This window comes from Actinosynnema sp. NPDC020468, assembly GCF_040642015.1.
Lineage (GTDB): Bacteria > Actinomycetota > Actinomycetes > Mycobacteriales > Pseudonocardiaceae > Actinosynnema.
Map to the genome: position 1 here is coordinate 57,672 of NZ_JBFAEO010000026.1, position 50,033 is coordinate 107,704.

Consider the following 50,033-nt stretch of genomic DNA (forward strand, 5'->3'; position numbering starts at 1 on the left):
GCTCGGGCGTCCTGGGCGAGCCCAAAACCATCACGATCGTGCAGAACAAGCCCCGGTTCAGGCGATCGCTGACCACGCCGAGTCACCCCACCGCGTTCGACGTGGAGCTGCCGCACGGCGTCGGGTTGGCGTTGCGGCTGGCGGGCAGCGCGAGGGTGACGCACGCGGCCGGGTTCGACCTGTCCGTCGGCGACGTGGTGATCCCCCGGATGGGTGGCGCGCGGGTCGGGTTGCGGCACAACTCGGGCGTCCGCACCGAGATCGCGTCCGACCTGACCTCGCCGGTGCGCGAGCGGCGGATCACGATGGAGTTCGAGAAGGGCACCGCGGTGGGCCACTTCGCGGTGAGCGACGACGACGACCACTCGCAGCTGACCGTGACCCGCAACGGGCACCGGGAGCACAGCGTGCTGCGGGACGACTCGCTGACCGAGTGGATGGTCCAGGCCTACGGCCGCTTCCACGCGACGGCGGACCAGCATGCGCGCGGTTTCCAGTTCGCCACGGACGTGGTGCAGCTGCTGTCGGTCGCGAAGAACATCTGCGCGGAGCCGGTCGTGCCGGCCGCGCGCCGGGAGGCCGCGGTCGCCGCGCATGCCTGGTGAACTGGCCGGCCTCACCGACGAGGCCGCGCCCGACCTGGCGACCCAGCTGGCCGTGCTGGACGAGCTGGGGTGGTCGGCGATCGAACTGCGCACCGTCGACCACGTGCCGATCGCGGCGCTGACCGACCGCGCGTTCGCCGCCGTCGCCGACGCGCTCGCCGTCCGCGGCGTCCGCACTGTCGGCGTGGCGTCCCGCATCGGCGGCTGGTGCAGGCCCGTGACGGGGCCGTTCGCCGACGACCTCGCGGAGCTCGAGGTGCTGTCCCGGCGGTGCGCGGTGCTGGGGACGCGGTACGTGCGGATCATGTCGTACCCGAACGACGGGTTGCCCGAGCGGCAGTGGCGGGAACGCGCCGTCGCGCGGGTGGCGGTGCTGGCGGAGTTGGCGGGCGCGGCGGGGTTGGTGCTGCTGCACGAGAACTGCGCGGGCTGGGTGGGCGGCGACCCCCGGCGGACCCTGGACCTGCTGGGCGAGGTGGCGAGCCCGGCCCTGAAACTGCTGTTCGACACCGGCAACGGCGTGGCGCACGGGTACGACGGCTACGCGCTCCTCGCCCAGGTCGTGGACCACGTCGCCCACGTGCACGTGAAGGACGCCACCCCCGAGGGCTTCGTGCCGCCGGGCGAGGGCGACGCCCGCGTGGCCGACTGCGTGGCCCTGCTGCGGGCCGAGGGCTACCGCGGCGCGTGGACCCTGGAACCCCACCTGGCCGCGCTCCCCCACCCGGCCGCGCCGGCGCTCCGCCCGGAGCCTCGCCCTGGCGACGGTGCACGGCCGACCGACGCGGCTCCGGCGGGAGCACCCGGCGGTGGTCCGAGGGACGCGGGCGGCGTCAGACCGGCGGACCACGTGGGGCCCGCGGGTGGCGCGGTGTCGGCGAGTGGTGTGCGTCGTGGGAGTGGTTCGGGGAGCGCGGTCGAGGTGTTCGTCGGTGCTGGGCGGGCGATGGCCGTGTTGTTGGGCGGGCCCCGGAGTTCCACCAGTTGAACCACGACCACCGGAGGCTGCGCGGGGCGGCGCGAGCGGCCAAGCTAGCCGAATAGTTCGATCAAAGGTCCAGACCACGACCCCGTGTTGCGGCAGTCCGCGATTGGAGTGACCCCATGCGAGTGCCGTGCCAGAGAATTGTTCAACAATCCTCACACTCGATTGTTGAACAATCCGATCGCCGAAGTCCGTCAGCGGAAGGCTGGCTGGTGCTTCCGTCCACGGACACGATCCCGGACGTCCCGTCCCAGCCCGCGCCGACGACGACGGCGGCGGACCGCACGCCCAGGTCCAAGAGAACCGGACCCATGCCCGGGCAGAACCGCTCGCCCGGGGCGTTCTGAGCCGACCGCGCGCACCAGGTTCGCGCCGGCACGAGAGAAGGCCAGGGAAGACCCGGTGACCGCCCCACCGGGCCCCTCCACCACCGGCCACGAGCCGCCGAAGCCGACCGCAGGCGCTCCCTTCGCGCAAGCCGGCAGCCGGCAGCACCGAACCGCACGAGCTCACTCCGCCACCGGCCGCGAACTGTCGGAGCCGAACCGCACGAGCTCACTCCGCCGCCGGCTGCGAACTGTCGGAGCCGACCTCAGGAACTCCCTCTGCCGCAAGCCCGCGGAGCCAACCCGCGGGAGCTCGCTCCCCCGCCGGCCAAGAACTGTCGAAGCTGACCTCAGCAACTCCCTCTGGGCAAGCCGGCAGAGCCGAACCGCGGGAGCTCACTCGGCCGCAGGCCCGCGGAACCGAATCCCGGGGCCTCCTGCGGCGACCGAAAGGTCGGGGCGCGGGAATGACCTAGAGCCAGGTCGGGGTGTCCGCGCCCCAGGCACCCGGCGGGCGGGTCCAGTGCTCCGGCGCGCCGGCGTAGTGCACCGGCGACAGGGCGTGCCGCAGCACGCCGGTGGTCGTCACGCACCTCTCCACGTCGTACTCCCCCGCACCGGGCGACGTCGCGGTCAGGTCGTGGACGAGCCAGGATGCCGTGCCCGCCAACGACAACCGCAGGTGCGCACCACCCCCCTCCCGCTCGCCCAACGCCCGCAACACCGCCGCCGCCAACAGGTACCCCGTCCCGTGGTCCAACGCCTGAGCCGGCAACACACCCGGCGCCGCCGGCGAACCCTCGCGCAGCGCGATGCCGTTCGCCGCCTGCACGAGGCTGTCGAACCCCCGCCGCCCGGCCCACGGCCCCGTCCACCCCCACGCGTTCAACTCGGCCACCACCAACCCCGGGAACCGCTCCGCCACCCCCTCGCCCACCGGCAGCGCGCCCGGCCGGTACCCGGTGATCAGGACGTCGGCGGAGGCCAGCAACTCCGAGAACACCGCGCCGTCGGCCCGCAGGTCGAGCAACGTCGACCGCTTGCCGCCACCGGTGTCGGCGTGCGCGTCCGGGAACTCCGGCAGCGCCGGGGAATCCACCCGCAGCACGTCGGCGCCCAGCAGGGCCAGGGTCCGGGTGGCGACCGGACCGGCGATCACCCGGGTCAGGTCCAGCACCCGCACCCCGGACGCGGGCAGCGCGCCGGGCCCGAGCGCGGGTCGACCGACCGCCGAGGTCGAGCGCTCCACCAGCGGAAGGCGGGGCGTGTCCGGCGTGACGGCCACCGCCAACCCGCCTGCCGCGTACACCGCCTCCTGCACGTCCACCGCCGACCGCTCCCCGATCGCCGCCGCCACCGCGTCCCGCGACTCCGGCACGCCGAGCGCGCCCAGCAGCCGGTCGCGGTGGTGCGGGTAGTTCGCGTGGGTCCGCACCCAGCCGTCCGCGGCGCGCCAGAAACCCGACAGCGGCGCGAACACCGTCGGCGCGCGGCCCGCCACGCGAAGGTGGCGCTCGCTCACGAACGCGGTCGCCACCCGGTCCTCGCGCACCACGACCTCGGGCACCGGCCCGCCGTTGCGCGCCGCCAGCAACCGCGCGGCCGCGAGCGAGCACACGCCGACCGTCGCGCGGGCCAGTTCGCGGACCGGGAGGGTCGCCGGCAGCACGTCACCGGCGCCCACGTAGGACACGGTCGCGTTCGTCCCGCCGAGTGCCGCCCACGCCCGATCAGTCGCATCGTCACCCATCCGCCCAGTCTGCATGCGACCCACGGCCACCGTGCCGCCACGACCGGGTTACGCGCATCACCCGCCCAGGGCAACAAACCAGTCACCACCGGTTGCCGAAACCAGTTTGAGTTAGCTAGACTCAAACCATGCTCACGAGGGACGACGCGCTCAGCCGGATCGGAAGCGCCCGCACGGCCACCGCGCTGTTCGGGCCGCGCACCGACGACCCGGAGCGGCAGCGGGAGGCACGGCGGCTGTTCCGCGGCCTGGCCACCGCGCTGCACCCGGACCACGTCGGCGCGCACGACGACGAGGCCGCCGACGCGACGTCCGCGCTCACCCGGCTGTTCGACCAGTGGCGGCGCGGCGGTGTCGAACTGCGCACCGCGAAGGGCCGCTACCGGGTCGACGCGCCGCACGCGGTCGGCAGCGTCGCGAACGTCTACCTGACCTCCGCCGGCCACGCGGTCAAGATCGTCCGCAAACCGGCCGCCAACCCGCTGCTGCACGCCGAGCAACGGGCACTGGCCGCCCTGACCGCGTTCACCGACCGGAACCGCTGGCTGCGCCCGTACTACCCGCGCGTGGTCGACACGTCCGGCCCGGCCGACCGCGAGTTCACCGTGTTCGAGGCGCTGGCCGACGGTTTCGTGACGCTGGCCGACGTGCGCCGTGCCTACCCGGACGGTCTCGACGGCCGGGACTACGCGTGGATGCACCGCCGGCTGCTGCGGGCGGTCGCGGGCGCGCACCGGGTCGGGCTGGTGCACGGCGCGATCGTGCCGGAGAACGTGCTGGTGCACCCGCGGCAGCACGGCATCGTCCTGGTGGGCTGGTCGTTCGCGGTCGAACGGGACCAGCGGCTGCTCGCCACCAGCGCGGCGTTCCGCGACGCCTACCCGCCGGAGGTCCTCGACCGGCAGCCGGTCACCGCCGCGCTGGACGTCCACATGGCACACGGCGTGATGCTGGATATGTTGGCGCAGAACGAGAAGCGCCAACGGCGGTTCGCGCTCGGGTGCCGGCAGCGCGACCCGGACCGGCGGCCGGACGCCGTCGACCTGCTCGACGAGTACGACGCACTGCTCCACGACCTCTACGGCGACCGGGAATTCCGTCCCTTCGCCGTGCCACGGAACGGAGAATGACCATGGGTTACGGCAAGTGGGACGACGACACCTACGCGGCGGCGAAGACCTTCCGCGCCGCCAAGGGCCTGGACGACTTCGGCTACACCAGCGCCACCAAGGCGAAGTCGCGCGACGAGTGGAAGGCCGACCCCGCGCTCGACCCGTTCGGCGTGACCGCGCGGGAGTGCCGGGACTCGCCCGACCACGCGGACTCGACGCCGATCGCGGTGCTCTTCGACGTCACCGGCTCGATGGGCCGGGTGCCGCGGATCATGCAGCAGAAGCTCGGCAAGCTGCACGGGCTGTTGCAGCGCAAGGGTTACGTGACCGACCCGCAGATCCTGTTCGGCGGCATCGGCGACGCGGACTCGGACCGGGTCCCGTTGCAGGTGGGCCAGTTCGAGTCGGACAACCGGATGGACGAGCAGCTGCGCGCGGTGTTCCTGGAGGGCGGTGGCGGCGGGCAGAAGAGCGAGTCCTACGAGCTGGCCGCGTACTTCATGGCCCGCCACGTGGAAACCGACGCGTGGCGCGAGCGCGGCCGCAAGGGCTACCTGTTCCTGATCGGCGACGAGCTGAACAAGCCGCGCCTGGAGGCCGGGCACATCCGCCGGGTGATCGGCGACAAGGTGCCCCAGGACGTCGACCCCGCGTCGGTGTACCGGGAGCTGGCGCGCAAGTGGCACGTCTACTACGTGCTGCCCAACCAGTCGTCGTACTACAACGACCCGGAGATCGGCGAGCACTGGCAGGCGATCCTGGGCCAGAACTTCCTGCGGCTGGACGACCCGGGCGCGGTGTGCGAGCTGATCGCCGCCACGATCGGCCTGGAGGAGCGCGTGGTGGACCTGGACCAGGCGATGGTCGACCTGGCCGAGATCGGCTCGGTCGCGGAGAGCCACTCGGTCGGCAAGGCGCTGGTCGGCGTGGGCGGTGGCGCGATCGCGACCACCCCGGTGCCGCCCGCGCTGGACGGTCCCGACGACGTGACGCTGGACTGAGGGCCGTGACCGGGGAGCACGTCGCCGTCGTCGGACTGGGTTTCGGCGACGAGGGCAAGGGAGCGGTGGTCGACGCGCTGTGCCGCGACGGCGGGGTGACCTCGGTCGTCCGGTTCAACGGCGGCGCGCAGGCCGCGCACAACGTGGTGGTCGGCGACCGGCACCACACGTTCAGCCAGTTCGGGTCGGGCACGCTCGCCGGCGTGCCGACCCTGCTGTCCCGGCACGTGCTGGTGGAGCCGATCGCGCTGGCGACCGAGTCGCGGGACCTGGCCGCGCTCGGCGTGCCGGACCCGCTGTCGCTGCTGTCGGTGGACCGGGACGCGCTGCTCACCACGCCGGTGCACGTGGCGGCCAACCGCGCGCGGGAGGACGCGCGGGGCCGCGACCGGCACGGCTCGTGCGGCAAGGGGATCGGGGAGACGGTCTGGTACTCGCTGCTGGCGCCCGCGAAAGCCACGCCGGGCAGCGTCTTCGAAGGCCAGGAGGTGTCGGGCGAGGCCGGGTGGGCGCCCCGGGTCGGCGACTGCGCGGACCCGGTCCGGTTGCGGCGCAAGCTCGACGCGCTGGCCGCGTTCTACGGTCCGCTGGTGGGCGACGCGTTCCCGGCCGTGGCCGAGATGGTGGAGCTGTACCTGGCGTTCGCCGACGCGGCGCGGCTGGTGGACGGCGGCGAGGTGGCCCGCCTCGCCGCCCGGGGGCCGCTGGTCTTCGAAGGGGCGCAAGGGGTTCTGCTCGACCAGTGGCGCGGCTTCCACCCGCACACCACGTGGTCGACGGTGACGCCGGACGGCGCGCGGTCGCTGCTCGGCGCGCCGCTGCGGGTGCTCGGGGTGACCCGCACCTACCAGACCCGGCACGGCGCCGGGCCGTTCCCGACCGAGGACCCCGTTGTGCGGCAACGGTTCGCCGAGCCGCACAACGGTCACGGGGAATACCAGGGCGACTGGCGGGCCGGGCACCTGGACGCGGTGCTGCTGCGGTACGCGGTGGCCGCGTGCGGTGGTGTCGACGCGCTGGCCGTGACCCACCTCGACCGCACCGACCTGCGCGTCGCGACCACCTACGACACCGGGCCCGTGCTGCCCGACCTGCCGCCCGGCGACCTGACGACGCTGCTGGGTCGCGTGGTCCCCGTGGTGGAGCAGTGGGCGGATCCGATCGGGTGGTTGGAGCGGGAACTCGGTGTGCCGGTGCGGGTCACCGGGTCCGGACCGGACCGGATCCACTACGACGTCCGGGTGCCGGTCGCCGCGGGCCGCGCCGGGTAGGCGACAATCGGCGCGTGCGGATCGAGTCGACGTTGGTGTCCGTTGACGTGCTGGCGCTGCGGTTCGACGCCGCGGCGCGCGCGGTCGTGCTCGGCATCGCGCCCCGGGAGCTGGAGCCGTTCGCGGGCGCGCTGGCGCTGCCCGGTGTGCTGCTGGGTCGCGGGGAACGGTTGCGGGACGCGGCTTTGCGCGCGGCGACCGGGAAACTCGGCCTGCCGGAGGTGGCCTCGACCGGCCAGCTGGTGACGTTCGACGAGCCGTCCCGCGACCCGCGCGGGCCGACGCTGTCGGTGGCGCTGTGGGCGACGGTCGACCCGGCGGCGCCGGCGGACGGCCCCGTGTGGGTGCCGCTGGACGCCGTGCCGCCGCTCGCGTTCGACCACAACCGCATCGTGTCCGACTGCCGGCCCCTGATCCAGGACCGGCTGTGGCGCGACGCGGCGTTCACCTCGGGCCTGCTGGGCCGCGAGTTCACCACCGCGCAAGCCCTGGACGTCACCGAGGCCCTCACCGGCGACCGCCCGTACCCGGCCAACCTCGGCCGCACCATGGAACGGGTGCCGGGCCTGCACCGCACCACCCAGCACGCCGCCGCCCAGGCCAAGGGCGGCCGGCCGCCGTCGGTGTGGCGCTGGGAGGACTGAGCCCCCGGCCGGCTCAGCAGTAGCCGAAGTAGCGGTCCCACCAGCGGGGGCGGGCGCTCGCGCGCAACCGACTCGGCCCGTCGTAGTCCTCGCGCAGGAGTTCCTCCGACGACCCGCCGTACTCGCCGGAGTCCTGGGTGTCCCGCTCGGCGGCGCGGCGGGTGGCGAAGTCGCGGTCGAGCCTGGTCACCACGGCGTCGAAGGCGGTCGCGAGCGCGGGCCGGTCGTGGTGCCGCGGCCACTCCGGGTCGTCCAGTTCGCGCGGCAACGCGGACAACGCCGCGTCGCCGCCCGGCTCACTCACGCATCCACTGCGGCACGTGCTCGGGGTCGCGCGGGAACAGCTCCAGTTCCCGGGCGACGTCCTCGGCGGTCGCGGGTTCGTAGAACGGGGGGCGGGCGCTGCGGTCGTAGTCGATCGAGTAGTAGTCCGGGTAGTCGATCCAGTAGGTGGCCTGCAACCACGCGCCGAAACCCGGCGCGGCCATGCCGGCGCGCAGGGCGGTGAACCTGTCGGCGATCTCGGCGGGCGGAGGCCAGTCGGCGACCTCGCCGCGTTCGGTGAACAGCAGGCCGACGCACGAGATCCGGTCGCCGACGGCGGCGTAGTCGACCTGGAGGCGGTTCCAGCCGGCGGGCAGGACGAACGCCAGCCGGTCGGTGATCTCGCCCAGCAGGGCGGCCTGTGCTTCCGGGTCGAGCGGGGTCGTCATGGTGTCAGTATCCCGGAGTCGGTTCGGCGAGCCGGGCGCGCAGCCAGTCCGGCACGTGCTCGGGGTCGCGCGGGTAGGTGGCCAGGTCGGCCCGCCAGGCGTCCGCCTCGATGCCCGGCGACCAGTTCGGGTCGTGGTCGAAGTTGAACATCACCCGGTAGGACAACGGCGGGTCCACGGTGAAGCGCAACGAGAACCACGTGCCGGCGCCCGGCCGGTACATCAGGTCCCGCAACGCCCGCAGCGCGTGGCCGACCGGGGTCGGGATCCGCACCGGCACCATGTCGCCGCCCGGCATCAGCACCGCCAGCGAGGCGTGCGACACCGGCGCGGTCGCCAGGAACGTCAGGTCGATCCGGAACCACCCGGCGGGCGCCGCGTCGGACAGCTCGCGGGCCACGCCCTCCAGCAGCTCACGGTGCGGGTCGGGGTGGTCCGCCGAAGAGGGGGTTCCGGGACGGGGGCGGGACATTCTGGAAGCTCCTCTGCTCCGTGATGGAGATGACCACCGGGTGCGTCACCGACATCGACCAGTCCGCGTGCAGCACGTCCGGCGTCCGCACGTCGGGGGTGTGCCGCTCGCTCCAGATGTCGATCCGGTCGACCGACACCCCGGGCCGGGCGCCCATGTCGGCCAGGTCGTGCTCCATGCGCCGCCACGTGTCGGCCGTGTTGCCGCCGGGGATCTGCCAGCCGCTGTTCTCGTAGGCCCACTGTGGCACGTGGTTGATCCGCTCGCCCGGACCGCCGCCCTCGAACGGCACCAGGTGGCCGCCCGCGAACCGGAACAGCCGGCGGTCGTCCGGCTGGTGGCGCGCCGGGTCGAACTGGTACTCGCCCGGCACGTGCCCGCCCGCCCGGTCCCGGCCGCCGCCCGCGATGTGCCCGACCTCGGTCTGGAGCGGACCGTCCGAGTCGAACCCGCGCCTGCTGCCGAAGTGCTCCGGCGCGGTGGTGCCCGGCGGCGGGTAGTGCGGCCGACCGCTCGCGGCCTCGGTCAGGCCGTGCTCGTCGGTGCGGAACAGCTGGCGCGGCTCGCGCGGGTCCAGCCCGTGCTGCTCCAGGTGGCGCGGCCCGACCGCGTAGGTCGTGTTGGGCCGCGGCACGTCGAGGCCGCGGTTCGCGGTGCCGGACGTGCCGAGTTCCGGGTTGAACCCGTGCTCCCGGTTGCCCGACCACGTGTGCACGTGCGAGAAGTCGCCGTTCGCGTCGGTGTAGAACGTGCCGTGCCAGTTCCCGTCCGGGTCGTACACGTCGTACCGGGTGTGCGGTTCGCGCGGTCCGGACAGCGAGAACGGGCCGGCCGCGCCGCGCGCGTCGTACCCGGTGACCGGGTCGGCGGTGTGGTAGATCCCGTTGTCCCCCGGCGGGTTCCAGTCGACCGCGGGCGGCGTCGCGCCCTGGTCGAACTCCGGGAACCGCTGCGGCGGGTGCTGCGGCGCGGGCTGGTCGGGGTGGTGCGGCGCGGGCGGCGTGGCGTCCGGCGTCGGACCGGAGGGCAGCGGTTGGTGCGGCGTGCGTCCGACGTACACCGAGGGGTGACCGACGCCGCGGTCGACGTGGTAGGTGACGCCGGGCAGCGGTCGGGCGATGTCGGGGTTGACCGCCGGCCGCGCCGGGTTCGTGCCGAACCCGGTGTTCGACACGTTCGCCTCGACGTGGGTGATGTTGCGGTCGCCGTCGGTGTAGAACACGCCGCGCGGACGGCCGTCCGTGTCGGTGACGACGTGGCGTGCGTTGGGCCGCAACGGTTCCCGGCCGTCGAAGTCGGAGATCCGGGTCGTCGGGTCGACGTCGAGCGGCACCTCGGGCAGCGGTCGGCCGTCGTGGTGGGTCGGCGGGTCCCACTCGGCGCGGTGCTGCGGCGACGGGTTGCGGTCCGGCGAGTCGTGCACCGGCGGCAGCGCCCGGGCGCGGTCGCGCGCGTCGGCCGGGTCGAGGTCGTGCTTGTCGTGCTCGCGCGTGCCGGGCACGAAGCCGTCGTCACCGGTCCGCGCGCGGGTGCCGTCGGGGCGGTGGGTCTCCCACTCGCCGTTGGGCGGGATCCGCGGCCGCCGGTTGCCGTCGGGACCGATCTCCGCGTCGCTGGTGTACACCCGACCGCGGCTGTCCGTCCACGCCGGCCTGGTCGGCGCCAGCACGTCCGCGCCGGTGTGCCGGGACAGCCGGTTCGCGAAGTCGTTGGCGCCCGCGTCGCAGCCGATCAGCCGGATGGGCGTCCGACCGTCCCACCCGTTGCGGCGCAACAGGTCCCCGTACTCCTCGGGGCTGTAGGAATGACCGCCGATGTGGGCGCGGCCGTCCGGGGTGATGTGCACGTCGGCGGTGAAGTAGCGCGGGTCGTGCGGCACGCGGGAGGGCAGGTCGCCCATGTCCGAGTCGCCGCGGTGGTGCGAGACGCCGGCCGGCGTGACCTCACCGTGCCGCGCGTGCGCCTCGTCGATGCCCGGCCGGTCGTGCTCCGGGGTGTGCCCCGGGTCGCCGGGTCGGTCCGGGTGGCCGGGCGGGTCGTCGTGCGCGTGCCGGGGCGCGGGTGCGTCGGGCCGGGGTGACTCGGCGGGACCGTGCGGACCGCGGGCACCGGGCGGACCGCCCGCCTGCGGACCGCGCGGTGGGCCCGCGGTCGGATTCCCCTGCGCGGGCGCGACGTGCCTGCCCGGCCCGGGGTGCCCGCCGGGTGCGGGTTGGCCGGACGGGGCGCGGTGCGGGCCGGGGGTTCCGGGCGGGGTGTGGCCCGGCGGGTTCGGGTGGTTCGGCCCGGCGTGGCTCGGCGCGGTGGAGCCCGGGTTCGGGCGACCGGCGGCCGGGTGTTGCGGCGCGGTGGGTCCGGGACGCGACGCGGGACCGGGGTGGTTCTGGCCGGGGTGGTTCTGGCCGGGGTGGTTCTGGCCGGGGTGGTTCTGGCCGGGGACGTTCTGGGCCGGGGTGCGCGGTGGCGGGGTGCCGGAGCCGAGGTCGCCGCGGTGGCCGGGGGTGCCGGTCCAGCCCGCGCCGGAGCCCGGGCGGGCCGAGGAGGGTGTCGGGGAACCGCCGGGCGCGCCACCGCCTCCGGGGGCGTGGGTCGGCACGGAGGGCGCTTGTCCCTGCCCTGGTTGGTGGTGCGGCGTGGGGGCGGACGGCGGCGGGGGCGCGGTGGTGCGCGGCGCGGTGTCGGGCGGGGCCGAGGTCGAGGCGTGGGTCTGGTCGTGGCGCGGGGTCGGCGCGGACGCCGGGTTGCCCGACGGGGTGGTCGGGTTCGAGGTGCCGGGACCCGGCGTCGCGTGGCTCGGCGTACTCCCACCGGACGTACCGGGGCCGGGGGTGGCGTGGCTGGGCGCATTTCCGCCGGAAGTACCGGGGCCGGGCGTCGTGTGGCTGGGCGCATTTCCGCCGGCGGTGCCGGGGCCTGGAGTGGCGTGCGTCGGTGCGCTGCCGGCAGTACCCGGACCGGGAGTGGCGTGGGTGGGCGGGCTGTTCCCGCCGGGGCCGCCTCGGGTTTCGCCGAGTGGGGTGTTGTGGCCGGGTGTGCCCGTTCCCGAGGTGCCGGGGCCGGGGATGGCGTGGCTCGGCGCGGTGCCGGGCTGCGGACGACCGGGCTGCGGACTTCCGGGTTGCGGGCTTCCGGGGTGGGTGCTTCCGGGACGCGGGCTTCCCGGCTGCGTGCCTCCCGACGGCGTGCTGCCCGGCTGCGGGCCGTTCGGGTGCGTTCCCGGGCCGGGCACGGAGGACGGTGTGGTGGTCGACGTGCCCGGACCGCCCCGGGTTTCGCCCTCCGGGGCGTCGGTGCGGCTGGTGCGGGTCGTGCCCGGGGCGTCGGGCGCGTCGGGGTCGGGTCGGCTGGACGAACTCGGGTGCGTGCCGCCCGACGGCGTGTCGACGGAGTGGTTGCCCGTCTGGAGGAAACCGCCGCGCTTGATGTTCTTGGGGTCCAGCACGTCCAGGCCGGTGGCCTTGCCCGCGAGCTTGCCCACCACCTTCATGATCTTCTCGAAGATCTCGACCAGCCGCTTGAGCATCGGCGAGACGCGCTTGATGGTGTCCAGCAGGTCCTGGATCACCTTCGCGATCTTCGCGGCCCACTTGGAGATCGCGGTGATCGCCTGCGCCACCACCACCGGCGTGCCGAAACCCAGCGAGAACACCGTTTCCAGCACCCACGCGATGAGCTTGCCGACCAGGTCGGCGATCAGGTCGCGGACCAGTTCGCGGACGAACGCCACGACCATGCCCATCAGGCCGACGACCGTGCCGACGGTGCCCGCCGCCGACGCCGCGCCCGCCAGCGCGTCGCCGTGCACCCGCGAGTTCTTCAGGTACAGCTCGGCCGCCGGTCCCGTCCACCCCTGGGTCCCGGACTTGACCGCGTTGCCGTAGTCCTCGGAGATCTTGCCCAGCTCGGTCGCGACGTTGCCCCACGTCGTGGAGTAGGACTCGATCACCGGCGGGTTGCCGGCCAGCCAGTCCAGCATCTCCTTCAACGGCTGCATGTGTTCCATCAGGAACGACGCCACCGACGACATCAGCGTGCCGAACGGGTCGACCGCCATCGCCGCCGCGTCCGCGGCCAGTCCGACCACGCCCAACCCGGCGGTGATCCAGTCGCCGTCCTTGATGCCGTTGAACGTGTCCATCGCCGACTCGGCGAGGGAGAAGCCGGTGGCCCAGCCGTTGTCGCCGGTGCCGGCGGTGAAGAACGAGCCCGACTCGGCGGGCGACGCGGCGACGAGGGGGTTCTCGCCCGCCATCACCCACCGGCCCGGAAGCTGTCGCGAATGGACTCCTCCATCTCGCGGTACTGCGCGACGGTGGTCTTCACCGCCTGGCCCGCGGCCTCCATCGCCTCCACCGCGCCCTGCAACGCGTCGAGACCCCACTGCTCGACCGGGTCGAGCATCATCCGGAACGGCTGGCAGATGATCCCGTACGCGTCGGTCGGCATGCTCACCGTGCGGGCCGCGTCGACGGCGCCCTGCAACCGGGTGCCGAGGTCGGCCAACTGCCTGCCGTGCGCGTCGAGCGTGTCACCGACGATCTCGAACCCGGCCACGGAACAACTCCCCCTCGGCATCGACCCTGTGCGCCACCAGGATGACGCCATCGTGAACCTCACGGTTCCGGCCGAGTACCTCGTAACTCGAATGGAGCAGTGATCATCACAGGGTGTCACGCACGGCGGCCAGGGCGAACCCCAGGAGGTTCAACCCGGCCCACTGCGCGGGATCGTCGGCACGGGGGTCGTCGGCGGCCAGGCCGATGCCCCACACCCGGTCGAGCGGACTCGCCTCGACCAGCACCCGCGACCCGGTGCCCAGCAGGAACTCCCGCAGATCCGGGTGCGCGGCGAACTTCGCCCGGTTGCCCGCGACCACCACGTCGAACCGCGCGGCCACCCAGGCCGGCTCCTCGAACCCGCGCACCGACCGGCCCCACTCCTTGGCCGCGTGCGGGTGCGGCGCGGCGAGCACCGCGTCGGCGGTGGCCCGGTCCTCGAAGAGCAAGGCCTTGCGCCACATCATGTAGTGCTCGGCGGTCGCGAACTCCACGCCGTCGACGGTGAACGGCGAGGGCCACCACTGGCTCAGGCACCCGCGCCCGACGGCGCCGTCCCGTTCCGGGCGGTGCCCCCAGAAGTGCAGGTAGCGGACCTTGGCGCCGGCGGCGACGGCGCGGCGGAGTTCGGCGACGGAGTACACCGGCGCATCCTCACCCGCGACCGCGCCCCGGCGCACCCGGTTTTGCCCGCGCTCAGCCGTCCGCGGCGATCACCTGCGCGGCGTTCGCGGTGTGCCGCAACAACATCGCCGTCGTCACCGGCCCGACGCCGCCCGGCACCGGTGTCAGCCTGCCCGCGACCGGCGCGACCGCGGCGTGGTCGACGTCGCCCACCAACGAGCCGTCCGGCGTCGGGTTCGTGCCGACGTCCACCACGAACGCGCCCGGCTTCACGTGCTCCGCGCCGACGAAACCGGGCCGGCCCACCGCGACCACCAGCACGTCCGCCGACGACGTCACCGCCGCCAGGTCCGCGGTGCGCGAGTGGCACACCGTGACCGTGGCGTTCTCCTCCAGCAGCAACAACGCCGCGGGCTTCCCGACCACCGTCGAGCGGCCGACGACGACCGCGTGCGCGCCCTCCAACGGCACCCGCTCGTGCCGCAGCACCTCCAGCACCGCGGCGGCCGTCGCGGGCGGGTAGGTCGGCAACCCGGCCGCGAGCCGACCGAGGCTCGCCGGGTTCGCGCCGTCCACGTCCTTGCGCGGGTCGATGTGCGCGCCGACCTCGTCCAGCGTCACGCCGGCGGGCAGCGGTGTCTGGCAGATGACACCGTGCACCGACGGGTCGGCGGACAGCGCGTCGAGCCTGGCCGCCACCTCGGCCGGGGTCGGGTCGTCCAGCTGCACCACCCGGCAGGCGATGCCCACCTTGCGCGCGGCGCGCTCGATCGACCGCACGTACCAGGCCGTCGCCTCGTCCCGGGTCGGCACCAGCACGGCCAGCGTCGGGGTGAAGTCCAGCGCGGCCAACGCCGCGGTCACCCCGGAGGTGATCGACGCGGCGATCGCGCGACCGTCGACCGCGGTCACCGGGCGATCCTGGCGCGCACCGCGGCCACCACGGCGTCCGCGCGCGGCACCGCGACCAGGTGCGCCGCCAACTGCGCCGCGAGGTCGGCCCGGCGGCCGGGATCGGCCAGCGTCGCCAGGTTGACCTCGACGTTCACCACGGCCGCCTCCAGGGCGGCCTTCGCCGAGGACGCGGCCACCGCGACGTCCGACAGCACGTTGGGGTTCGCGCCGTCGAGGACCGCCGCGCACAGGTCGACCACCTCGGCCGCCAGCGCGGCCACCCGCAGCGGCACCTCGGCCGCGCCGACGAGCGCCTGCTGGATGAACCCGGTGCGCACCCGGCGGTCGTCGTCGGTCTCCTTGGGCAGCCCGTAGGCCGCGACCACCGCGCCGAACGCGTCGGCGTCCTCGCCCGCCAGCGCGAGCGCCTGCACGCGCAGCTTGTCGGCGCGGTCCAGCACGGACGAGAACATGGCTTCGTGGACGGCGAACTTGGGCCGGCCCAGCGTCAGGTTGCACACCATGGACACCAGGGCCGCGCCGATCGAGGCGTGCATGGCGGCTGCGGCGCCGCCTCCGGGTGTGGACGCTTCCGAGGCCAGCTCTTCGAGCCACTGTCCAACTGCTTGATCCTGCACACAACCCCCTTAGTAGTACCGGGAAAACCCTACTAGGCCGGCGGCGTGCCCCGGGCCGGCGGCTCGGGCGGGCGCGTACCGTGGCGGGTATGTCCACAATGGATGGTTACTTCGCGGGGCTGCCGGCGGCCGAGGGCGAGGCGTTCCGCCGGGTCAGGGACCTCGCCCTCGAGGTCGTGCCGGACGCCGAGCGGGGCGAGAGCTACGGCATGCCCGCGCTGCGGTACCGGGGCAGCCCGCTGCTCGGTTTCCGCGCGGCGTCGGCCCACCTGGCGGTGTACCCGTTCAGCCCGGCCGCGATCGACCTCGTGCGCGACCGGCTCGACGGGTTCAGCCTGACCAAGGGCACGATCCGGTTCACCGCCGGGCACCCGCTCCCGGCCGACGTGGTCCGCGACCTGGTGCGGTTCCGGGCCGATGAGATCGGCTAGCGCACCAGCACGTGCGCGGCCCACGGCGACAGCGCCACGCGCCCGTCCCCGATCACCGGGCCGTCGACGTTGCCCAACCGCGCGTGCCGCGCCTCCCACGCCCCGTCGAGCGGCACCTCCCGCGGCACACCGCTCAGGTTCGCCACCACCAGCAGTCGAACGCCGTCGAGGCTCCGCTCGAACGCCCACACGTGCGGGTGGTCGGCCACCAGCAGCCGGAAGTCGCCCAGCCGGACCACCGGGAGTTCGTGCCGCAACGCGATCAGCGCCCGGTAGTGGTGGAACACCGACGCCGGGTCGTCGTACTGCGCCGCCGCGTTCAACCACGCGTGGTTGGGGTTCACCGGCAACCACGGCTCACCCGCGGTGAACCCCGCCTGCGGCCCGGCGTCCCACTGCACCGGCGTGCGCGCGTTGTCCCGCCCCATCGCCCGCAACCCGGCCAGCACGTCCTCCGGCGCGCGCCCGGCCGCGACCTCGCGCTCGTAGTGGTTGAGCGACTCGACGTCCCGCAGCGCCGACACGTCCGCGAACGGCGCGTTCGTCATGCCCAGTTCCTCGCCCTGGTACACGTACGGCGTGCCGCGGTGCAGGTGCAGCACGGTCGCCAACGCCGTCGCCGACTCCCGCCACCACCGCCCGTCGTCGCCGAACCGCGACACCACCCGGGGTTGGTCGTGGTTGTCCCAGTACAGGCTGTTCCACCCCACGTCGGCCAACCCCGCCTGCCACCGGGCCAGTGACGCCTTCAACGCCCGCAGGTCCACCGGTCGCGGGTCGAACTTGCCGCCCGGACCGTGGTCCAGCGACATGTGCTCGAACTGGAACACCATGTCGAGCTCCCGCCGCGCCGGATCGGTGAACGCCGCGGCCTGCTCGCACGTCACGCCCGGCATCTCGCCCACGGTCAGCAGCCGGTCCTCCCGACCCGCGAACACCGCCTCGTACATCTCGCGCAGGAACTCGTGCACCCGCGGCCGGGTCCCGTAGTGCGGGTAGCCGTCGCCCAGCCCGCCCCGCGTCACCGGGCCGTCCGGCAGGTCGGTGTCCTTCGCGATCAGGTTGATCACGTCCATCCGGAAGCCGTCCACACCCCGGTCGAGCCACCACCGCATCATCGCGTGCACCGCGTGCCGCACCTGCGGGTTCTCCCAGTTCAGGTCCGGCTGCCGGCGGTCGAACAGGTGCAGGTAGTACTCGCCCGTGCGCTCGTCCAGCGTCCAGGCGGACCCGGTGAAGAACGACTCCCAGTTCGTCGGCTCCGCGCCCGGCTCCCCCGCCGCGAAACCCGGCCGCGCGGGCCGCCACCAGTACCAGTCCCGCTTCGGGTCCTCCGCCGACGACCGCGACGCCACGAACCACGGGTGCTCGTCCGAGGTGTGGTTCACCACCAGGTCCATCACCAGCCGCATGCCCCGCCGGTGCACCTCGGCCAGCAACCGGTCGAAGTCCTCCAGCGTGCCGAACACCGGGTCGACCGCCTGGTAGTCCGAGATGTCGTACCCGTTGTCCGCCTGGGGCGAGGCGTACACCGGCGACAGCCACAGCACGTCCACACCCAACCGCTCCAGGTGGTCCAGGCGCGCGGTGATGCCGTTCAGGTCGCCGATACCGTCACCGTCCGAGTCGGCGAAGCTGCGCGGGTACACCTGGTACACCACGGCCGACGTCCACCAGCGCTCCACCGACGACCTCCACACCTCCGGGGCTGCCACCCGAGGCTACCCGCGCGACCGGACGGCGCAACCTGCGCTTCCACCCGGCGCAATGCGCGATTTCCGCGTTACGCCAAGGGTTCCGCGCGGGTACCAGGTGCATCGACATCCCTCGGAGGTGGTGACGATGACCCGGCGCGTCGCGGTGGCGCTCGCAGCGGTGGCCGTGCTGGCGGGCGGCTGCGCGGAACTCGCGGACGTGACCGACGGGGTCGGCTCCTCGCCGTCGGTCGCCATCGACCGCGTGCCCGAGGGGACACCGGACGCGGCGACCGCGCGCACCACGCTCACCTCGCTCACCGTCGCCCCGCCCGGACCGCTCGACGGCTACGAGCGCGACTGCGAGCAGGGTTCGGCGTGCGTGTTCGGCCAACCCTGGTACGACGTGGACGGCGACGGGTGCGACCAGCGCAGCCAGGTCCTCGCCCGCGACCTCGCCGACGTGACCCGCAAGAAGGACGGTCGGTGCGCGGTCGCGTCCGGCACCCTGGACGACCCGTACACCGGCGAGCAGGTCACCGCGGTGTCCAAGATCCAGATCGACCACGTCGTGCCGCTGGCCGAGATGTGGCGCAGCGGCGCGGCGGGCTGGCCGGCGGAGCGCCGGGTCGCCGCCGCCAACGACCTGGCGAACCTGATCGCCGTGCAGGGCAAGGCGAACCAGTCCAAGAGCGACAAGACGCCGGACCAGTGGATGCCGCCCAACGCCGGCTACGCCTGCCCGTACGCGCGCGTCTACATCGGCGTGAAGGGCAAGTACGGCCTGACCGTCAGCGACCCGGAGCGCGCCGCGCTGGAGTCCGCGCTCGCCCGCTGCCGGACCTGACCGACCTCAGTCCTGGAGCTTGGTCAGCACCGTCGTGTTCCACCACGCGTCCAACTTCTCCAACGCCTCCGGCGTGATCGCGGTGGTGGACAGCAGCACCCCGGTGGTCAACGTCTTCGTGTCCACCCACCACACCTGGCCGAAACCGTCCTTCACGAAGCACGTCGTGAAGTCGCCCTCGCGCGGACCGCTCTCGTTGCGCCAGTACCCCGCGTAGTGGATGTGCTGGGTCGCGGGCCGGCAGCCGCCCCAATCGTCGTCACGCGGGATGTTGTTGTCCTTCACCAACTTCTGGAACTGCGCGTCCTGCGTAGCCCGGTCCGGGAACAGGAAGAACCGGCCCTTGGTGGGCGGCGGGATGCCGAACAGCTCGCCCTCGTTGGCGATCGGGCAGTCCACCGCGGCGAGTTCCGTCGTCTCGATCGGCTTGCACGAGGAGTTCCCGTGGTACAGCGGCGGCAACAGGTCCAGCAACTTGCGCTGCGGCTCGGTCGGCCCGGCGGGCGTCGTGGTCGTGGTGCCCGCGGTGGTCGTGGTCGACCTCGTCGTGGTCGGGCCGGCACCCGACCCGGTCGTGGTGACCGCGACCGAACCCGTCGTCGGACTCGCGAGCCCGCCCTGGTACTTGTTCCACACCAGGATCGCCGCGACCACGCCCACGATGAGCGCGATCACCACCGCGCCCACGAGGGCCGCGCGGTTGGCCGACCCGGCGACGGGTGGGTGCCCCGGGTGGACGACCGGCGGCACCGCGGGCGACACCGGAGGTCGGATCGCCGGCGGGTGCTGCGTCCCGGTCGGACGCGAGACCGGAACCCGGGTCACCGTCATCGGCTGCCCACCGGCCGGCGTGGACGGTGCCGGCGGCCGGCCGGTCGGGTGCTGCCGGGGCTGGACCGCGGACCGGTCGCCGGGTCGCCCGCCCGCGAGCGGCGTCGCGGTACCCGGCACGGTGCCGACAGGTCCGGCCGGAGGGGCCGCCGGGGTCGGTCCGGGCGGGGTCGGTCCGGGCGGGGTCGGCGGGAGGCCGTGCCGGAGCGTGGTCCGGTGCACGGCCGGGTCGACCCGGGTCGGTGTCGGGCGGGACTCGAGCGCCGCTGTCACCGCCTCCGCCAGCGCACCCGCGGTCCGGTAGCGGTCGTCCGGCGACTTCGCCATGCCCCGGGCCACGACCTCGTCCAGCGCCGCCGGCACCGCCGGGTTCCTGGTCGACGGGCGCGGCGGCGGTTCCTGCATGTGTGCCCAGATCTGGGCCGCCGTGCCGTCCGCCTCGAACGGGCGCAGGCCGGTCACCGCCGTGTACAGCACGCACGCCAGCGCGTACACGTCCACCCGGCCGTCGACCGCGTCGGCCGAGAAGCGCTCCGGCGCCATGTAGTCCAACGTGCCGACCACGTCGCCGGACGCGGTCAGGTGGGTCGCGGCGGGCGAGGAGCTGCGGGCGATGCCGAAGTCCACCAGGTAGACGAAGTCCGACGCGGCCACCAGGATGTTCGACGGCTTCACGTCCCGGTGCACGAGGTCGTCCGCGTGCGCCGCGTCCAGCGCCGACGCGACCTGCTCCACGATCCGGGCCGCCCGGCGCGGCTCCATCCGACCGCGGGCCAGCACCTTGCCCAGGTCCTCGCCCTCGACGAGCCGCATGTCCAGGTACAGCCGGCCGTCGATCTCGCCGTAGGCGTGGATCGGGATCACGTGCGGCTCGCGCAGCCGGGCGACGATCCGCGCCTCGCGCCGGAACCGGGCCCGGAAGTCCTCGTCGTCGTGGTAGGCCGGACCGAGCCGCTTCAGCGCCACCACGCGGTCGTGCGCGGTGTCGAAGGCGCGGTGCACCTCACCCATCCCGCCGCGACCGAGCAGCTCCTGGATGCGGTAAGGGCCGAACACCTCCTCGACCATCGTTCTCCCGGGTTCCGTCCGCCTGTGCCAGCCACCGTCTGCGGTAGTCGACGCGGATCGTAGTCACCGGGTTCCCCCGTCAGGCCACCTCGGCGGGCGCGGGCACCCGCACGGCGAGGAACGCGCGGCGCGCGCGCAGCTCGAAACCGAGCGACAGGTAGAGCCGGATCGCGTGGGTGTTGGTCGCGGCGGCGTGCATCATCGGCGTCTCGCCGCGCTCCCGGATGCCCGCCGCCACCGCCAGCACCAGCCGGGTCGCGAGGCCCTGGCCGCGGAACTCCGGCAGCGTGCAGACGGCGCTGATCTCGGTCCAGCCCGGCGGGTGCATGCGCTCGCCCGCCATCGCCACGAGCACGCCGTCCCGCCGCACGCCCAGGTAGGTGCCCAGCTCGATGGTCCGCGGCCGGAACGGGCCGGGCTTGGTGCGCTCCACCAGGTCCAGCATCTCGGGCACGTCGTCGTCGGTCAGCCGGACCGCCTCGGCGAACGGTTCGGCCCGCACGCCGGCGTCGACCAGCTGCACCCCGCCGGCCCGCTCGACGAGCTCCCAGCCCTCCGGCGGGTCGTTGTTGACCCCCACCACCGCTCCCGGACCGGCCAGCGCGGCGACGTCGTCCCAGACACCGTCGTACGGCTCGGCCGGCAGCGCGAGGAACGGCGCGACGTCCTCCTGGTAGCGCAGCACGCGCCCCTGCCGCTCGGCGAACCGGCTGTGGTGACCGAGCAGCGACTCGTACGCGGGGTTGTCCAGTGGCGATGACACGCGAGCCTCCGTAGTTCGAGATCGGGCGAATCATCCGTTGGCCCTTCCGGGCGTGTCCACGGCTCCCACATGGTGAACGCGCCGCCGCCGAGGCGTGAATTCGGTCAACACTGAAGGAATAGTGCCCAGAAAGAGTGAGAGCCCGCAGCAGTTCACGGAGAGTGGCCGACACCGTGCTCAGGGTGTGCTGAACACCAGCAGCGCCACGTCGTCGTCGTGCGCCTCCGCCAGCAACGCGCCGGTCAACGCCGTCGCGACCCGCTGCGGATCGGTGACGCCCGCGCGCACCGAGTCGGCGACCACGGCGGCGGCCCGACCGATGCCGTGGTCCAGGTTCTCCCGGCGGCGCTCGACCAGACCGTCGGTGTAGAGCACCAGCACCGACCCCGGGGGCAGCGGCGCGGTGAGCTGGACGCGCGGCGTGGCGAGCACGGCCAGCGGCGGCGTCAGCGCGCCGTCGAGCAGCACGTGGCCGTCGGCGGTGGCCAGGACGCCGGGCAGGTGGCCGGCGCTGGCGTAGGTCAGCACGCCGAGGGCCGGGTCCAGCACCGCGCAGAACACCGTGGTGCACAAGGCGCCCACGACCGTGGCGGCGAACCCGTCCAGGGAGGCCAGCACCCGGGCCGGGTCGTGGTCGGCCAGCAGCAGCGCGCGGGAGGCGCTGCGCAGCTGACCCATCACGGCCGCCGCCGATACGCCGTGCCCGACCACGTCGCCGACCACCACGCCGTACCGGCCGCCGGGCAGCTCCACCACGTCGTACCAGTCGCCGCCGACCTGGAGGGTCGCGGTCGCGGGCAGGTAGCGCACCGCGAAACCGGCGGGCAGCGCGGTCGGCCCGAGCAGCGCCCGTTGCAGCGTCAGCGCGACCTCGACCAGCTTGCGGCGCTGCTCGGTCTCGAGCTCCTCGAGCCGGCGGCGCTCGGTCACGTCCCGGAACAGCACCGCCACCCGTTCCGACGGCCCGGCGGTGAGCCGGAAGATGTACAGCTCCAGCACCCGGCCGAAGCTCGCCAACTCCTGCTCGAACCGGATCGGCTCCCCGCCGCGCATGACCTGGTCGATCACCTCGACCCAGACGTCCGGCTCCTCGGGCAGCATCTCCCGCACGGTCCGGCCGACCACGCCCACCACGCCGGACTGCGTCTCCAGCGCCGGGTTCGCCTCCAGGTAGCGGAAGTCCGGCGGGCCGAGACCGGTCGGCTCGACCCGCTCCAGCACGCAGAAGCCCTCGTCGATCAGCTCGAACAGCTCGCGGTAGGTCGCCTCGGACTCCTTGAGCGCGGCCTCCGCCCTGGCCCGCGCCACCAGCGACCACGTGCCGTGCGCGACCTCCTCCACCAGCGCGACCTCGCGCGGCGTCCACCCGCGCGGCTCCGCCGAGTGCACCGCGATGAACGCGGTCAGCCTGCCCTCGACCACCAGCGGGACGCTGACCTGCGCGCGGGTGCCGATGGACGCGTAGGACTCGCGTTGCGCCCCGCCCAACCGGGGATCGGTGTCGCAGTCGGCGACCACGTGCGTGCGGCCCGCGCCCATGTCCTGGCGCACCGCCGCGCCGAACGCGTCCATCCGGTACCGGCCGACCACCGAGGCCATGCCGTCGCGGAAGAACTCGTCGTGCACCACGGCCGTGTCGCCACCGTCGACCACGTCGACGTAGAGCACGCGGCCGGCGCGCAGGTGACCGCCGAGCATCCGGCACACCCGCTGCTGCACCTGGGCCGCGTCCCACAGCGAACGCGCCTCTTCCGCGAGTTCGCGCAGGAACCGCTCGTCCTCCCGATCCATGCACCCGCCTCCAGGCCACCGCCGCACGTCCGACCGACGACCCGACGCCTAGACGGTAGACGAGACCCCGGCGGAGGCCACGACGGAGCCGGCCTCAGTCCACGATCCCGGCGGAGGCACCCACCATCGCCACGGCGAACGCGGAGAACAGGAACGTGCCGACGAGCGCGATGAAACCGGCGAACAGCCCCGGGAAACCCGGCAGCACCCGCCGGCCGAGCAGCCCGGCGACCAGGCCGAGCGCACCGCACAGGGACCAGCCCGCGTGCAGCCAGTCGTCCTCGCCCACCGCGGTCCACCACGGCACCGCCTCGCGCCACCGGGCGGCCTCCTCCGGCGGCACGCGGAGGCCGTTCAGCCACACCGTGTCCGAGCCGGGGCCGTAGCTCTTGGTGCGCTGACAGACCAGGTCCACGCCCCGGTGGGTGGCGTGGCACGGGTCCCACGCGGTGTCGCCGAGCACGATCGTGATCGCCAGTTCCGCGCCGTCGACCGGGACCGCGCAGCGCGCGGTGGCGCCGTCGTCCGCGCAGGCGAGGTCGTACGAGGTGATCACGAAGTCGGGCGCGACGACCCGGTACACGCCGCCCGTCGCCCGGGCCGGCCCAAGGAACCAGCTCGCCACGCTCAGCACGACCAGCGCCAGCAGCACGACGGCGCCCGTGATCACCAACGGCTTGGGGTTCCGGACCGCTTCCACCACCACACCCTCCGTGTCGGCCCGGACACGCGCGGTGTTACCGCCGAGTGTCCACTGTGGACCTGCGGCGCGACCCTCAGTCCACCAGCCCCGTACCCAGGGAGATCCACAGCACGGCGTAGGCGGAGAACGCGTAGACGCACACGGCCGCGACGAAGGAGGAGGCGAGGCGCAGGTGGCGCGGCACGACGTACCAGCCGAGGACGGCGGCGAACAGCGCCGGGCCGCAGCAGATCCACCGACCGAGGGCGATCCACCGGTCCTCGTCCACCCGCCACCACCACCGCACCGCGTCGTTCCAGCGGGCGGCCTCCGCGGGCGAGACCTCGAGACCGTCGAGCAGCACCGAGTCCGAGCCGGGCGCGTAGTCCTTCGACCGCAGGCAGCTCAGCTCCACGCCGCGGTGGGTGGCGTGGCACGGGTCGTCCGCCCACTGGCCGAGCGTGATCGTGACGAGCAGTTCGGAGCCGTCGACCGGGACCCGGCAGCGGGCCGTGACGCCGTCGTCGGAGCAGTCCAGGTCCTCGGCGGTGATCACGAAGTCGGGCGCGACGACCTTGTACACCCCGCCGGTCACCCGCGCCGCGCCGAACTGCCAGGCCAGCACGGTCAGCACGGTCAGGGTCAGCAGTTCCACGACACCCATGAGCAGCAACGGTTTCGGCCCCCAGGCCGCCTTTTCCACACCCCCCGTGTCGACACGGGCACGCGCGGTGTTACTCGACCGGCACCCGTGAGTCCACAGTGGACGAACCCGGGTGATCGGCGGAACCCGGCGACACCTCGGCCACCCGCGCCGCGCGCCGGGCCGCCCACCGCCGGGTGAGCGCCGGTTGGCCGAGCAGCACGCCCGCCAGGACCAGCGCCAGGCCGACCAGTTGGCGGCCGGTCAGCACCTCGCCCGCCACGGCGGTGCCCAGCAGCACGCCGGTGACCGGGTTCAGCAACCCCAGCAGGCCGACCGTGCCCGCGTCCAGGTGGCGCAACCCGGTGAACCACACGCTGAACGCCAGCGCCGTCGCCACCACCGACACGTAGCCGAAGCCGAGGACGGCGGGCAGCCCGACGCGCGGTGGCGCGCCCTCCACCAGCACCGCCGCCACCAGCAGCACCAGCCCGCCCGCGACCAGCTGCCACGACGTCACCGACAGCACGTGCGCGGTCGCACCCCAGCGCTTGGTCAGCACGTGCCCGAACGCGGACAACCCCATCGCCGCCGCCGACGCGGCCACCCCGAGCGGGTTCACCCCACCCGAGCCGGAGGCCACCAGCAGCACCACGCCGACCAGGCCGAGGCCGGCGCCCGCGAGCGGCAGGGGTTTGGGGCGTTCGGCCAGCAGCGGCCAGGCGATCAGCATCATCGCCACCGGCGACACGGCCATGATCGTCGCCGCCACGCTGGTCCGCAGCAGTTGCGCCGCCACGTAGACCAGCGCGAAGAACGCGCCCATGTTGAGCGCGCCGAGCACCGCGGCCCGCCACTACCAGTCGCCGCGCGGTCGTTCCCGGCGCACCGCCAGCAGCAGCAACCCGGCGGGCAGCGCGCGGAAGACCGAGCCCCAGAGCGGACTCCCGGCCGGCAGCAGCTGGTGCGTCACGTAGTACGTCGAGCCCCACGCGACCGGCGCGACCGCGGCCACCAGCGCCCACCGGAAATTGGCTTCCATGGAAGAGATAGTAGCTTCCATGGAAGCTAAGCTGTACCCCATGAGCGTGCCGAAGGACCGCGTGGCCCGGATCCAGGCCGAGTGGGCGCGCGAGCGCCCGGACGTCGACGTGTCGCCGCAGGGCGTCATCGGCCGCCTGCACCGGCTGGCCGGTCTGCTGACCGAGGAACTGCGCGTCGTCTTCCGCCGGCACGGCCTCGGCGAGGGCGAGTTCGACGTGCTGGCCGCGTTGCGCCGGGCGGGTGAACCTTTCGAGCGCGCGCCGGGCGAACTCGCGCTGCACACCATGGTCACCACGGGCGCCATCACCAAGCGGATCGACCGCCTCGAGCGCGACGGACTGGTCACCAGACGGGCCGCCGAGGGCGACGCGCGCCGCCGCGTGGTGGCGCTCACCGACGCCGGCCGGGACGTCTTCGACCAGGCTTTCGGCGAGCACATGGCCAACGAGCGCCGCCTGCTCGCCGCCCTCTCCCCCGCCGACGCGCGCGCCCTGGAGTCGATCTTGACGGGGTGGCTCGCGCACTTCGAGGCCCCCCGCGTTGTCCGGGATCGGGAGGCCGCCGACTGACGACGTGGGCCGGACGTCCGCGCGCCGACCCGCACCGCCGGCCGCCCTAGACTGCCGATCGTGATCACCGCGGGGGTTGGACGGGAGTGACCGGTCCGGATTTGTGGTCGGTGCTGGACGACGCCCGGTCCCGGGAGCACGGCCCGGAGCGGACCGCCGCCCTCGCCGACGTCGTCCGGCTCGCCGACTCCGAGGACCTCGTCCGGGCCGGGTTCCACGCCCGGCGCGCGCTCGCCGGCGCGCACGCCGCCGACGGCCGCTGGCACGAGGTGTGCGACCTGTTCCGGGACAGCCTGGCGAGCTTCGACCGGCAGCCGTGGCGGTTCGCCCGTGCCGACGAGGACGACATGTTGGAGTGGTACGGCAGGCAGGTCGGCGTGCTGCCCGGGTTCCCGTGGATCCCGACCGAGGAGGTGACCCGGGCGCTGGCCGACGCCGAGCGCCGGTTCCACGCCGCCGGGCGGGACGTCTCCGCGCTGCACGCGGCACGGCGGACCCTGGCCGCGCAGGCGGGCGACCGGGACGCCGAGCAGGACGCCCACCGCCGCTGGCTCGCGACCGCCGCCGAGGACGAGGGGTGGCGGCGCGCGGTGGAGGTGGAGCGCGCGCTGTGGCGCGGGGAGGCGCTGCCGGACGTGCGCGCGGAACTCGCCGACCCCACCACCGGCGACCACCCGACGAACCTGGTGCGGCTGCGGATGCTGTTACCCCTGGCCGCCTCGGGCCGGGTGGAGTTGGCCGCGTCGACCTGGCGGCGGTTCCACCGGGGCGCGGCGCGGCGCGAGCACACCGCCGAGGACCTGGCCCTGCTGCTGGAGTTCTGCGCGCTGACCGGCAACGAGGACACCGCGGTCGGCCTGCTGGACCAGCTGCGCGGGTTCGAGGAGCGGCTGCGGCCCTCGGCCGTGCTGGAGGTCGCCACGGCGGTGGCGCTGTTGACCGAGCGCCTGGTGCGGCAGCGCCGCGGCTCGGTGCCGCTGGACGTCGGGCACGGCCCCGAGCCGTGCCGCGCGGTGGCCTACCGGGCGCGGAACCTGGCGCAGGACCTGGCGAAGCGGTTCGACGAGCGCAACGGGACGTGCCACCGGTCGAACGGACTGCGCCGGCGGTTGGCCCGGGAGCCGGTGGTCGCCTTCCTGCCGCTCGCGCCGACCGCGCGCCCGTCCGTGTGGCCGGTGTTCCCGGCCCGCCTGGCCAACCGCGACCTGCTGGACCTGGCCGAGCGGCACGACCGGCGGTCCGAGCCGGAGGAGGCGAAGGCGGCGCTGTTCGCGGTGGACGAGGACGCGCTGACCGACGCCGAGCGCCACCGGCTGGACGAACTGGACGCCTGGCTCTACCAGGACGTCGACGTGGAGGAACGGCTGCGCCGCGCCGCGTCCGGCCACCTGGAGCACGGCGCGCACGGCCGCTACCTGACGGCGCGCTGCCGGCTCGGCCTGTGGATCATCCACAGTGGACACCCGGCGGAAGGTCTCGACACCACCTCGCGCGCGGTCGCCGGGTTGCGCACCCTGGGCGACGACCACGCCACCGCGTGGGGCGAGTACTGGTTGGCGGTCGCCTCCGAGCGGCGCAACCGGGTGGGCGCCGCGCTGCGGGCGGTGGCGCGCGGCACCACCCGGGCGCGGGCGTGCGGCGACCCGCTGGCGCTCGGCGTGCTGCACGCGCTGGCCGCCGCGCTGCACGACGAGCCCACCGCGTCGATCGCGTCCGCGCGGTCCGCCCTGGACTCCTTCCTGCTCGCGGGCGCGCCGGAGCGGGCGCTGGAAGCGTTGGCACTGCTGGAATCCGCGCACGAACAGGCCGGACTGGACTTCCGCCCGGTGGTGGCCGAAGTGCTGGAATCGTTGCCGGAGCGCGGTGTCGAGCGGGTGCGCGGCTTCCTGCTGCTGCACCGGGCCGAGTCCCTGGCGGACCTGGTCGAGGGTGTCGGGCAGGCGGCGCGGCGCGGTGACGACACGGTGGACCACTGGCTCGTGCTGGCGGAGGCCTGCCAGGAGGCGGGCCGGCACGAGGACGGCATCGACGCGGGCTCGCGCGCGGCGGCCGCCGCCGACCGCGCGGGCGACCTGACCTCGGCCGACCGGGCGCGCCAGGTGGTCGCCGAGTGCTACCGGGCGATCGGCGACCTGCGCGCGGCCGTGCAGGAGTACCGGCGGCTGGCCGACGGCTCGGGCCCGCTGGCCGCGGCGGCGTTCGTGGCGGGCGCGGAACTGCTCGCCGAACTCGGCTGATCCGCGATCCGCTCCACCCCGCCGCGCGAGGCGACCGGCGCGTGGCGTGCTCACCCGGCCGCCGGCACGACCTTCGACAGCGTCAACCGGCCCGGGTTGCCCCGGCCGCCCGGCTCGTAGTGCGGTATCCGCAGGTGGTAGCCGGTCATGCCGATGAACAGGTACTCCAGGTGCGGCGGCGGGAGGATCACCGGCAGCGGTCCGCACCGGAGCGGGTTCCACGCGCCGGGGTGGCACGTCGGGGTGAACGTGATCAGGTCGGCGGTGAGCTTCGTGAGGTACAGGTCGACCTTGTCGCCGCCGACCGCCTTGAAGCTCGCGTTGTCGGTGAACGGCGCGGCCTCCTGCACCAGGGTGACCGTGACCCCGTTGGCCGCGGTCGCGCGCAGCGTCAGGTCCGAGTGGACGGTGAACTCGTCCAGCACGAAGTGCATCACCTCGACGGTCCTCGTCCCGCCCGCGGCCGTGCGCAGCGGCAGCGACTCGTTGCCCGCGTAGACCAGTCCCCCGACCCAGCCCGCGCCCGCCGACACGGTGATCTCGGTCGCGGTCGGCGCCGTCGGCACGTCGGCCCGGGCGGGCGGTGCCGACGCGAACGCCGAGCCGCACACCAGCACCAGCGCCGCCGCGGTCGTGGCCTTGCGCGCCCGGGGTGCGCCCCAGGACGCGGTCATCGCGCCGCCGATCACCGCGAACAGCGTGCCGACGAAGAAGCCGCCCAGGTTGGACAGCGGGAACGCGGCCAGCCCGACCAGCGCCGCGATCACCCCCGCGATCACCCTGGTGGCCGGGGTGAACCAGGCCGACAGGCCGAGCACCACCAGGATCGAGCCCAGCAGCACGCCCGACACCCCGCCCGTGCCGCCGCCCAGCACCACCTGGATCGCCATCAGCGGCACCACGAGGATCGGCGCGGCGCCCAGCAGGATCAGCAGCCCGCCCCAGAACGGCCTCGTGCGGCGCCAGCGGGCGAAGGCTTGTCTCACGGTTGCACCCTCCCGGGTAGTCGCGGGCGGGGACGGCGCAGTCCCCGCCCGCGGTGGTCAGCAGGTCGAGCGGCCGGTGGAGACGCCGAGCTTGAGGTTGTCGAGCTTGAACGTGCCGCCGATGGCCGCGGACAACGCGCTCGCGTCGAGCCGCCCGATGTGCGCGGTGTCGGCCTGGAGGCCGAAGTTGCTGCCGCCCTGCTCGGTGCGCAGTTCGGCCGGGCCGCGGTCGAGGGCGGACTTGTCGACGCCGAGCTTGAGACCGGTGAACTCGGCGTTGCCGGTCAACTCCTTGGCGTCGAGCAGCAGGTCCTCGGCCGCGATCTCCCGGGTGTTCGGGTCGGCGTCGCCCGCGCTGAGCTTGAGCGTGAACTCGACGCCGAGCACCGCCGGCGTCATGGCCGCGCACAACCCGCTGAGCCGGGCCTCGCTGAACCCCGCGTAAGCCACGCCCTGGGAGCCGCGCGCGGACACCACCCCGCCGAACCCGCTGCCGTCGACGTCGTCGGACTTGAGCTGGATCGGCACGCCGGACACCGCGAACGACGCGGCGAGCAGGCTGTTGGCCATCGCCGCGGTCATGGCCGCGACCAGACCCAGGCCGGGCAGCGCCACGAAGGCGGCGCGTCCCCACCGGGTCCGCCCCTCCTCCGGTGCCTCCGGCCGGGGCGTCGTCTCGTCGTCCATCCGCGTTCCTCCTTCCACCTCCCGCCCCCGGTGGGACGGGAGGTGGAAGCTGCCCGGCGAGACGTCGATCACACAAGCGTCCATTTGGCCTGGTAGAGACAGTTACCCATGGTCACACGTAACTCCGAGTAACGTGTTTCGGCCCACATCGGTACCGGTCCGTACCGAAATGTTCCCGGCACTGGGCGACCCGCCCGCCGCGAGCTACTGTGCGTGCACACCGAACTCGAAGTAACAGTTACGCAACATCGCAGATACTTGACCCGAAGGGTGGCGGCCGGTGCGTCCGAAAGTGCTCGCGGTGTCCCTGGCCGGCGTCGTCGGCGCGGCCGCGCTCGCCTGCCTGGTGGTGTTCGCGCTGTCCGCGCCGGTCGAGGGCCTGAGCATGGACCCCGCGCTCGCGCCCGGCGACCGGGTGCTCGCGAACCCGTTCGGCGACCGGGCGCCCGACCGGCTCGACGTGGTGTCGGTGCACCCGCCGCGCAGTTCCGTGACGGCGGTCAAGCGGGTCGTCGGCCTGCCCGGCGACCGGGTCCGGGTGCATGGGGGCCGGGTGCTGGTGCGACCGGCCGGCCGGGACGACTGGCTCGCCGTCTCCTACTCGCGCGCCGCGCCGGGCCAGTGCTGCGCCGCCGACGGCCGGGCGGGCGCGGACGCCGACGCCGTCGTGCCGCCGGGCCACTACTTCGTGCTGGGCGACAACCTGGGCGCGTCCACCGACTCGCGGTCCTACGGCTTCGTCGCGGCGGCGGACGTGGTGGGCGTCGTCGCGCTGCGGGTGTGGCCGTCGGTCGGCGCGCCGGACCGGCCCTCGCTCACCCCCGCGACCGGGTGAACGGAGCAGTGGCGACGCGCGTTCGCCCGATCTGGAACAATGGCCCACTGGTCCTGTCCGGTTCACCCCACGAACGTCGGGGACCCGGCGACAAATCAGAGAGGCGACCATGAAGAGCGGCATCCACCCGGAGTACGTGGCCATCGACGTGACTTGCAGCTGCGGGAACAGCTTCACCACCCGCAGCACCAACACGTCCGGTCGGATGCAGGTCGAGATGTGCTCGAACTGCCACCCGTTCTACACCGGGAAGCAGCGGATCCTGGACACGGGCGGCCGAGTCGCCCGCTTCGAGGCCCGCTACGGCAAGCGCAAGTCCAAGTAGCCGACTTCCGCGCCTGCACGCGCCGACGGCGTCCGCCCCACCGGGCGGGCGCCGTCGCGCCGTTTCAGGCCGGCTCGGCCGTGACGGCCACGCAGAACGACACGTACAGGTCGTACTGGTAGCCCGCGCGGAGTTCGCCGTCGAGCCGGTCGTGGCCCAGGAGTTGCCCCTGCTCGCCGAACAGCCCGTCGCCCATCGCCAGGCCGCCCGCGAAGTGGTTGTTCTCGAGCCTGACGCTGCCCGGCACCAGCCGCAGCCGCACGGGCCCGTCCGCCGACAGCAGCACGGTGTACCAGTACTCGGGCGGTGTCGCGTCGGCCGTCTCCAGGATCGCGCTCACCCCCGCCTGGCCCGCCGACCCGGTGGTCGGGTCGCCGACCACGTCCGGCAGCAGCACCCGCGCCCGCAGCCCGTGCACGGTGTGCGAGCCGTCCTCGTCCAGGTTGTCGGCCGCCGAGTTCTCCGCGTACACCCGGAACACCAGGTGGTCGCCGGCGGTGATCTTCTCGTGCCGCTGCCAGAGCCCGGTCGCACCGCCGCACGTCGCGTCGACGTGCCGGACGCCGAGGAACTCGCGCTCGTCGCCGAAACCCGGGTTGTCGGTGATCGAGTCCAGCGTCACGAACGGCGCGGGCCGCTCGAGGGTGAACATCTCGCGATCCGGTCCCCAACCGGCCCGCAGCACCGGTTTCGCCACGTCGGGCGCCGGCACCGGCGACGGGTCCACCGCGCTCGACGGCGCCTGCCCGGACGGCGCGGTCAACGGCGTCCACGCGTCCTCGACCGGTTTCGCGAGCAGCGGCAGGGTCGCCGACACGAGCAGCGCCACCGCGGCCAGCGCCACGCCGGTCTCGGTCTTCTTCCGCCGGCGCAGGTACACCCACCCGATGCAGCACAGCAGCAGGACCAGGCCGACACCGGCCAGGCTGATCGACAGGGCACGCGGCATGGTTCCTCGACAAGGGCGGGGGGTATGCCGGTTGATCGTCGGCGAAGATCGCCATCGTTACGCCACCCCGACCCGGACCGCTCCGCGCGAGCCACGCCGTTGTCACCCGCGGCCGGACCGGCGCCGATCGACCCGGCGGTCGGCGGCGTCGCGCCGATCAGCCCTGACGTCGCCGACGTCGCGCCGTCTGTCGCCTTGCGGCCGGATCACGCCGCTCGCGCCGATCGGCCTCGAACGTCGGCGAAGATCATCAGCGTGCTGCCGCCGAGCCGTCCGGAACCCGCTCGGCGTTCCCGGTCGTCGGCGACGATCGTCGGTGTCGCGCCGCCCGGAGCCGGAGCGCGGTGGGCGCCGACCGGCCGGAGGTGCGGGGTCCGCGGCGCGTGCGGACCCCGCACCGGCGTCAGCGGCCGACCGCGGAGGTCATCCAGGTCGCGGCCGCCGCGTAGTAGTCGCGCGCGTTCGGCGCCAGGTTGATCGAGTGCCCGTAGGACGGGAGCACGTAGGTCGTCAACCCCGAGGTGAAGTACGGCGCCTCGGTCGCGCGCACGGTGGCGGCGGTCGAGCAGTTCGTCCCCAACGCGCCGCACACCGCCGTGTCGTTCTGGCCGACGGCCAGGAACACCGGCGCCTTGATGAACAGGCTGTACGGCAGCAGCACGCTCACCCCGAGCCCGTCGGCCGCCTCCAGCGGCGAGAAGACGTCCTTCGTCGCCTCCTCCACCGCCCTCAGCTCCGGCGTCAGCACGCCCGGCGCGTGGAAGCTCGCGTACCGGGTGCCCGGCGCGGTGGTGAGGTAGCCGATCGGGAACAGCGGACCGAACTTCACGTCCAGCTCGGCCGGGCGGAAGTTCGCGAACGCCGCCGCGACGCCCGGCGGGTTGATCCGGTGGGTCAACCCGGTGAGCAGCACGCCGTCGACCGAGTCCGGCCAGGTGCCGGCGACCAGCACGCTGATCGCGGAGCCCAGCGAGTGGCCGCCGACGACGACCTTGCCGAACGACGTGCCGTACGCGCCGGACCGCAGCCCGGTCACGACCTGGTGCACGGCCTCGGCCTGCACGAAACCCGTCAGCAGGGCCGCGACCGGCCGGGAGCTGCGACCCGTGCCGAGCCGGTCGAGGGTGAACGTGGCGAAGCCCGCGTCGTTCTGGGCCGCCCGGAACGAGTGCGCGCCGTCCGAGTAGTCCCAGTAGGAGCTGTTGTAGGTGGCGCCGGGGATGAGCACCTCGACGGTGGACGAGCCACCGGCCGGGACGCACAGCCTGCCGTGTACGGTCTGCGTGGAGAGCAGCACCGAAACCGGCGCGTCGACCTCCCGGCATTTCGCGGGCGCCGCCGAAGCGGGCGTCAGCGCGGTGGTCAGGAGCAACGCCGCCATGCCGACGGCGAGTGAGTACCGCAAGGAACCTCCGTCCTCATCTGTGTCGGGCAACCGCCGTCATCGGCAGTTGTGAGGGGTACACGAGGCCGGTCACCTTGGGGTGCACGGATTTCCCGGGCACCGGGACCAGCCGCCAGCGGGCCGCGACGGTGGCCGCGACGATCGCCAGTTCGGTCAGCGCGAACGCGTGACCCGGGCAGTGGTGCAAGCCGCTCGCGAACGGGATGTAGGCGCCGCGGGGCACGGACGCCGCCCGGTCGGGCAGCCAGCGGTCCGGGTCGAACGAGGAGGGCGCGGGGTGGTAGCGCGGGTCGTGGTGCAGCGCGTGCGGGCTGTAGCCGACCTCGGTGCCGGCGGGCAGGTCGACCCCGCCCAGCGTCACGGCCGTGTTCGACCGCCGGGTCACGAACCACAGCGTGTACCGGCGCAGCACCTCGGTGATCACCCTCCGGGTGTAGTCCAGCCTGGGTAAGTCCTCGGCCGTCGCCGGCCGGTCGCCGAGCACCGCGACCGCCTCCGCGTGCACCGCCTCCTCCACGTGCGGGTGCTGCCCCAGTTCGTGGAACAGCCAGGCCAGCATCAGACCGGTCGTCTCGCTGCCCGCCGTCAGCAGCGTCACCACCTCGTCGCGCACCTGCTGCCGCGACATCGGCTCGCCGGCCTCGTCCCGCGCGCCCACCAACGTGGACAGCAGGTCCTCCCGACCCTCCCGGGCGCTCTCCACGACCTCGTCCACCACCCGGTGCACGTGCGCGATCGCCTCGTCGAACCGCCGGTTCGCCGCGATGGGCAGCCGTTCCAGGAGCCCGGACGAGGTCAGCGCGCGCACCACGCCGAGCCGGATCAGGGTCGGCGTGTGGGTGCGGATCTCCGCACCCACGGCCGCGCCGAAATCGGTGGAGAACAGCGTGCGGCCGACCACGGAGATCGCGAACTGCTGCATCACCCGGTCCACGTGGACGACCTGTCCATCCCGCCAGGAATCCACCAGTCCAGCGGCCAATTCGGTCATGGTATCCGCGTAGCCGCGCATCGGGCCGCGGTGGAACGCGGGTTGGATCATCCGACGTTGACGCCGGTAGAATTCGCCGTTGGTGCTGACCAGCCCGTTTCCGAACGCCTGGCGGAGTTTGTCCACCAGAACGCCCTTGTCGAACTTGTCGGTCTGCTCGGTCAGCACCTGGTGGGCCAATTCGGCGGTGGTGACGAAGTAGACCGGGAGGGTGCCCAGGTCGACCCGCACGACATCGCCTCGTTTCCGCAGGCCGGCGGTGAAGTCGAGGCGTTGTCGCAGCATGGCGGCGGTGTGCCCGAGCAGGGGGAGCCTGCCCGGAGCTGTGGGAACCTCATGTTCTCCAGCGGTGGAACGGTTTTTCGGGTTCGCGGTCATCCGCGCTCCTCGGGTCGGCCATCATTGGCCGCGTGCACTCTATGCGCCGTTCGGTCCCGGTGGGATCGCGCATTCGAGTTAAGTTGTTGGATCCGCTGGTGCTACGGTGCCCCTCGCGGTTGGATGTTCGAGTTCCCCTACGGCATCCGGATGGCATCCATTCACGCGACCGCCCAACGCCCGGTAGCGCTGCGTCGTCGTCCGGCGGGAAACTGGAGTGCGCGATGAACGACCTGGATTGGGTGCCCGACGGGATCGACACCAACATCCCCAGCGTGGCCAGGACGTACGACTACCTGCTGGGTGGCGCGCACAACCTGGCCGTCGACCGGGCCATGGGCGAGCAGATGCTCAAGGTGCTGCCGAGCGCGCGGGACCTGGTCCGGCTCAACCGGGCGTTCCTGCGGCGCGCCGTGTCGTTCCTCGTGCAGCAGGGCGTGCGGCAGTTCCTGGACATCGGCTCCGGCATCCCGACCGTCGGCAACGTGCACGAGATCGTCCGCGCGCTCGACCCGTCGTGCCGCGTGGTCTACGTGGACAAGGACCCGGTCGCGGTCGCGCACAGCAGGATGATCCTCGCGGGCGACGACACCACCGCCGCCGTGCAGGCCGACATCCGCCAACCCGAGGACGTCCTGGGCCGGCCCGAGGTGCGCGGCCTGCTCGACTTCGACCAGCCCGTCGCGGTGCTGATGCTGCTGGTCGTGCACTTCATCCGGCACGACGAGGACGCTCCGGGCATGCTCGCGCGGTACCGGGACCGGCTCTCCCCCGGCGGCTACTTCGTGATCTCCCACGCCACCGCGGACCACCGCGTGCACACCATGAGGAAGGCCGCCGACACGTTGCAGGAGTCCAGGTCCAAGGACAACCTCGTGTACCGCTCGCACGAGGAGGTCTCCGAGCTGTTCACCGGCTTCGACCTGGTGGAACCGGGTGTCACCGGCTTCGCGCTGTGGAGACCGGACGGCATGGGGTCGATCTCGGACCGGCCGGACGACAACACGCAGGTGTGGGTGGGCGTCGGGCGCAAACCCGCGGTGGGGAGCCGCTGACATGACCGCCCCGCTTCCCAGGGACGCGGAAGGACTGCGGGAACGCGCCAAGCTCGCCAAGAAGTGGGCCTACCTGCTCAGCACCCGCACGTTCGTGCCGCTGAGCACGGCCGAACTCGAACTGCGGCTGCTCGGCATGGTCGAACGGCTGTGCGCGGGCGTGACGACGCCGCCCGTGGCGCGCCGGGCGGGCGCGGAGGTCGGCAGCGCGCTGGTCGACCTGAACTGCACCACCGCCGACGGCCTCCAGTGCAGCGTCGAGGTGGTCAGCCGGTCGCTGCTGGACATGGCGTCGCTGCGCGGCGTGGACAACCGGCGCGACCAGGTCGTGGAGGTGGTCGCCGCGTTCGCGGCCGGTTTCGTGGACCGGGTCCGCACCTCCACGCTCGAGCAGCAGGAGCAGCTCGGCCGCTCGCTGTACCGGGCGATGCGCCAGGCCCAGCAGGACCTCCAGCTCAGCGAGGCGCGCTTCGACCTGGTGGAGGGCTACTCCTCGACCGGTCTCGCGACCGCCGAGCTGGACGGGCGGTTGGTGCGGGTGAACACCGCGCTGGCCCGGATCGTGGACCACCCGGTGGTCGAGCTGCACCGCCGGACGCTGTACGACGTCGTGCACCCGGACGAGCGCGACGCGGTGCGCGCCGACGTGCGGCAGCTGGAGGAGGGCGTCGCCACGTCGATCACCCAGCCGCGCCGGCTGCTGCGCGCCGACGGCGAGTTGGCGTGGGTGACGTTGACGCTGTCCCCGTTGCGCCGACCCGACGGGCGCACCCAGGTCGTGGTGCTCGCCGAGGACGACACCGACGTGAACCTGTTGCAGGGTCAGCTGAACCACCAGTCGCTGCACGACGTGCTGACCAGGTTGCCGAACCGGCAGTACTTCACGAGCCGGCTGGAGCGGGCGCTGCGCACCGCCGACCCGACCACCGGGATCAGCGTGTTCCACCTGGACCTCGACGGTTTCTCGCAGGTGAGCGGCGGACTCGGCAGGCACGTGGGCGACGTGGTGCTGCGCACCGTCGCGGCGAGGTTGGAGGAGCTCGTCGCGGACGAGGTCGCGATGGTGGCGCGGTTCGGCTTCGACGAGTTCGCGGTGCTGATCGAGAACGGACCGTCCACACCGGACGTCGTGACGACGGTGCGGCGGATCAACGACCGGCTGCTGGAGCCGTTCGACGCGCACGGCCACCCGGTCGCGGCGTCGGCGACGATCGGCGTGGTGCACCGGCCGCCGCCGGACTCCTCGCCCGCCGACCTGCTCGACTCGGCGGACCTGACGTTGCGGCGCGCCAAGCGCAACGGGCGTCGCCAGTGGGAGCTGTCCGACCAGGTGCAGGACGGGCGGGACCGGCGCACGTTCGGCCTGGCGGCGACGATGACCGGCGCGTGGCGCGCGGGCCGGCTGCGGATCCGGTACCGGCCGGTGGTGCGGCTGTCCGACGAGGTGCCGGTGGCGACCGAGGCGCTGCTGCGGTGGGACCACCCGAAGCTCGGCCCGGTGCCGCACGAGCAGTGCCTGGCGCTGGCCCAGGACTCGGGACTGCTGGTGCCGCTGGGCGCGTGGGTGCTGCGGCGGGCGTGCGAGCAGGCGCAGGCGTGGCGGCGCGGTCGTGGGCTGGACGTGCCGGTGCGGTGGGCGCTGACCGCCGCCGAGGCCGCCGACCCGGACCTCGTCGGCGTGGTGGTGGACGCGTTGGCGGACACCGGACTCCCCGAGTCCGCGCTGCGCCTGGGCGTGCCCGCGCCGGTGCTGCTCGGCGGTCGGGACGACGCGCCGGACAACCTGAGGATCCTGGCCGAGCGCGGCATCGGCGTCGAGGTGGACGAGTTCGGCGCGGCGCCCGCGGACCTGGTGCGGGTGCTGGAACTGCCGGTGCGCGCGGTCCGGTTGGCGCACCCGGTGGTCGGCCGCCGGGCCGAGGTCGTGGCCAAGGCGCTGGCGTCGTTGCTCGGCGTGGTGCGCGAGGCGGGCGTGGAGGTGTCGGTCACCGGCGTCGCCACACCCGACCAGGCGCGCTGGTGGCGCGAGGTGGGCGCGACCACCGCGTCCGGTCCGCTGTACGCCCCGGCGACCGGCCCGGAGGCCCTGGCCTGAGGAGCCCGTCCGGCACCGCCGGACGGGCCACGCGACACCGGACGACGGATCACCACCGACCAACCCGCGACCGCCGGCACCGACCGGGTCCCGATCACCGCCGATCGACGCACAACGGCACACGCCGGGCTCGGGCGCGGCTTACGGCCCGACCACGATCACCGCGCGGCCCCGTGGCGGTTCGTGCGGTCCCTAGGCGGGACGGGTGGCGCGGGTGATGCCGCACAGGTCGTCGGCGGCGGTGATCAACTCGTCCTCGCGGGCCCGGTCGTAGGACTCGGCGGAGGAGCGCACCACCGCGCCCCGGCTGACGTACGAGCCGGTCTCGCCCGGCTGCGGGCCGGTCAGCGACTCGGCCATCAGCCGACCCGCCACCGACACCGGGGTCGCGGCCGGGGTGAGGGTCAGGACCGTGCCGACCGCGCGGAACACGGCGCGGCCGATCGGGCCGTTGTCCCGCGCCAGGCCCGTTCCGGGCACCAGGCCGGGGTTGTAGGTGTGGACGGTCACGCTCTCGGGGAGCAGCCGGGCGAACGCGTGCACCAGGTACAGCACGCCGAGCTTGCTGGTGGCGTAGGCGCGGCGGGCGTCCCGGCCGCCTCCCGGGCGCGGCCTGGCCAGGGCGAGCGGCGAGGTCCACGCGGGCGGTGGCACGAGGCCGAGGCTGCCGTGTGCCGGGTCGTGCACGTCGCTGCCGACGACGACCAGGCGGGCGGGCGCGGTGAAGCGGTCCGCGAGCAGGGTCAGCAGCAGGTGGTAGGCCAGCACGTTGACGCCGAACGTGCGCTCGAAGCCGTCGGCGGTGGTGGTGTCGGTGGTGGTCGCCTGCACGCCCGCGTTGCCGAGGAAGCCGTCCAGCGGCTCGTCGACGAGCGCGACGGCGGCCCGGATCGCCTCCAGCGAGCCGAGGTCGCAGTCCACCACGCGCACCCGGTGGTTGCCGGTCCGGTCGCGCAGTTCGCGGGCCAGGTCGGTGCGGCCGCGGGCCAGCACGACCAGGTCGCGGCCGGCGTGCAGCAGGTGCTCGGCGGCGACCCGGCCGAGGCCGCGGGTCGCGCCGGTGATCAGGGTGGTCACGGTTCCTCCAGGCGGTCCAAGTGGTACCGAGTACCACATGTGTCTCCGTACCATAGGGCATCCCGTCCCACCGGCGCTATGCTCTGCCGCATGACCGGTCTTCGCCAGCGCAAGCAGCAGCGGGTTCGCGCGGACATCGTGCGCGCCGCGTTCGAGTTGTTCGCCGAACGCGGTTTCGCCGACGTGACCGTCGCGGACATCGCCGAACGCGCCGAGGTCGGCCGCACGACGTTCTTCCGCTACTTCGGCGACAAGCAGGAGGTCGCGTTCTCCGACGAGGGCCTGGTGCTGGACGAGTGGCAGACCCGCACCGCCGACCTGCCGCCGGTGACGACGCTCGCGCAGGCCCTGGCGCAACTGCGCGAGGTGGCGATCGACATGTGCCGGGTGGTCACCGAGGACCCGCGGCGCTTCCTCGTCCACCAACGACTCCTGCGCGCCAACCCGGAGCTGCGCGACCGCTCGCACCGCAAGTTCGACGGCATGTGCGCGCGGCTGCGCGACACCCTGCTGGCCCGCGGCACTCCCCCGGCCGTCGCCGCGCTCGCACCGCAGGTCGCCTTCGGCTGCTACCGCGCGGCCGTCGAGCTGACCGAGGACGACCCCGCCGCGCTGCCCGACGCGGTCGCCGCCGCCTTCGACGCGCTGGCCAGGCCCTGACCGGATCCGTCCGCACCACGACCGGCCGACGCCTCCCGCCGACGCGCCATGACGTCCACCCCGTGAACGACGGGTGCCGGTGCTGCCGGGGGTGAACCTGCCGGACCTGGCCGGTCCCGCGCAGGTGTTCGACGCCGCGCCCGGCTAGCGGCCGGAGTTCGTCGGCACGGCCGACAGCGAGGTCAGCGCGCAGGGGCGCGGCTCGCGTCGCTCGACCCGCCGCCGGCGGTGGTCGACCGGGCGGGCGAGGCGGAGAAACCGTTGCGGGACCAGGTGAAGCGGCAGGCGGACCCTGGCGCGCGGGCGTCACCTCGGGCGTGGTGGGCGCGCTGGGACCGGACACCGACGAACCGGACCTGGCCGCCGCACTGGAGATCGAGCCCGGCTCGTCGTTCGCGGTCACGACGATGCCGGTGGCGGTGGTCGTCGGACGTCTGGTCCGCCGGACGGGCGGGACCGGGACGGGTTCCCGGTCCCACCCGCGTCCGGTGGCGGCAAGGCCCTGCCGGCCCGCCGTTGTCGGGGCCGCCCCGGACTCGGAGCAGGACCCCTCCCGCTCCTGAGGACAATTACGCCACGACCGGAGCGCCGGGTTCATGGTTGAACGAAGAAATTTCTCGGCGTTCCGGCGAATCCTCGGATAACACCCGGTCAGCCGTTCGCGCTTTACTCGGAACAGCCCAGTGAATTCGCCCACAAACCTTAATCTGTGAATGTGATCCCATTTAGTGGGGTGGTCGTGATCACACTCGGGAGTGCCGGACGTCGGCGTCCCACTCGGCGACCCAGCGGCCGTCGCCGAAGCGCAGGTTGGCCCGACAGCGGTAGGTGTCGCCGTCGCACGTGGTCCGGGTCACCTCGACCGGGCTGCGGGTGTCGGCCGAGCGGGTGTGCCGGATGTCGGCGTCCCATTCCGCGATCCACCGGCCGTCGCCGAACTTCAGATTCGCCGTGCACTTGTAGGTGTCGCCGTCACAGCGGAGCCGGGTCACGTCGACCGGCGCGCGCATCTCCGACTTCGGCGCGTGGAACACGTCCACGTCGTAGCGCGCGATCCACCGGCCGTCGCCGAACTTCAGATTCGCCGTGCACTTGTAGGTGTCGCCGTCGCACTTGAGCCCCACCACGTCGACCGGCGCGGCGGAGGCGGGCACGGCGGCGAGCAGCAGGACGGACGCGGCGGTGGCCACCGCGGCGGACAGGGCTTTCAGGAGGTTCATGGCGGTCATGCTGCGCGGACCTCGTTCGTCTCCGGGTCCGACACGAACCCGGCTCACCCGGCGGCACCGCCGTTCACCCGGGCCGGGCGGACCGTCCCACGGACTGCGTCACCGCTGGTGAACACCGCGAAACGTGCGAAGATCCCGACCCTATGCGCCAGATCACCAACCGGGTCCGCGCCGGGTACGCGATGGGCTCCTTCGTCACCGGGGCGTTCAACACCGTGCCGGGGTTGCTGCTGCTGCCCTACCTGACCGACCACGCGGGGATCTCCGCCGGTCTCGCCGGGCTGCTGGTCCTCGCGCCGAAGGCGTGGGACGTCGTGTTCAACCCGGTCGCGGGCCGGATCAGCGACCGGTCGGGCACCCGCAGGCCGTTCCTGCTCGGCGCCGGCACGGCCGTCGCGGTGCTGTTCGCCGCCCTGTTCGCGAGCCCGTTCACCGGCGCGGGCGCGGCGGTCTACGTGACGGCGGTGTTCCTGCTGTGCGCGACCGCGTTCGCGTTCTTCCAGGTGCCCTACCTCGCGATGGCGCCCGAGATCACCCCGGACTACCACGAGCGCACCCGGCTGATGGCCTGGCGGATGGCCGTGCTGGCGCTGGCAATTCTGGTGAGCGGCGCCGGCGCGCCCGCGGTGCGCGACCTCGGCGGCGGCTACCCGGCGGTGGGCGCCGCGATCGGCGCGCTGATCCTGCTCGGCGCGCTGGCCTCGTACGCGGGCACCCGCGGCGTGCCCGCGGCCACCCGGAGCACCACCTCCACGAGCGCCCGCGCACTGCTGGCCGCGGTGCGGGGCAGCAGGCGGTTCCGGTCCCTGCTGGCCGTGTTCGTGGTGCAGGCCGTCGGGCTCGGCACGATGCTCGCGGGCGTCGACTACTTCGCCCGGCTCGTGCTGGAGGACCGGTCGCTCCAGACGTTCCTGTTCGCCGGTTTCGTCGGTCCGGCGCTGCTGGTCATGCCGCTGTGGCAGCGGTTCGGGAGGCGGCACGGCAAGCGGCGCGGCGTGCTCGTCTCGTCGCTGCTGTTCACCGCCGCCGTGGTGGCGCTGATCCCGGCGCGGGTCGAGCCGGTCGCGGTGGTGCTCGCGCTGATGGCCGTGATCGGCGTCGGCTACGCGGGCATGCAGGTCTTCTTCCTGTCCCTGCTGCCCGACGTGATCACCGCCGAGGAGGAGCGCTCCGGCGAGAGCCGGGCCGGGCTGTTCTCCGGCGTGTGGACCGCGGGCGAGACGCTCGGCCTCGCGCTCGGACCCGGCGTGTACGGGTTGGTGCTGGCGCTCGGCGGTTACGTCCCGAGCACCGACGGCGCCGCGACCCAGTCCTCCGGCGCGGTGCTGGCCGCGCTGCTCGGCTTCACCGTCGTCCCGGCCGTGCTGGCCGTCGTCGCCCTTCCCCTGCTGCCCCGCGAGGAGTCCGCATGACCGCACCGGAAGACGTGCTCGCCGAACTGCGCGCGCTGCGCGAGGGCGACCTGCCCACGCACGGCGGACGCACGCTCGCCTACGTCTACGACAGCGCGCTGCCGGGCCTGGACGAGTTGGCCGCGCGGGCGCACGCGCTCGCCTCGTCGGTCAACGGCCTTGACCCCACCGCCTTCCCGAGCCTGCTGCGGCTCGAGAACGACGTGGTGCGCACCGCCGCCGCGCTGCTCGGCGGCGACGAGCGGACCGTCGGCACGGTCACCTCGGGCGGCACCGAGTCGTGCCTGCTCGCGGTGCAGGCGGCCCGGGACGCGCGACCGGAGGTGGCGACCCCGTCGATCGTGCTGCCCGAGACCGCGCACGCGGCGTTCCACAAGGCGGCGCACTACTTCGGCCTGCGAGTGGTCGCGGTGCCGGTGGACCCGGTGACGTTCCGCGCGCCGGTGGACGCGGTCGCCGCCGCGATCGGGCCGGACACCGTGCTCGTGGTGGCGAGCGCGCCGTCCTACGCGCACGGCGTGGTCGACCCGGTCGCCGGCATCGCCGCGGCGGCCCGGGAACGCGGCGTGCGCTGCCACGTGGACGCGTGCATCGGCGGCTGGGTGCTGCCGCACGCCGACGACGTGCCGCCGTTCGACCTCTCGGTGCCGGGCGTGACGAGCCTGTCGGTGGACCTGCACAAGTACGCGTACTGCCCGAAGGGCACCTCCGTGCTGCTGCACGCGGACGCCGACCTGCGCCGGCCGCAGTTCTTCGCCAGCGCCGCGTGGCCCGGTTACACGATGCTCAACGCGACCACCCAGTCCACTCGTTCGGGCGGTCCGCTGGCCGCCGCGTGGGCGGTGCTGAAGCACGTCGGCGCCGACGGCTACCGGGAGTTGGCGCACCGCGCGCTGACGAGCGCCCGCGCGATCCGTGCCGGTGTCGAGGCGATCGACGGGTTGCGGGTGCTCGGCGAGCCGGACGCGACGCTGCTCGCGGTGACCGCCGACCGGGCCGACTTCGACGTGTTCACCGTGGCCGACGAGATGAAGGCGCGGAACTGGTACCTCCAGCCGCAGTTCGCGTTCGGCTCCTCGCCCGCGAACCTGCACCTGACCGTGACGGCGGCCAACGCGGGCCACGAGGAGGAACTGCTCGCCGACCTGCGCGCCTCGGTGGCCGCCGCGCTCGAGGCAGGCCCGGTGCGCGTGCCGCCGGAGGTCGTGGCCGCGATCGGCGCGCTGGACCCGGACTCCCTGACGCCGAGGGAGTTCGCGGGTCTGCTCGCGGGCGCGGGCCTGGGCGGCGACACCGTGCTGCCGGACCGGATGGCCGGCGTGAACACGCTGCTCGCCGCCGCGCCGCCGCGGCTGCGCGAACGCCTGCTGATCGAGTTCCTGGGCGTCCTGTACTCCTAGGCCCGCCGGTCACTCCTGGACGTCGATCATCCAGACGTCGCCGTTCTTCACCAGCTGGTAGGTGTTCCGCTCGGTCTGGCCGGTGCTGTAGGTGAGGGTCGCCGACACCCGGTTCGTGCCGACGACCTGGATGTCGGACAGGGTCACCGAGCTGAACTGCGACCAGTAGGTGCGGTAGTCCTCGAACGACCGGGCGCGGGCGGACTTGAAGCGGTCGGTGAGGCGGGAGTAGCCGGTTTGCAGGTCGCCCGGCACGAGGGCGTAGTAGTCCGCGAGCCCCTCCTCCGGGCCGCCCGCGTCCGCCGGCGGCGCGGTCGTCGTGGTGGGCGCGGCCGTCGTCGTGGTGGGCGCCTCGGCGGCGGTGGTCGTGGTGGTCGGCTGCGCGGCCGACGACTGGTTCGGGTCGCCCTGGGCGACCGGGGAGGTCGGCTGCTGCGAGGTTCCGGTGGCGGTGCCGGTCGGCGAGTCCTTCTCGCCGCGGGTGATCAGGAACGCGACCGTGCCGACGACGATCATCACCAGCACGAGCGCCGCGAGCGCGAACCACTTGCGCTTCGGGTCCTCGTCGGCGGGCGGCCCGGCCGGCGGCGGCACGGCGGCGGGCGCCGGTTCGGGGCTCGGCTCGGGTTCGGCGACGGGCGCGGGCTGCTCGGCGGTCCAGGCGAAGAACTTCGCGGACTCGGGGTCGGCGGCGGCCGGTGGCGCCGCCTCGACGGGTTCGACGGGCTCGGGCTCGGGTTCCGGCGCGGCGGGCGGCGCGACCGGTTCCGCCTCCACCGGCTCGGCCACCGTCGCGGGCTTCGCGACCGGGTCCGGAGTGGACACCCAGCTCGGCAGCACCTTCGTCTGCGGCGACACGGGCGCGCTGCCGACGACGGTGCCGGGGTCGACCGACACCTCGCTCAGCATCCGGACCGCCTCGGGCATCGTCGGCCGGGTGTCCGGGTCGGTGTCGAGCAGGCGCACCAGCACCGGCTCCAGGTCGCCCGCGTTGACGGGCGGCGGGTACTTGCCCTCGGCCACCTTGTGCAGCAACGCGATCGCGTTCGTGTCGGTGCCGAACGGCGGTTCGCCCTCCAGCGCGGTGTACAGCGTCGCGCCGAGCCCGAACACGTCCGCCGGGAAGTCCGCGGGCGCACCCTTGGCCACCTCGGGCGCCAGGTACGCGGGCGTGCCGACGAGCAGACCCGACGCCGTCACGGTCACCTCGTCGGCCGCCCGGGAGGTGCCGAAGTCGGTGACCTTGACCGTGCCGAACTCCGTCACGAGCACGTTGGCGGGCTTGACGTCCCGGTGCACGACGCCCGCCCGGTGCGCGGCGGCGAGCCCCTCGGCGAGCTGCGCGCCCAGCCGGCGCACCTCCTCGGGCGACATGACCCCGTTGTCCCGCAACAGGGTCGCGAGGCTGCGGGACGGGAGGTACTCCATCACCAGCCACGGGTGGCCCTCGTCCTCGACCACGTCGTACAGGGCGATCACGTTGGGGTGCTGCAACCGCGCGGCGATCCGACCCTCGCGCACCGCGCGCTTCGCGCCCTCCTCGTCGAAACCCTCGCGCAGCAACAACTCCTTGACCGCCACGACCCGGCGCAGTCGGGTGTCCTCGGCGCGCCACACGACGCCCATCCCGCCCGAGCCGATCTTCTCCGTCAGCCGGTACCGACCGGCGACTGTGCGGTCCACGTGAGTCCTCCCCGTCCTCGACGCGCACGCCGAGAACAAGGGGTACCCGCTCGGGCGACCGTCGAACGTGTGCGGTGCCATGATGCCCGAACGACGCCGGCCGGTCGCCGCGGGTGCGACGACCGGCCGGTAACCCCTAGTGGTGTCAGCTCAGCGTGACACCGAGGTCGTCCAGCACGAACGACGTCTGCAACGAGGCGTCCTCCACACCGGTGAACTTGATCGTGACGGACTGTCCCGCGAACGAGGACAGGTCGAACGTCTTCTGGGTGTACCCGGTGCCCTTGTTGGTGTTCGAGTACGTGGCGAGCGTGGTGGTGCCCGCCTGCGCGGTCAACTTGTCGTAGGCGACCGTGGCGGTCGTCTCCGCGGTGTCGACGTGCAGCCAGAAGGTCAGCGAGGCCTTGCAGCCCGCCGGGATCGTCACCGACTGGGACAGCGAGTCGGTGTGCGCCGAGCCGTAGCCGTCGAGCCACGCGATCTTCGTGCCGCCGTGCGCCGGTTCCTGCGCGGTGGCCGAGCTGATCACGCCGGACGTCTGGGTCCAGCCCGTCGCGCCGGACTCCAGGCCCGGGTTGGCCAGGATCTGACCCGTGCAGTTGCCGGGAGGCGCGGTGGTCGTGGTCGGCGGCGTCGTGGTGGTGCTGGTCGGCGTGGTGGTCGTGGTGCCGCCACCGGTGCACGTCGGGTCACCCGACTGCGCCGGCACGCTCACCGCGTCCCACGCGGCCTTGACCGTGTTGAACTCCGCGCAGCTGCCCTGGTACAGGTTCTTCGCGGCCTGGAGGGTCCACGTCCGGTACTTCAGGTAGGAGCTGCTGGAGGTCTTCATCAGCATCGCGTTGTACATGATCTTGGCGGCCTTCTGGATACCGAGACCGGAGATGCTGGTGTTGTTGCAGGTCGGGCTCTTCGGCTGGCCGTTGGTCGGGCTGGTGCCCTCGGCGAGCAGGTAGAACCAGTGGTTGCCCGGCCCGGCCGCGGCGTGCACCTCGGCGTTGGGGATGCTGCTCGAGTAGCAGTTGGCGTGCCCGGCCTTCGAGGGGTCGTACATGACCCGGATCGGGCCCTTGCCGACGAGGTTGATCTCCTCGCCCACCTCGTAGTCCGGCGGGTCGTACGCCGAGCCCTCGTTCGCGTAGAACTCGGTCATGGCGCCGAACGTGTCGGCCACGAACTCCTGGGTGTTGCCGTTGGAGATGCCACCCGGGGTGTGGTCGTCGATGCCGTGGCCCATCTCGTGGCCCACGACGTCCATCGAGCTGATCCACTGGTTGGACTGGTTGTGGCCGATGGCGACCTTGGTGCCGTCGTAGTAGGCGTTCAGGTCGTCAAGACCCACCTTGATCGGCCACGCGCCGCCGTTGCCGTCCATGCCGTTGCGGCCCAGCCACTCGGACAGCATCTTCTTCTCGGTCTGCGCGGCGAACAACGCGTCGACGCAGCCGGTCTCCTTGTTGGTGGTGCTGCCGTTGCCCCAGTTGTCGTCGGGGCCGGAGAACACGGCGTTGGTGGAGTAGTCCTGGCAGTTCAGGTTGGTGATCGACGGGTCCTTCAGCGAGTACGTGCCGCCGGAGTTCGTCGTGTTGATGGTGACCGGGCCGTTGTAGCCGGAGTTGCCGCTGCCGTGGGTCACGTGCTCCTTGGTGGAGAGCACCTTGCCCGTGGTGGCGTCGACGTACACGGTCAGCCTGCTGACACCCTCGGGCCCGGTGCCGTTGACGGTGGTCTCCCACGCCAGCGCCGGCTTGTCGCCCGCGACCACGACGAGCCGGTTGCCCTCGCTGCCGGTGACGTCGCGGAGCTGGCCGCGCGCGGTGGCCTCGGCCTGCTTCTCGGAGACGACGGCCTGGTCCGGGACGTTCTGCAACGCCCGGTCCTGCGCCACCGAGGTGTACTTGACCTGGCCGGACTGGTCGGTGACGACGACGAAGTCGCCGCCGACGACCGCGCGGCCCTTGTGCTTGCGGTCGTACGAGACGTACTGCGTGCCGCCGGACGTGACGACACCGTTGCGGACGAACTCGTCGTCGGCGGTCGCCTGGAGCTGCGCGGGCCGGTTCGCGACGAGGTTGTCGGCTGCCTGCGCGGCCAGCTGCTGGGCGGCCTCGACGCCGACAGGGGTCGGGGTCGAGGTACCCGGCGCCGCGACGGCGGTGCCGATCACCACGGTGCCCGCGGCGAACGCGCCGAGGACAGCCAGTAGTCGATGCGGTCTCTTCACGGTAGTGCTCCTTTCCCGACAAATCCGCGCGGACCCGTTACAGGTCGGGCCGCACGGCCTGCCGGAAAATGCAGGGGTGAACACCAGCTCAAAACAAATAGGGACCGTAGCCCGCCCCGTTTCCACCCGACAGGGCCGACCAGCGGCAGTTATTACCCGTTAACGCAGACGGCCGACGTGCAGGTCAGCGACCTGCCGTCGGCCGTTCGTCCCTCTTTGTCCGCTTTATCGCACCTGAACCGGAACCGGCATTTTCCGCACCGGCGCGCGACCGGTCGGGAAATGTTCAGACCAATTCCGTCAGGCCACGATCAGCACCGTCTTGCCGGTGGCGTGCCCGCCCTCGACGTAGGCGTGCGCCTCCGCCACCCGGTCCAGCGGGAACGTCCGTCCGACCGCGACGTCGTACGTCCCGGCCGCGACGCCCTCGGCGAACGAGGTCAGCGCCTCCGGCTCCCGCTCCGCCCCGCCGCCGGTGAACTGCACGCCGAACTGCTGCGCGGCCGGGTCGGCGATCGTGACGATGCGGGACGTGCCGCCGCGCAGCTCGATCGAGTCCGGCAGCGCGCCGCGACCCGCGACGTCGAACACCGCGTCCACGCCCTGCGGCGCGACCGCGCGCACCCGCTCCACCAGGCCCTCGCCGTACACGAGCGGCGTCGCGCCCAGCTCGCGCAGCCGGTCCTGGTTGCCCGGGCCGGCGGTGCCGATCACGGTCGCGCCGAGCGAGCGCAGCAGCTGCACCCCGACCTGCCCGACCGCGCCCGCCGCGCCGTGCACCAGCACGGTTTCGCCCTCCCGCACGTCCAGCAGCGCCAACACGCGCCTGGTGGTCTCGATCGCCACCGGCAGCGCCGCGGCGGTCGTCCAGTCGACGCCGGCGGGCTTGCGCACGACCGTGGTGGCCAGCGCCTGCTCCGCGTACGCGCCGCCGTCGGTGAAGCCGAACACCTCGTCGCCGACGGACAGGTGCGCCACTCCCGGTCCGACCGCCTCGACCACACCCGCCGCCTCGATGCCCAGCACGGCGGGCAGCGGCGTCGGCGCGAACGCCTCGAACGCGCCCGAGCGGATCTTGTAGTCCACCGGGTTCACCCCAGCCGCACGGACCGCGATCCGCACCTGCCCCGCGCCCGGTTCGGGCGTCGGGAGGTCGGTCTCCCGGAGCACCTCGGGACCGCCGAACTCCTCGATCCGGTAAGCCTTCGTCACCCTGACTCCTCCGTCGTGTCCCGGTCGTCTATCGACCGGGTGATGGTGCGGGCGAGGCCCGCGAACGTCCCGATCTGCGCCGCGTCGAGCCCACCGGCGGTGACCTCCTCCAACCTGGCCCACATCCGCCCGATCGGCTCGCGCAGCGCGCGCCCCTTCGCGGTGAGGGAGACGACGAGCACCCGCCGGTCGCGCTCGGCGGGCCGCCGGGTCACCAGACCGGCTTCCTCCATGCGCCGCAACGCCTTGGACACCGTCGAGTGGTCCAGGCACACCGCGCCCAGCAGCTCGGACTGGGTCTGCTCGTCCCGGTCGTACAGGTGCATCAGCAGCAACTCCTGGCCGGGGTGCAAACCCAGGCCGCGCAACAACTCCCCCGCGTGCGCCCGGTGCGCCCGGGCCAGTTGGAAGATCAGGTAGCTGAGCCGGCCGCCGCACGCGGCGCCGGGCACCCGGTCGTCCACGGTGATCCCTCCACTTAGGTGGCTAGCCACACGCTACGCCGACCCGTGGCAGGCCACCGCTCTTCCCGGATCGCGGGAAGCCGGTGGTGTCGTGCCCACACCCACCCGAGCGGAGGACGCGCGAGTCGAACGCGCGCCGGGACGTCGTGCCCGGACCACGGATTAGCCATCCGGTGCCTTGCCTGCTCGGCCAGCCCTCCGGGGAGTGCGGTGGTTGGTCTGGAACCCGCGCCGCCCGCCACCGCGTCCTCGCGCGGTGACGTGCGGCGGTTCCAGCAGTGCCCCGACCGGGAGTCGAACCCGGGACCTCGCCGTTCGTAGCGGCGCGCTCCATCCACTGAGCCATCGGGGCCGGAATTCCCACCGGCCACACTGTGCAGTTGTCAAAGGGCAGCACGAATCGACCCGTGCGAATGCATTGGGGCAGCAAAAAGAAAGCCGCCCTGGTCGGTTTCCCGACGGGCGGCTCCCTGGACCTTCGTCCTCTCGCGAGGACTAGGGCGGGGAGCCCACCGCACCATCAGTCAGGTGCTTGAGCAGCCAAAACCGGTTCGAGTAGCCGAATCCGGCGCACACCGGGGGCAGCCCGGCAGTCGTCTCGACCACCATGCCCCGTCGCTCTCGTGCGTCCGTCATCGCGTGCTCCTCGATAGGTGCCGTCGGCACTCATCATGGCCGAGGCGAGTTGCAGAAGCACGTCTTCGCGTCCGACGCGCCCGCGAGCGACAACCCGAGGGTGCGCCGCTGGCTGGTCAACCAGCTGCGGTTCCTGTTC

The 50,033-nt window shown here is 73.4% G+C and carries 46 protein-coding genes and 2 tRNA genes (1 of these 48 only partly in view); 17 read left to right on the plus strand and 31 right to left on the minus strand.

Going from position 1 to position 50,033, the window contains the following annotated elements:
- Both AB0G50_RS19925 and AB0G50_RS19930 read left to right on the plus strand, forming a co-directional pair.
- Positions 1-605, plus strand: the 3' portion of a protein-coding gene (locus AB0G50_RS19925; RefSeq protein ID WP_360110445.1) for a Gfo/Idh/MocA family oxidoreductase. The gene continues 409 nt to the left of window position 1, outside the view; only the last 605 of its 1,014 coding nucleotides appear in the window; the start codon falls outside the window, past its left edge; it ends in the stop codon at positions 603-605.
- Positions 595-1,593: a TIM barrel protein gene (locus AB0G50_RS19930; protein ID WP_360110448.1), complete on the plus strand. Its 999-nt coding sequence runs from the start codon at positions 595-597 to the stop codon at positions 1,591-1,593. Before AB0G50_RS19925 ends, AB0G50_RS19930 begins: the two co-directional genes overlap by 11 nt.
- Positions 1,594-2,388: 795 nt before the next feature.
- Here the strand turns inward: AB0G50_RS19930 and AB0G50_RS19935 are convergent.
- Complete coding sequence (locus AB0G50_RS19935; RefSeq protein WP_360110451.1) at positions 2,389-3,666, minus strand: CoA transferase; 1,278 nt, start codon at positions 3,664-3,666, stop codon at positions 2,389-2,391.
- A 128-nt stretch (positions 3,667-3,794) separates the two neighbouring features.
- On the opposite strand from AB0G50_RS19935, the gene AB0G50_RS19940 reads away from it, so the two are divergent.
- From AB0G50_RS19940 to AB0G50_RS19955, 4 genes are read left to right on the plus strand one after another with little or no spacing between them, the layout of a single operon-like run.
- On the plus strand, positions 3,795-4,796 hold the full coding sequence (locus AB0G50_RS19940; RefSeq protein ID WP_360110454.1) for an adenylate cyclase: 1,002 nt from the start codon (positions 3,795-3,797) through the stop codon (positions 4,794-4,796).
- Positions 4,797-4,798: 2 nt separating this feature from the next.
- On the plus strand, positions 4,799-5,779 hold the full coding sequence (locus AB0G50_RS19945; protein WP_360110457.1) for a hypothetical protein: 981 nt from the start codon (positions 4,799-4,801) through the stop codon (positions 5,777-5,779).
- 5 nt (positions 5,780-5,784) lie between these two features.
- Positions 5,785-7,050, plus strand: a complete 1,266-nt coding sequence (locus AB0G50_RS19950) for an adenylosuccinate synthetase (protein ID WP_360110460.1) — start codon at positions 5,785-5,787, stop codon at positions 7,048-7,050.
- 14 nt (positions 7,051-7,064) lie between these two features.
- A complete protein-coding gene (locus AB0G50_RS19955) occupies positions 7,065-7,694 on the plus strand; it encodes an NUDIX hydrolase (protein WP_360110463.1) in 630 nt (209 codons plus the stop codon).
- A gap of 13 nt (positions 7,695-7,707) precedes the next feature.
- On the opposite strand, the gene AB0G50_RS19960 is transcribed toward AB0G50_RS19955, so the two are convergent.
- From AB0G50_RS19960 to AB0G50_RS19995, 8 genes are all read right to left on the minus strand, one after another.
- Complete coding sequence (locus AB0G50_RS19960; protein ID WP_360110466.1) at positions 7,708-7,998, minus strand: hypothetical protein; 291 nt, start codon at positions 7,996-7,998, stop codon at positions 7,708-7,710.
- Positions 7,991-8,407: a hypothetical protein gene (locus tag AB0G50_RS19965; RefSeq protein WP_360110469.1), complete on the minus strand. Its 417-nt coding sequence runs from the start codon at positions 8,405-8,407 to the stop codon at positions 7,991-7,993. The genes AB0G50_RS19960 and AB0G50_RS19965 overlap by 8 nt, the downstream gene beginning before the upstream one ends.
- Positions 8,408-8,411: 4 nt before the next feature.
- Positions 8,412-8,879 carry a hypothetical protein gene (locus tag AB0G50_RS19970; protein ID WP_360110472.1) on the minus strand — a complete coding sequence of 156 codons (468 nt, stop codon included), beginning with the start codon at positions 8,877-8,879 and terminating at the stop codon, positions 8,412-8,414.
- Positions 8,821-13,131: a hypothetical protein gene (locus AB0G50_RS19975; RefSeq protein WP_360110475.1), complete on the minus strand. Its 4,311-nt coding sequence runs from the start codon at positions 13,129-13,131 to the stop codon at positions 8,821-8,823. Before AB0G50_RS19975 ends, AB0G50_RS19970 begins: the two co-directional genes overlap by 59 nt.
- A complete protein-coding gene (locus AB0G50_RS19980; RefSeq protein WP_360110478.1) occupies positions 13,131-13,433 on the minus strand; it encodes a type VII secretion target in 303 nt (100 codons plus the stop codon). The genes AB0G50_RS19975 and AB0G50_RS19980 overlap by 1 nt, the downstream gene beginning before the upstream one ends.
- Before the next feature lie 106 nt (positions 13,434-13,539).
- The gene (locus AB0G50_RS19985; protein WP_360110481.1) at positions 13,540-14,079 is read right to left on the minus strand and encodes an NADAR family protein; all 540 of its coding nucleotides are present in this window, start codon (positions 14,077-14,079) and stop codon (positions 13,540-13,542) included.
- A gap of 52 nt (positions 14,080-14,131) precedes the next feature.
- On the minus strand, positions 14,132-14,947 hold the full coding sequence (locus AB0G50_RS19990) for a bifunctional 5,10-methylenetetrahydrofolate dehydrogenase/5,10-methenyltetrahydrofolate cyclohydrolase (protein ID WP_360110577.1): 816 nt from the start codon (positions 14,945-14,947) through the stop codon (positions 14,132-14,134).
- 20 nt (positions 14,948-14,967) lie between these two features.
- On the minus strand, positions 14,968-15,591 hold the full coding sequence (locus AB0G50_RS19995) for a cyclodeaminase/cyclohydrolase family protein (RefSeq protein ID WP_360110484.1): 624 nt from the start codon (positions 15,589-15,591) through the stop codon (positions 14,968-14,970).
- Between the two features lie 89 nt (positions 15,592-15,680).
- Here AB0G50_RS19995 and AB0G50_RS20000 point away from each other — a divergent pair, with 89 nt between their 5' ends.
- Positions 15,681-16,022 carry a DUF1801 domain-containing protein gene (locus AB0G50_RS20000; RefSeq protein ID WP_360110487.1) on the plus strand — a complete coding sequence of 114 codons (342 nt, stop codon included), beginning with the start codon at positions 15,681-15,683 and terminating at the stop codon, positions 16,020-16,022.
- On the opposite strand, the gene AB0G50_RS20005 is transcribed toward AB0G50_RS20000, so the two are convergent.
- Complete coding sequence (locus AB0G50_RS20005) at positions 16,019-17,707, minus strand: alpha-glucosidase (RefSeq protein WP_360110490.1); 1,689 nt, start codon at positions 17,705-17,707, stop codon at positions 16,019-16,021. The genes AB0G50_RS20000 and AB0G50_RS20005 overlap by 4 nt on opposite strands.
- Before the next feature lie 157 nt (positions 17,708-17,864).
- On the opposite strand from AB0G50_RS20005, the gene AB0G50_RS20010 reads away from it, so the two are divergent.
- Positions 17,865-18,563 carry an HNH endonuclease family protein gene (locus AB0G50_RS20010; RefSeq protein WP_360110493.1) on the plus strand — a complete coding sequence of 233 codons (699 nt, stop codon included), beginning with the start codon at positions 17,865-17,867 and terminating at the stop codon, positions 18,561-18,563.
- Positions 18,564-18,569: 6 nt separating this feature from the next.
- Here the strand turns inward: AB0G50_RS20010 and AB0G50_RS20015 are convergent, their stop codons facing one another.
- From AB0G50_RS20015 to AB0G50_RS20045, 7 genes are all read right to left on the minus strand, one after another.
- Positions 18,570-20,462, minus strand: coding sequence for a protein kinase (locus AB0G50_RS20015; RefSeq protein WP_360110496.1), 1,893 nt, complete (start codon positions 20,460-20,462; stop codon positions 18,570-18,572).
- A 79-nt stretch (positions 20,463-20,541) separates the two neighbouring features.
- Positions 20,542-21,225, minus strand: a complete 684-nt coding sequence (locus AB0G50_RS20020; protein ID WP_360110499.1) for a GNAT family N-acetyltransferase — start codon at positions 21,223-21,225, stop codon at positions 20,542-20,544.
- Positions 21,226-21,402: 177 nt separating this feature from the next.
- Positions 21,403-23,016: a SpoIIE family protein phosphatase gene (locus tag AB0G50_RS20025; protein ID WP_360110502.1), complete on the minus strand. Its 1,614-nt coding sequence runs from the start codon at positions 23,014-23,016 to the stop codon at positions 21,403-21,405.
- Between the two features lie 94 nt (positions 23,017-23,110).
- Positions 23,111-23,716, minus strand: coding sequence for a hypothetical protein (locus AB0G50_RS20030; protein WP_360110505.1), 606 nt, complete (start codon positions 23,714-23,716; stop codon positions 23,111-23,113).
- A 76-nt stretch (positions 23,717-23,792) separates the two neighbouring features.
- A complete protein-coding gene (locus tag AB0G50_RS20035) occupies positions 23,793-24,362 on the minus strand; it encodes a hypothetical protein (RefSeq protein WP_360110508.1) in 570 nt (189 codons plus the stop codon).
- Positions 24,363-24,432: 70 nt separating this feature from the next.
- A complete protein-coding gene (locus AB0G50_RS20040; protein ID WP_360110511.1) occupies positions 24,433-25,185 on the minus strand; it encodes an EamA family transporter in 753 nt (250 codons plus the stop codon).
- Positions 25,186-25,197: 12 nt separating this feature from the next.
- Entirely contained in the window at positions 25,198-25,383 is a 186-nt protein-coding gene (locus tag AB0G50_RS20045; protein WP_360110514.1) for a hypothetical protein, read from the minus strand.
- Positions 25,384-25,423: 40 nt separating this feature from the next.
- On the opposite strand from AB0G50_RS20045, the gene AB0G50_RS20050 reads away from it, so the two are divergent.
- Together AB0G50_RS20050 and AB0G50_RS20055 are read left to right on the plus strand one after the other, a co-directional pair.
- Positions 25,424-25,954, plus strand: a complete 531-nt coding sequence (locus AB0G50_RS20050) for a MarR family transcriptional regulator (protein ID WP_360110517.1) — start codon at positions 25,424-25,426, stop codon at positions 25,952-25,954.
- 86 nt (positions 25,955-26,040) lie between these two features.
- Positions 26,041-28,191, plus strand: coding sequence for a hypothetical protein (locus AB0G50_RS20055; RefSeq protein ID WP_360110520.1), 2,151 nt, complete (start codon positions 26,041-26,043; stop codon positions 28,189-28,191).
- 50 nt (positions 28,192-28,241) lie between these two features.
- Here AB0G50_RS20055 and AB0G50_RS20060 read toward each other — a convergent pair whose 3' ends face one another.
- Positions 28,242-29,177: a DUF6114 domain-containing protein gene (locus AB0G50_RS20060; RefSeq protein ID WP_360110523.1), complete on the minus strand. Its 936-nt coding sequence runs from the start codon at positions 29,175-29,177 to the stop codon at positions 28,242-28,244.
- A 57-nt stretch (positions 29,178-29,234) separates the two neighbouring features.
- Positions 29,235-29,864, minus strand: a complete 630-nt coding sequence (locus AB0G50_RS20065) for a DUF6230 family protein (protein WP_360110525.1) — start codon at positions 29,862-29,864, stop codon at positions 29,235-29,237.
- Between the two features lie 280 nt (positions 29,865-30,144).
- On the opposite strand from AB0G50_RS20065, the gene lepB reads away from it, so the two are divergent.
- Positions 30,145-30,699, plus strand: coding sequence for a signal peptidase I (gene lepB, locus AB0G50_RS20070; RefSeq protein WP_360110528.1), 555 nt, complete (start codon positions 30,145-30,147; stop codon positions 30,697-30,699).
- A gap of 109 nt (positions 30,700-30,808) precedes the next feature.
- Positions 30,809-31,024: a 50S ribosomal protein L31 gene (rpmE, locus tag AB0G50_RS20075; RefSeq protein WP_360110531.1), complete on the plus strand. Its 216-nt coding sequence runs from the start codon at positions 30,809-30,811 to the stop codon at positions 31,022-31,024.
- A gap of 64 nt (positions 31,025-31,088) precedes the next feature.
- Here the strand turns inward: rpmE and AB0G50_RS20080 are convergent, their stop codons facing one another.
- The 3 genes from AB0G50_RS20080 to AB0G50_RS20090 all read right to left on the minus strand — a co-directional run bounded on the left by AB0G50_RS20080 (position 31,089) and on the right by AB0G50_RS20090 (position 34,747).
- Complete coding sequence (locus AB0G50_RS20080; protein WP_360110533.1) at positions 31,089-31,973, minus strand: hypothetical protein; 885 nt, start codon at positions 31,971-31,973, stop codon at positions 31,089-31,091.
- Positions 31,974-32,376: 403 nt separating this feature from the next.
- On the minus strand, positions 32,377-33,378 hold the full coding sequence (locus tag AB0G50_RS20085) for an alpha/beta hydrolase (protein WP_360110536.1): 1,002 nt from the start codon (positions 33,376-33,378) through the stop codon (positions 32,377-32,379).
- Positions 33,379-33,391: 13 nt separating this feature from the next.
- Complete coding sequence (locus tag AB0G50_RS20090; protein ID WP_360110539.1) at positions 33,392-34,747, minus strand: cytochrome P450; 1,356 nt, start codon at positions 34,745-34,747, stop codon at positions 33,392-33,394.
- A gap of 224 nt (positions 34,748-34,971) precedes the next feature.
- On the opposite strand from AB0G50_RS20090, the gene AB0G50_RS20095 reads away from it, so the two are divergent.
- Together AB0G50_RS20095 and AB0G50_RS20100 are read left to right on the plus strand one after the other, a co-directional pair.
- Positions 34,972-35,802 carry an SAM-dependent methyltransferase gene (locus tag AB0G50_RS20095; RefSeq protein WP_360110542.1) on the plus strand — a complete coding sequence of 277 codons (831 nt, stop codon included), beginning with the start codon at positions 34,972-34,974 and terminating at the stop codon, positions 35,800-35,802.
- 1 nt (position 35,803) lies between these two features.
- Positions 35,804-37,897 carry an EAL domain-containing protein gene (locus AB0G50_RS20100; protein ID WP_360110545.1) on the plus strand — a complete coding sequence of 698 codons (2,094 nt, stop codon included), beginning with the start codon at positions 35,804-35,806 and terminating at the stop codon, positions 37,895-37,897.
- A gap of 192 nt (positions 37,898-38,089) precedes the next feature.
- Here AB0G50_RS20100 and AB0G50_RS20105 read toward each other — a convergent pair whose 3' ends face one another.
- Entirely contained in the window at positions 38,090-38,974 is an 885-nt protein-coding gene (locus AB0G50_RS20105; RefSeq protein WP_360110548.1) for an SDR family NAD(P)-dependent oxidoreductase, read from the minus strand.
- 90 nt (positions 38,975-39,064) lie between these two features.
- On the opposite strand from AB0G50_RS20105, the gene AB0G50_RS20110 reads away from it, so the two are divergent.
- Complete coding sequence (locus AB0G50_RS20110; RefSeq protein WP_360110551.1) at positions 39,065-39,634, plus strand: TetR family transcriptional regulator; 570 nt, start codon at positions 39,065-39,067, stop codon at positions 39,632-39,634.
- Positions 39,635-40,377: 743 nt separating this feature from the next.
- Here the strand turns inward: AB0G50_RS20110 and AB0G50_RS20115 are convergent.
- Positions 40,378-40,863, minus strand: coding sequence for a hypothetical protein (locus tag AB0G50_RS20115; RefSeq protein WP_360110554.1), 486 nt, complete (start codon positions 40,861-40,863; stop codon positions 40,378-40,380).
- Positions 40,864-41,006: 143 nt separating this feature from the next.
- Between AB0G50_RS20115 and AB0G50_RS20120 the strand changes: the two genes are divergently transcribed.
- Positions 41,007-42,275: an MFS transporter gene (locus AB0G50_RS20120; protein ID WP_360110557.1), complete on the plus strand. Its 1,269-nt coding sequence runs from the start codon at positions 41,007-41,009 to the stop codon at positions 42,273-42,275.
- The gene (locus tag AB0G50_RS20125) at positions 42,272-43,675 is read left to right on the plus strand and encodes an aminotransferase class V-fold PLP-dependent enzyme (RefSeq protein WP_360110560.1); all 1,404 of its coding nucleotides are present in this window, start codon (positions 42,272-42,274) and stop codon (positions 43,673-43,675) included. The genes AB0G50_RS20120 and AB0G50_RS20125 overlap by 4 nt, the downstream gene beginning before the upstream one ends.
- Positions 43,676-43,684: 9 nt before the next feature.
- On the opposite strand, the gene AB0G50_RS20130 is transcribed toward AB0G50_RS20125, so the two are convergent.
- From AB0G50_RS20130 to AB0G50_RS20160, 7 genes are all read right to left on the minus strand, one after another.
- A complete protein-coding gene (locus AB0G50_RS20130) occupies positions 43,685-45,358 on the minus strand; it encodes a protein kinase (protein WP_360110563.1) in 1,674 nt (557 codons plus the stop codon).
- Positions 45,359-45,503: 145 nt separating this feature from the next.
- On the minus strand, positions 45,504-47,582 hold the full coding sequence (locus tag AB0G50_RS20135; RefSeq protein WP_360110566.1) for a M4 family metallopeptidase: 2,079 nt from the start codon (positions 47,580-47,582) through the stop codon (positions 45,504-45,506).
- A gap of 300 nt (positions 47,583-47,882) precedes the next feature.
- Entirely contained in the window at positions 47,883-48,794 is a 912-nt protein-coding gene (locus AB0G50_RS20140) for an NADP-dependent oxidoreductase (RefSeq protein WP_360110569.1), read from the minus strand.
- Complete coding sequence (locus AB0G50_RS20145) at positions 48,791-49,258, minus strand: MarR family transcriptional regulator (protein ID WP_360110572.1); 468 nt, start codon at positions 49,256-49,258, stop codon at positions 48,791-48,793. The genes AB0G50_RS20140 and AB0G50_RS20145 overlap by 4 nt, the downstream gene beginning before the upstream one ends.
- A gap of 110 nt (positions 49,259-49,368) precedes the next feature.
- Positions 49,369-49,458, minus strand: a tRNA-Ser gene (locus tag AB0G50_RS20150).
- 79 nt (positions 49,459-49,537) lie between these two features.
- Positions 49,538-49,610 (minus strand) — tRNA-Arg (locus AB0G50_RS20155).
- 143 nt (positions 49,611-49,753) lie between these two features.
- Positions 49,754-49,894 carry a hypothetical protein gene (locus AB0G50_RS20160; RefSeq protein ID WP_360110574.1) on the minus strand — a complete coding sequence of 47 codons (141 nt, stop codon included), beginning with the start codon at positions 49,892-49,894 and terminating at the stop codon, positions 49,754-49,756.
- Positions 49,895-50,033 lie beyond the last annotated feature (139 nt).

Coding starts and splice junctions, on each gene's coding strand:
- AB0G50_RS20025 (WP_360110502.1), bottom strand. CDS start 23,016: ATGGATCGGGAGGACGAGCGGTTCCTGCGCGAACTCGCGGAAGAGGCG.
- AB0G50_RS20125 (WP_360110560.1), top strand. CDS start 42,272: ATGACCGCACCGGAAGACGTGCTCGCCGAACTGCGCGCGCTGCGCGAG.
- AB0G50_RS20160 (WP_360110574.1), bottom strand. CDS start 49,894: ATGACGGACGCACGAGAGCGACGGGGCATGGTGGTCGAGACGACTGCC.
- AB0G50_RS20035 (WP_360110508.1), bottom strand. CDS start 24,362: ATGGGTGTCGTGGAACTGCTGACCCTGACCGTGCTGACCGTGCTGGCC.
- AB0G50_RS19940 (WP_360110454.1), top strand. CDS start 3,795: ATGCTCACGAGGGACGACGCGCTCAGCCGGATCGGAAGCGCCCGCACG.
- AB0G50_RS20015 (WP_360110496.1), bottom strand. CDS start 20,462: ATGGTCGAGGAGGTGTTCGGCCCTTACCGCATCCAGGAGCTGCTCGGT.
- AB0G50_RS20080 (WP_360110533.1), bottom strand. CDS start 31,973: ATGCCGCGTGCCCTGTCGATCAGCCTGGCCGGTGTCGGCCTGGTCCTG.
- AB0G50_RS20115 (WP_360110554.1), bottom strand. CDS start 40,863: ATGACCGCCATGAACCTCCTGAAAGCCCTGTCCGCCGCGGTGGCCACC.
- AB0G50_RS20120 (WP_360110557.1), top strand. CDS start 41,007: ATGCGCCAGATCACCAACCGGGTCCGCGCCGGGTACGCGATGGGCTCC.
- AB0G50_RS20010 (WP_360110493.1), top strand. CDS start 17,865: ATGACCCGGCGCGTCGCGGTGGCGCTCGCAGCGGTGGCCGTGCTGGCG.
- AB0G50_RS20045 (WP_360110514.1), bottom strand. CDS start 25,383: ATGGAAGCCAATTTCCGGTGGGCGCTGGTGGCCGCGGTCGCGCCGGTC.
- AB0G50_RS20050 (WP_360110517.1), top strand. CDS start 25,424: ATGAGCGTGCCGAAGGACCGCGTGGCCCGGATCCAGGCCGAGTGGGCG.
- AB0G50_RS19930 (WP_360110448.1), top strand. CDS start 595: ATGCCTGGTGAACTGGCCGGCCTCACCGACGAGGCCGCGCCCGACCTG.
- rpmE (WP_360110531.1), top strand. CDS start 30,809: ATGAAGAGCGGCATCCACCCGGAGTACGTGGCCATCGACGTGACTTGC.
- AB0G50_RS19975 (WP_360110475.1), bottom strand. CDS start 13,131: ATGGCGGGCGAGAACCCCCTCGTCGCCGCGTCGCCCGCCGAGTCGGGC.
- AB0G50_RS20110 (WP_360110551.1), top strand. CDS start 39,065: ATGACCGGTCTTCGCCAGCGCAAGCAGCAGCGGGTTCGCGCGGACATC.
- AB0G50_RS20095 (WP_360110542.1), top strand. CDS start 34,972: ATGAACGACCTGGATTGGGTGCCCGACGGGATCGACACCAACATCCCC.
- AB0G50_RS19965 (WP_360110469.1), bottom strand. CDS start 8,407: ATGACGACCCCGCTCGACCCGGAAGCACAGGCCGCCCTGCTGGGCGAG.
- AB0G50_RS19945 (WP_360110457.1), top strand. CDS start 4,799: ATGGGTTACGGCAAGTGGGACGACGACACCTACGCGGCGGCGAAGACC.
- AB0G50_RS20065 (WP_360110525.1), bottom strand. CDS start 29,864: ATGGACGACGAGACGACGCCCCGGCCGGAGGCACCGGAGGAGGGGCGG.
- AB0G50_RS20090 (WP_360110539.1), bottom strand. CDS start 34,747: ATGACCGCGAACCCGAAAAACCGTTCCACCGCTGGAGAACATGAGGTT.
- AB0G50_RS20100 (WP_360110545.1), top strand. CDS start 35,804: ATGACCGCCCCGCTTCCCAGGGACGCGGAAGGACTGCGGGAACGCGCC.
- AB0G50_RS19935 (WP_360110451.1), bottom strand. CDS start 3,666: ATGGGTGACGATGCGACTGATCGGGCGTGGGCGGCACTCGGCGGGACG.
- AB0G50_RS19970 (WP_360110472.1), bottom strand. CDS start 8,879: ATGTCCCGCCCCCGTCCCGGAACCCCCTCTTCGGCGGACCACCCCGAC.
- AB0G50_RS20000 (WP_360110487.1), top strand. CDS start 15,681: ATGTCCACAATGGATGGTTACTTCGCGGGGCTGCCGGCGGCCGAGGGC.